This is a genomic window from Streptomyces verrucosisporus, assembly GCF_017114865.1.
Taxonomy (GTDB): domain Bacteria; phylum Actinomycetota; class Actinomycetes; order Streptomycetales; family Streptomycetaceae; genus Streptomyces; species Streptomyces fenghuangensis.
In genome coordinates this window covers 57,381-114,444 of the sequence record NZ_JADEYH010000016.1, presented here as the reverse complement: position 1 = coordinate 114,444, position 57,064 = coordinate 57,381, and the positions used below count along the sequence as shown (strand labels likewise).

The 57,064-nt window shown below is 72.5% G+C and carries 49 protein-coding genes and 1 pseudogene (2 of these 50 only partly in view); 26 read left to right on the top strand and 24 right to left on the bottom strand.

The features are described 5' to 3' along the window. The 5 genes from atpA to IQ279_RS18195 all read left to right on the top strand — a co-directional run. Window positions 1-491: the 3' end of a F0F1 ATP synthase subunit alpha gene (gene atpA / locus IQ279_RS18215; protein WP_206349630.1), read on the top strand. The gene continues 1,081 nt to the left of window position 1, outside the view; 491 of the gene's 1,572 nt are visible here — the last part of the coding sequence; its start codon lies off the left edge, out of view; the stop codon is at window positions 489-491. A 2-nt stretch (window positions 492-493) separates the two neighbouring features. Continuing rightward, a complete protein-coding gene (locus IQ279_RS18210; RefSeq protein WP_206349628.1) occupies window positions 494-1,408 on the top strand; it encodes a F0F1 ATP synthase subunit gamma in 915 nt (304 codons plus the stop codon). A 5-nt stretch (window positions 1,409-1,413) separates the two neighbouring features. Next, entirely contained in the window at window positions 1,414-2,868 is a 1,455-nt protein-coding gene (atpD, locus tag IQ279_RS18205) for a F0F1 ATP synthase subunit beta (protein WP_206349626.1), read from the top strand. Between the two features lie 91 nt (window positions 2,869-2,959). Beyond that, window positions 2,960-3,346, top strand: a complete 387-nt coding sequence (locus IQ279_RS18200; protein ID WP_206349625.1) for a F0F1 ATP synthase subunit epsilon — start codon at window positions 2,960-2,962, stop codon at window positions 3,344-3,346. A gap of 121 nt (window positions 3,347-3,467) precedes the next feature. Continuing rightward, the gene (locus tag IQ279_RS18195) at window positions 3,468-3,923 is read left to right on the top strand and encodes a DUF2550 domain-containing protein (RefSeq protein WP_206349624.1); all 456 of its coding nucleotides are present in this window, start codon (window positions 3,468-3,470) and stop codon (window positions 3,921-3,923) included. Window positions 3,924-4,061: 138 nt separating this feature from the next. Here IQ279_RS18195 and IQ279_RS18190 read toward each other — a convergent pair whose 3' ends face one another. Both IQ279_RS18190 and IQ279_RS18185 read right to left on the bottom strand, forming a co-directional pair. Further along, window positions 4,062-5,852 carry a glycoside hydrolase family 18 chitinase gene (locus IQ279_RS18190; RefSeq protein ID WP_241028339.1) on the bottom strand — a complete coding sequence of 597 codons (1,791 nt, stop codon included), beginning with the start codon at window positions 5,850-5,852 and terminating at the stop codon, window positions 4,062-4,064. A gap of 216 nt (window positions 5,853-6,068) precedes the next feature. Then, on the bottom strand, window positions 6,069-6,731 hold the full coding sequence (locus IQ279_RS18185) for a response regulator (protein WP_206349623.1): 663 nt from the start codon (window positions 6,729-6,731) through the stop codon (window positions 6,069-6,071). 185 nt (window positions 6,732-6,916) lie between these two features. Here IQ279_RS18185 and IQ279_RS18180 point away from each other — a divergent pair. After that, window positions 6,917-7,447 (top strand): annotated as a pseudogene (locus IQ279_RS18180) (hypothetical protein); the annotation flags it as partial. 104 nt (window positions 7,448-7,551) lie between these two features. On the opposite strand, the gene IQ279_RS18175 reads toward IQ279_RS18180, so the two are convergent. Next, window positions 7,552-8,124, bottom strand: coding sequence for a cob(I)yrinic acid a,c-diamide adenosyltransferase (locus tag IQ279_RS18175; protein ID WP_206349622.1), 573 nt, complete (start codon window positions 8,122-8,124; stop codon window positions 7,552-7,554). 240 nt (window positions 8,125-8,364) lie between these two features. On the opposite strand from IQ279_RS18175, the gene IQ279_RS18170 reads away from it, so the two are divergent. From IQ279_RS18170 to IQ279_RS18160, 3 genes are all read left to right on the top strand, one after another. After that, on the top strand, window positions 8,365-9,213 hold the full coding sequence (locus tag IQ279_RS18170) for a 3-hydroxyacyl-CoA dehydrogenase family protein (RefSeq protein ID WP_206349621.1): 849 nt from the start codon (window positions 8,365-8,367) through the stop codon (window positions 9,211-9,213). Between the two features lie 159 nt (window positions 9,214-9,372). Beyond that, window positions 9,373-9,702: an STAS domain-containing protein gene (locus IQ279_RS18165; RefSeq protein ID WP_206349620.1), complete on the top strand. Its 330-nt coding sequence runs from the start codon at window positions 9,373-9,375 to the stop codon at window positions 9,700-9,702. A gap of 178 nt (window positions 9,703-9,880) precedes the next feature. Then, window positions 9,881-12,559: an ATP-binding protein gene (locus IQ279_RS18160; RefSeq protein WP_206349619.1), complete on the top strand. Its 2,679-nt coding sequence runs from the start codon at window positions 9,881-9,883 to the stop codon at window positions 12,557-12,559. Between the two features lie 90 nt (window positions 12,560-12,649). Here the strand turns inward: IQ279_RS18160 and nucS are convergent, their stop codons facing one another. Continuing rightward, window positions 12,650-13,321: an endonuclease NucS gene (nucS, locus tag IQ279_RS18155; protein WP_206349618.1), complete on the bottom strand. Its 672-nt coding sequence runs from the start codon at window positions 13,319-13,321 to the stop codon at window positions 12,650-12,652. A gap of 230 nt (window positions 13,322-13,551) precedes the next feature. Between nucS and IQ279_RS18150 the strand changes: the two genes are divergently transcribed. Further along, window positions 13,552-13,944 carry an SCO5389 family protein gene (locus tag IQ279_RS18150; protein ID WP_206349617.1) on the top strand — a complete coding sequence of 131 codons (393 nt, stop codon included), beginning with the start codon at window positions 13,552-13,554 and terminating at the stop codon, window positions 13,942-13,944. A 33-nt stretch (window positions 13,945-13,977) separates the two neighbouring features. Here the strand turns inward: IQ279_RS18150 and IQ279_RS18145 are convergent, their stop codons facing one another. Further along, entirely contained in the window at window positions 13,978-15,102 is a 1,125-nt protein-coding gene (locus IQ279_RS18145) for an LLM class flavin-dependent oxidoreductase (protein WP_206349616.1), read from the bottom strand. A 317-nt stretch (window positions 15,103-15,419) separates the two neighbouring features. Here IQ279_RS18145 and IQ279_RS18140 point away from each other — a divergent pair, with 317 nt between their 5' ends. After that, window positions 15,420-15,743, top strand: coding sequence for an Rv1322 family protein (locus tag IQ279_RS18140; RefSeq protein WP_206349615.1), 324 nt, complete (start codon window positions 15,420-15,422; stop codon window positions 15,741-15,743). 313 nt (window positions 15,744-16,056) lie between these two features. Here IQ279_RS18140 and IQ279_RS18135 read toward each other — a convergent pair whose 3' ends face one another. The 3 genes from IQ279_RS18135 to mce all read right to left on the bottom strand — a co-directional run bounded on the left by IQ279_RS18135 (window position 16,057) and on the right by mce (window position 21,085). After that, window positions 16,057-16,998: a coiled-coil domain-containing protein gene (locus IQ279_RS18135; RefSeq protein WP_206349614.1), complete on the bottom strand. Its 942-nt coding sequence runs from the start codon at window positions 16,996-16,998 to the stop codon at window positions 16,057-16,059. 123 nt (window positions 16,999-17,121) lie between these two features. Continuing rightward, window positions 17,122-20,505, bottom strand: a complete 3,384-nt coding sequence (gene scy / locus IQ279_RS18130; protein ID WP_206349613.1) for a polarized growth protein Scy — start codon at window positions 20,503-20,505, stop codon at window positions 17,122-17,124. Between the two features lie 148 nt (window positions 20,506-20,653). Further along, window positions 20,654-21,085, bottom strand: a complete 432-nt coding sequence (gene mce, locus IQ279_RS18125; RefSeq protein ID WP_206349612.1) for a methylmalonyl-CoA epimerase — start codon at window positions 21,083-21,085, stop codon at window positions 20,654-20,656. A 137-nt stretch (window positions 21,086-21,222) separates the two neighbouring features. Between mce and IQ279_RS18120 the strand changes: the two genes are divergently transcribed. Further along, on the top strand, window positions 21,223-22,449 hold the full coding sequence (locus tag IQ279_RS18120; RefSeq protein ID WP_206349611.1) for an acetyl-CoA C-acetyltransferase: 1,227 nt from the start codon (window positions 21,223-21,225) through the stop codon (window positions 22,447-22,449). 198 nt (window positions 22,450-22,647) lie between these two features. Beyond that, a complete protein-coding gene (meaB, locus tag IQ279_RS18115; protein WP_206349610.1) occupies window positions 22,648-23,607 on the top strand; it encodes a methylmalonyl Co-A mutase-associated GTPase MeaB in 960 nt (319 codons plus the stop codon). A 19-nt stretch (window positions 23,608-23,626) separates the two neighbouring features. Here meaB and IQ279_RS18110 read toward each other — a convergent pair whose 3' ends face one another. Next, window positions 23,627-24,133 carry a PepSY domain-containing protein gene (locus IQ279_RS18110; protein ID WP_206349609.1) on the bottom strand — a complete coding sequence of 169 codons (507 nt, stop codon included), beginning with the start codon at window positions 24,131-24,133 and terminating at the stop codon, window positions 23,627-23,629. Between the two features lie 123 nt (window positions 24,134-24,256). On the opposite strand from IQ279_RS18110, the gene IQ279_RS18105 reads away from it, so the two are divergent. Beyond that, a complete protein-coding gene (locus tag IQ279_RS18105) occupies window positions 24,257-24,922 on the top strand; it encodes a response regulator transcription factor (RefSeq protein WP_206349608.1) in 666 nt (221 codons plus the stop codon). Between the two features lie 64 nt (window positions 24,923-24,986). After that, window positions 24,987-26,513 carry a sensor histidine kinase gene (locus IQ279_RS18100; protein WP_443742666.1) on the top strand — a complete coding sequence of 509 codons (1,527 nt, stop codon included), beginning with the start codon at window positions 24,987-24,989 and terminating at the stop codon, window positions 26,511-26,513. Between the two features lie 45 nt (window positions 26,514-26,558). On the opposite strand, the gene IQ279_RS18095 is transcribed toward IQ279_RS18100, so the two are convergent. The 5 genes from IQ279_RS18095 to IQ279_RS18075 form a co-directional block, all read right to left on the bottom strand. After that, window positions 26,559-27,404, bottom strand: a complete 846-nt coding sequence (locus IQ279_RS18095) for a hypothetical protein (RefSeq protein ID WP_206349606.1) — start codon at window positions 27,402-27,404, stop codon at window positions 26,559-26,561. Window positions 27,405-27,587: 183 nt separating this feature from the next. Next, the gene (locus tag IQ279_RS18090) at window positions 27,588-28,064 is read right to left on the bottom strand and encodes a MarR family winged helix-turn-helix transcriptional regulator (protein ID WP_206349605.1); all 477 of its coding nucleotides are present in this window, start codon (window positions 28,062-28,064) and stop codon (window positions 27,588-27,590) included. Window positions 28,065-28,132: 68 nt separating this feature from the next. Continuing rightward, window positions 28,133-28,912, bottom strand: coding sequence for an AIM24 family protein (locus IQ279_RS18085; RefSeq protein WP_206349604.1), 780 nt, complete (start codon window positions 28,910-28,912; stop codon window positions 28,133-28,135). Continuing rightward, a complete protein-coding gene (locus IQ279_RS18080; protein ID WP_206349603.1) occupies window positions 28,909-29,559 on the bottom strand; it encodes an AIM24 family protein in 651 nt (216 codons plus the stop codon). The genes IQ279_RS18085 and IQ279_RS18080 overlap by 4 nt, the downstream gene beginning before the upstream one ends. A gap of 190 nt (window positions 29,560-29,749) precedes the next feature. Next, window positions 29,750-30,388: an AIM24 family protein gene (locus IQ279_RS18075; protein ID WP_206349602.1), complete on the bottom strand. Its 639-nt coding sequence runs from the start codon at window positions 30,386-30,388 to the stop codon at window positions 29,750-29,752. Between the two features lie 84 nt (window positions 30,389-30,472). Between IQ279_RS18075 and IQ279_RS18070 the strand changes: the two genes are divergently transcribed. From IQ279_RS18070 to icmA, 5 genes are all read left to right on the top strand, one after another. Further along, the gene (locus tag IQ279_RS18070) at window positions 30,473-30,847 is read left to right on the top strand and encodes a DUF3817 domain-containing protein (RefSeq protein ID WP_206349601.1); all 375 of its coding nucleotides are present in this window, start codon (window positions 30,473-30,475) and stop codon (window positions 30,845-30,847) included. After that, window positions 30,844-31,134 carry an MTH1187 family thiamine-binding protein gene (locus tag IQ279_RS18065; protein ID WP_206349600.1) on the top strand — a complete coding sequence of 97 codons (291 nt, stop codon included), beginning with the start codon at window positions 30,844-30,846 and terminating at the stop codon, window positions 31,132-31,134. Before IQ279_RS18070 ends, IQ279_RS18065 begins: the two co-directional genes overlap by 4 nt. 95 nt (window positions 31,135-31,229) lie before the next feature. Beyond that, window positions 31,230-31,739, top strand: coding sequence for a MarR family winged helix-turn-helix transcriptional regulator (locus IQ279_RS18060; protein WP_093847613.1), 510 nt, complete (start codon window positions 31,230-31,232; stop codon window positions 31,737-31,739). 104 nt (window positions 31,740-31,843) lie between these two features. Further along, window positions 31,844-32,182 carry a DUF3817 domain-containing protein gene (locus IQ279_RS18055; RefSeq protein ID WP_206349599.1) on the top strand — a complete coding sequence of 113 codons (339 nt, stop codon included), beginning with the start codon at window positions 31,844-31,846 and terminating at the stop codon, window positions 32,180-32,182. A 117-nt stretch (window positions 32,183-32,299) separates the two neighbouring features. Continuing rightward, window positions 32,300-34,000 (top strand): coenzyme B12-dependent isobutyryl-CoA mutase large subunit, encoded by a 1,701-nt coding sequence (gene icmA / locus IQ279_RS18050; protein WP_206349598.1) that lies wholly within the window; start codon window positions 32,300-32,302, stop codon window positions 33,998-34,000. A 215-nt stretch (window positions 34,001-34,215) separates the two neighbouring features. Here icmA and IQ279_RS18045 read toward each other — a convergent pair whose 3' ends face one another. Continuing rightward, complete coding sequence (locus tag IQ279_RS18045) at window positions 34,216-34,902, bottom strand: TetR/AcrR family transcriptional regulator (protein ID WP_206349597.1); 687 nt, start codon at window positions 34,900-34,902, stop codon at window positions 34,216-34,218. Window positions 34,903-35,075: 173 nt separating this feature from the next. Between IQ279_RS18045 and IQ279_RS18040 the strand changes: the two genes are divergently transcribed. From IQ279_RS18040 to IQ279_RS18025, 4 genes are all read left to right on the top strand, one after another. After that, window positions 35,076-36,059 carry a tetratricopeptide repeat protein gene (locus IQ279_RS18040; RefSeq protein ID WP_206349596.1) on the top strand — a complete coding sequence of 328 codons (984 nt, stop codon included), beginning with the start codon at window positions 35,076-35,078 and terminating at the stop codon, window positions 36,057-36,059. A 577-nt stretch (window positions 36,060-36,636) separates the two neighbouring features. Then, on the top strand, window positions 36,637-37,260 hold the full coding sequence (locus IQ279_RS18035; RefSeq protein WP_206349595.1) for a DUF6230 family protein: 624 nt from the start codon (window positions 36,637-36,639) through the stop codon (window positions 37,258-37,260). 104 nt (window positions 37,261-37,364) lie between these two features. Then, on the top strand, window positions 37,365-37,904 hold the full coding sequence (locus IQ279_RS18030) for a DUF6114 domain-containing protein (protein ID WP_206349594.1): 540 nt from the start codon (window positions 37,365-37,367) through the stop codon (window positions 37,902-37,904). Between the two features lie 4 nt (window positions 37,905-37,908). After that, a complete protein-coding gene (locus tag IQ279_RS18025; protein ID WP_206349593.1) occupies window positions 37,909-39,216 on the top strand; it encodes a hydrogenase expression protein HypF in 1,308 nt (435 codons plus the stop codon). Between the two features lie 103 nt (window positions 39,217-39,319). On the opposite strand, the gene pyk is transcribed toward IQ279_RS18025, so the two are convergent. Genes pyk through pta form a run of 3 tightly spaced genes read right to left on the bottom strand, consistent with a single transcriptional unit; the run spans window position 39,320 to window position 44,280 of the window. Then, window positions 39,320-40,747, bottom strand: coding sequence for a pyruvate kinase (gene pyk, locus IQ279_RS18020; RefSeq protein WP_206349592.1), 1,428 nt, complete (start codon window positions 40,745-40,747; stop codon window positions 39,320-39,322). Window positions 40,748-40,801: 54 nt separating this feature from the next. Then, window positions 40,802-42,028: an acetate kinase gene (locus IQ279_RS18015; RefSeq protein WP_206349591.1), complete on the bottom strand. Its 1,227-nt coding sequence runs from the start codon at window positions 42,026-42,028 to the stop codon at window positions 40,802-40,804. After that, window positions 42,025-44,280, bottom strand: a complete 2,256-nt coding sequence (pta, locus tag IQ279_RS18010; protein WP_206349590.1) for a phosphate acetyltransferase — start codon at window positions 44,278-44,280, stop codon at window positions 42,025-42,027. The genes IQ279_RS18015 and pta overlap by 4 nt, the downstream gene beginning before the upstream one ends. 398 nt (window positions 44,281-44,678) lie before the next feature. Here pta and IQ279_RS18005 point away from each other — a divergent pair, with 398 nt between their 5' ends. Then, window positions 44,679-45,704 carry an ATP-dependent 6-phosphofructokinase gene (locus IQ279_RS18005; protein WP_206349589.1) on the top strand — a complete coding sequence of 342 codons (1,026 nt, stop codon included), beginning with the start codon at window positions 44,679-44,681 and terminating at the stop codon, window positions 45,702-45,704. Window positions 45,705-45,793: 89 nt separating this feature from the next. Here IQ279_RS18005 and IQ279_RS18000 read toward each other — a convergent pair whose 3' ends face one another. Together IQ279_RS18000 and IQ279_RS17995 are read right to left on the bottom strand one after the other, a co-directional pair. Beyond that, on the bottom strand, window positions 45,794-47,524 hold the full coding sequence (locus tag IQ279_RS18000) for a hypothetical protein (protein ID WP_206349588.1): 1,731 nt from the start codon (window positions 47,522-47,524) through the stop codon (window positions 45,794-45,796). Window positions 47,525-47,701: 177 nt separating this feature from the next. Continuing rightward, the gene (locus IQ279_RS17995; RefSeq protein ID WP_206349671.1) at window positions 47,702-47,881 is read right to left on the bottom strand and encodes a hypothetical protein; all 180 of its coding nucleotides are present in this window, start codon (window positions 47,879-47,881) and stop codon (window positions 47,702-47,704) included. Between the two features lie 283 nt (window positions 47,882-48,164). Here IQ279_RS17995 and IQ279_RS17990 point away from each other — a divergent pair, with 283 nt between their 5' ends. Then, a complete protein-coding gene (locus tag IQ279_RS17990) occupies window positions 48,165-49,505 on the top strand; it encodes a cation:dicarboxylate symporter family transporter (RefSeq protein ID WP_307792419.1) in 1,341 nt (446 codons plus the stop codon). Between the two features lie 203 nt (window positions 49,506-49,708). Here IQ279_RS17990 and glgB read toward each other — a convergent pair whose 3' ends face one another. The 4 genes from glgB to IQ279_RS17970 form a co-directional block, all read right to left on the bottom strand. After that, on the bottom strand, window positions 49,709-52,456 hold the full coding sequence (gene glgB, locus IQ279_RS17985) for a 1,4-alpha-glucan branching enzyme (protein WP_206349586.1): 2,748 nt from the start codon (window positions 52,454-52,456) through the stop codon (window positions 49,709-49,711). 28 nt (window positions 52,457-52,484) lie between these two features. Continuing rightward, entirely contained in the window at window positions 52,485-53,945 is a 1,461-nt protein-coding gene (locus IQ279_RS17980) for a maltokinase N-terminal cap-like domain-containing protein (RefSeq protein WP_206349585.1), read from the bottom strand. Window positions 53,946-54,173: 228 nt separating this feature from the next. Further along, window positions 54,174-55,871: a maltose alpha-D-glucosyltransferase gene (treS, locus tag IQ279_RS17975; protein ID WP_093847587.1), complete on the bottom strand. Its 1,698-nt coding sequence runs from the start codon at window positions 55,869-55,871 to the stop codon at window positions 54,174-54,176. After that, on the bottom strand, window positions 55,858-57,064 hold the 3' portion of the coding sequence (locus IQ279_RS17970; protein ID WP_206349584.1) for an alpha-1,4-glucan--maltose-1-phosphate maltosyltransferase. The gene runs 821 nt beyond the window's last position; only the last 1,207 of its 2,028 coding nucleotides appear in the window; the start codon falls outside the window, past its right edge; it ends in the stop codon at window positions 55,858-55,860. Before IQ279_RS17970 ends, treS begins: the two co-directional genes overlap by 14 nt.

Genomic DNA, 57,064 nt, shown 5'->3' with positions numbered 1-57,064 from the left:
TCAACGCGGGCCAGCGCCCGGCGCTGAACGTCGGTATCTCCGTCTCCCGAGTCGGTGGCTCGGCCCAGCACAAGGCCATGAAGCAGGTCTCCGGCCGGCTGCGTGTGGACCTCGCCCAGTTCCGCGAGCTGGAGGCGTTCGCCGCCTTCGGCTCCGACCTGGACGACGCCTCCAAGGCGGCGCTGGAGCGAGGCAAGCGCATGGTCGAGCTGCTCAAGCAGTCCCAGTACGCGCCGTACCCGACCGAGGACCAGGTCGTCTCCATCTGGGCGGGCACCACCGGCCGTATGGACGATGTCCCCGTCGAGGACATCCGGCGCTTCGAGGGCGACCTGCTGGAGCACCTGCACCGCGAGCGCAAGGACCTGATGACCGGCATCCGCGAGGGCGGCAAGATGTCCGACGACACCCTCCAGGTGCTGTCGGACGCCATCGCCTCCTTCAAGAAGCAGTTCGAGACCTCGGACGGCAAGCTGCTGGGCGAGGGCTGAGCATGGGCGCGCAGGTCAGGATCTACAAGCGGCGGATTCGCTCCGTCAGCGCGACCAAGAAGATCACCAAGGCGATGGAGATGATCTCCGCGTCGCGCATCGTCAAGGCACAGCGCCAGGTGGCCGCGTCGACTCCGTACGCCGAGGAGCTGACCCGGGCCGTCGCGGCCGTCGCCACCGGTTCCGACACCCAGCACCCGCTGACCACCGAGGCCGAGAAGCCGGCCCGGGCCGCGGTCCTGCTCGTCACGAGCGACCGCGGTCTGGCGGGCGGCTACTCGGCCAACGCGATCAAGGCGGCCGACCGGCTGGCCGAGCGGCTGCGGGCCGAGGGCAAGGAGGTCGACTCCTACATCATCGGCCGCAAGGGCGTGGCCTACTACGGCTTCCGCGACCGGAAGGTCGCCCAGTCGTGGACGGGCTTCACCGACCGGCCGTCGTACGCCGACGCCAAGGCCGTCTCCGGGCCGCTGATCGAGGCGGTCCGCAGGGACACGGCAGAGGGCGGCGTGGACGAGCTGCACATCGTCTTCACGGAGTTCGTGTCGATGATGACGCAGAACCCGGTCGAGAAGCGGATGCTGCCGCTCAGCCTCGACGAGGTCACGCGGCAGGCGGAGAAGCAGGAGCGGATCCGCCCGCTGTACGACTTCGAGCCGTCGGCGGAGGAGGTTCTGGACGCGCTGCTGCCGCGGTACGTCGAGAGCCGCATCTACAACGCGCTGCTGCAGTCCGCCGCCTCCGAGCACGCCGCCCGCCGGCGCGCGATGAAGTCGGCGACGGACAACGCCGAGGACCTCATCAAGTCGCTCACGCGGCTTGCCAACCAGGCCCGCCAGGCCGACATCACCCAGGAAATCAGCGAGATCGTCGGTGGTGCCAGCGCGCTGGCCGACGCTTCTGCGGGGAGTGACTGACAACTATGACCACCACTGTTGAGCCGACCGCTGCGGCGGGCGTGGCCACCGGCCGCGTCGCGCGGGTCATCGGCCCGGTCGTCGACGTGGAGTTCCCCGTCGACGCGATGCCGGAGATCTACAACGCCCTGACCGTCGAGGTCGCCGACCCGGCCGAGGAGGGTGCGAAGAAGACCCTCACCCTCGAGGTCGCCCAGCACCTGGGCGAGGGCCTGGTCCGCGCGATCTCCATGGAGCCGACCGACGGCCTGGTCCGCCAGGCCCCGGTGACCGACACCGGCCGCGGCATCACCGTGCCCGTCGGCGACGTCACCAAGGGCCGGGTGTTCAACACCCTGGGCCGCATCCTGAACGAGCCGGAGGCCGAGTCCGAGGTCACCGAGCGCTGGGAGATCCACCGCAAGGCCCCGGCCTTCGACCAGCTCGAGTCCAAGACCGAGATGTTCGAGACCGGCCTGAAGGTCGTCGACCTGCTGACCCCGTACGTCAAGGGCGGCAAGATCGGTCTGTTCGGCGGCGCGGGCGTCGGCAAGACCGTCCTCATCCAGGAAATGATCATGCGTGTGGCGAAGCTGCACGAGGGTGTTTCCGTGTTCGCCGGCGTCGGCGAGCGCACCCGTGAGGGCAACGACCTCATCGAGGAGATGGCCGAGTCCGGCGTTCTCCCGCAGACCGCGCTGGTCTTCGGCCAGATGGACGAGCCCCCGGGCACCCGTCTGCGCGTGGCCCTGGCCGGTCTGACGATGGCGGAGTACTTCCGCGACGTCCAGAAGCAGGACGTGCTGTTCTTCATCGACAACATCTTCCGCTTCACCCAGGCCGGTTCCGAGGTGTCCACCCTGCTGGGCCGCATGCCCTCCGCGGTGGGCTACCAGCCGAACCTGGCGGACGAGATGGGTCTGCTCCAGGAGCGCATCACCTCCACCCGCGGCCACTCGATCACCTCGATGCAGGCGATCTACGTGCCCGCGGACGACCTGACCGACCCGGCCCCGGCGACGACCTTCGCCCACCTGGACGCGACCACCGTTCTGTCGCGTCCGATCTCGGAGAAGGGCATCTACCCGGCGGTGGACCCGCTGGACTCCACCTCCCGGATCCTGGACCCCCGGTACATCTCCAAGGACCACTACGAGTGCGCCTCGCGCGTCAAGGGGATCCTGCAGAAGTACAAGGACCTCCAGGACATCATCGCCATCCTCGGCATCGACGAGCTCGGCGAGGAGGACAAGCTGGTCGTCCACCGCGCCCGCCGTATCGAGCGCTTCCTGTCGCAGAACACCCACGCGGCGAAGCAGTTCACCGGCCTGGACGGATCGGACGTTCCGCTGGACGAGTCGATCGCGGCGTTCAACGCGATCGCCGACGGCGAGTACGACCACTTCCCGGAGCAGGCGTTCTTCATGTGCGGTGGCCTGGACGACCTCAAGGCCAAGGCCAAGGAGCTGGGCGTCTCCTGACGTCCGCGCCCCACGACAGGGGGCGGGGTGAAGCCCGCCCCCTGTCCCGCGCACCGTTATTCTGTGAAAACCCCAGTTTCGAGGAGCCACTGTGGCTGAGCTGCACGTCGAGTTGGTCGCCGCGGACCGCAAGGTCTGGTCGGGCGAGGCCAGCCTGGTCGTCGCGCGCACCTCGTCGGGTGATATCGGCGTCATGCCCGGCCACCAGCCGCTGCTCGGTGTGCTGAAGCCGGGCCCGGTGACGATCCGTACGACCGGCGAGAGCGGGGGCGGCACCGTCGTCGCCGCGGTGCACGGCGGCTTCATCTCCTTCGCGGACAACAAGCTGTCGCTGCTCGCGGAGATCGCGGAGCTGTCCGAGGAGATCGATGTCCAGCGCGCCGAGCGCGCGCTGGACCGGGCGAAGTCGGAGGCGGACGCCGCCGCCGAGCGCCGCGCCGAGATCCGGCTTCGGGCCGCCTTGGCGAGCGCGCGCTGAGACCCGCGCGCATGTACGTGCCCCAGCCGCGGACCGCATCGGAGCATCGCTCCGGCGTGGTCCGCGGCTGAGGTGATTGCTGGCTGCTGTACGGACGGACGAGGCGAGGAGGTCGGTGAAGATGGTCCTCGCTCTCGTGCTGTCCGGGGCGGTGCTGGCTCTGGTGCTGCTGGGACTGTTCGCCTTCGGGCTGCGGCGGCGGCTGATCCAGCGGCCGGGCGGCACCTTCGACTGCAGTCTGCGGTGGGGCGCGCCGGATCCCGGCGAGGGAGCCGAGGCCGGCGGCAAGGGCTGGGTGTACGGCGTCTCCCGCTACAGCGGGGACCGGGTCGAGTGGTTCCGGGTCTTCTCCTACGCGCCGAGGCCGCGCCGCCTGCTGGAGCGGGAGGCGATCGAGGTGCTGGAGCGCCGCAGGCCCGAGGGGGACGAGGAACTGGCGCTCCTGTCGGACTCGGTGGTCCTGGCCTGCTCGCACCGCGGCACCCGGGTGGAGCTGGCGATGAGCGAGGACGCCCTGACCGGCTTCCTCGCCTGGCTCGAAGCAGCCCCCCCCGGTCAAAGGGTCAATGTCGCTTGAGCGGTTTCCCCGTTGCTCGGGGGTGCCCCAGGAGGGAGCCCGGGGGAGCACGGACGGCGAACCGGGGAGGCGGCCTATGGGCCGTCTCCCCGGTTCTGTCACTGCCGGTGGTGCGTGGGGCGGGTCACCGCCCGGGCGTCACTTGTTCAGCCCGTTGTGGATGGCGGTGATCAGCTCGCCGTTGGCGGTGTCCCCGCTGATCTCCCAGAAGAAGGCCCCGCCGAGCTTCTGCTGCTTGGCGTAGTCCATCTTCCCCGCGATGGTGGCCGGGGTGTCGTAGCTCCACCACTCGTTGCCGCAGTGCGCGTACGCGGTGCCGGCTATGACTCCGTTGGCCGGGCAGCGCTCCTTGAGGATCTTGTAGTCCTCGATGCCCGCCTCGTACTTGCCCGGTGCGGCGCCGGTGGCGGTGCCGCCCGGCTCCTTCTGGGTCACGCCGGTCCAGCCGCGGCCGTAGAAGCCGATGCCGAGCAGCAGCTTCTCCGCGGGGACGCCCTTGGCCTTGAGCTTCTGTATCGCAGCGTCGGAGTTGAAGCCCTGCTGCGGGATACCGGAGTAGGAGGTCAGGGGCGAGTGCGGGGCGGTCGGGCCGGTCTTGTTCCAGGCGCCGAAGTAGTCGTACGTCATCACGTTGTACCAGTCGAGGTACTGGGCGGCGCCGCCGTAGTCCGCGGAGTCGATCTTGCCGCCGCTGGAGGCGTCGGCGGTGATCGCGGCGGTCACGAGCTGGTTGCCGAACTCGGCGCGGAAGGCCTGGGCCATGGTCCTCATCACGGCCGGGCCGCTGGTGTCACAGGTCAGACCGCAGGCGTTGGGGTACTCCCAGTCCAGGTCGATGCCGTCGAACAGGCCCTGCCAGCGCGGGTCGTTGACCAGCTCGTTGCAGGACTTGGCGAACGCGGCCGGGTTCTTCATGGCGTCGGGGAAGCCGCCGGACCAGGTCCAGCCGCCGAAGGACCACAGGACCTTGATGTGCGGGTACATCTTCTTCAGCTTCAGCAGCTGGTTGAAGTTGCCGCGCAGCGGCTGGTCCCAGGTGTCGGCCTTGCCGTCGACGCTCTGCTCGGCGGTGTAGGCCTTGTCGGTCGCGGCGAAGGCGTCACCGATGGTGCACTTGCCGCCCTGGACGTTGCCGAAGGAGTAGTTGATGTGGGTCAGCTTCTCGGCGGAGCCGGAGGTGACGATGTCCTTCACGTGGTAGTTGCGGCCGTAGATGCCCCACTCGGTGAAGTAGCCCAGGTTGACGTACTCGCCCGGATTGCCGCCCCCGTCGCCGCCGCCGGTGGTCTTGACGGTGACGGAACCGCTGGCCGGTCCGGTCTGGTCGGCGGTGTCGCGCGCGACCACCGAGTAGGTGTAGGTGGTGCCCGCCGTCAGGCCGGAGTCGGTGTACGAGGTGCCGGTGACGGTGGAGACCTTGGCGCCGTCGCGCAGGACGTCGTAGTTCTTGACGCCCTTGTCGTCGCTCGCGGCTCCCCAGTTCAGCTTCACCGAGGTGTCGGTGATGCCGCTCGCGGTGGGGGTGCCGGGTGCGCCGGGCGGGGCGTCGTCGGGGTTCCCCCCGTCCGAGCCGTCGCAGGGGCGGCCGTTGAGGGTGCAGTCCGAGGGGGAACCGGTGCCGGTGCCGTTGAAGCCGAAGCTGACGCTGGCGCCGGGGGACAGGGTGCCGTTCCAGCTCATGTTCTTGGCGGTGTAGGTGTTGCCGGAGCTGGTGACGGTGGCGTCCCAGGCGGAGCCGACCCTGGTGCCGGTGGGGAAGTCCCACTTCAGCGTCCAGCCGCTGATGGTGGTGTCACCGGTGTTCCTGATCGTCCACTTGCCCTCGAAGCCGCTGCCCCAGTCGGAGGGCTTGGAGAAGGTGGCGGTCGCCTGCTCGGCGGCCTGGGCGGGGGATGCCAGGGCGACCAGGGCGCCGAGGGGCATCAGCATCGCGGCCGCGGCCGCTACGGCTTTCCGTCTGATGCGATGTGCGGTGGTGTTCGTTCTCAAGAGCGCTCCTCGCACAGGGTCCGGTGCCGGACCGAACCGTTGGGGGTCTCCTGCGCCGCTCGTGGAGAGTGCCATGTGCATGGCATGGGCGTGCAGTTGACCTGGAGCGTAGATTGGTCTGGACCACCGGTCAACAGGTATGCACCAATGAGGAATTCATTCCCCGGTCACCCCCAACTCCCGCGCCAGCACCGCGGCCTGCACCCTGCTGCGCAGCTCCAGCTTCGCCAGCAGCCTGCTGACGTGCGTCTTCACCGTCGCCTCCGCCATCGACAGTCGCGCGGCGACCTCCGCGTTGGACAGCCCCTCACCCAGGCACGCCAGCACCTCGCGCTCACGCCGGGTGAGTGCGTCGAGCACGGCGGGGTCGGCCCGGCGACCGCCCCCGGGCGCGGTGGAGGAGCGGGCGAACTCCCGGATCAGCCGCCGCGTCACGACCGGGGCGATCACGCCCTCACCGCGTGCCACCGCCCGTACCGCGTCCACCAGTTGCGCCGCCTCGCTGTCCTTGAGCAGGAAGCCCGCGGCGCCCGCGCGCAGCGCACCGAAGACGTACGCGTCGAGGTCGAAGGTGGTCAGCACCAGCACATCGGCCAGCCCCTCGCCGACCACCCGCTCGGTCGCCGAGACCCCGTCCAGACGCGGCATCCGCACATCCATCAGCACCAGATCCGGCCGGAGTTCACGGGCCAGCCGCACCGCCTCCTCGCCGTCCGGCGCCTCCCCGACCACCTCGATGTCCGGCGCACCGCGCAGGATCAGGACGAGTCCGGCGCGCACCGCCGACTGGTCCTCGGCCACGAGCACCCGGATGGTCATGCCCCGTCCCCTCTCCTCGTTCCGGCCCCACCGGCCCCACCGGCCCCACCGGCCCCACCGGCCCCGCCGGCCCCACCGGTCCCGCCGTCCGCGACGCCGCGTACGGCGTCCCCCAGGGGCAGCACCGCCCGCACCTCCCACCGTGTGCCGCCGGCCGCCTCGGCCGGGCCCGCGCCGAAGGCGCCGCCCGCAAACCCCGCCTGGGCGCCGCCGTGCTGCTGTGCGAGCCGCTGCTGGAGGTGGTGCTGCTGGTCGTCACCGCGATCGACCTGAGGAACGGTGCCGAGGGCGACTGGAAGCACGGCCTGGCGGCCGTCTACATCGGCTTCACCGCGGCCTACGGTCACTACATGGTCAAGTGGGCCGACGGGCACTTCGCCCACCGCTTCGCGGGCGGTCCGCCGCCGATGAGGCCGCCGAAGTACGGGACGGCGCGCGCCGTCCACGAGTGGAAGATGTGCGCCCGCTCGGTGCTCGGCGCGGTGATCGCCCTGGCACTGCTCCAGGGCGCGGTCCGGTACGTCGGCGACGCCGGGCGGAGCGAGTCCCTGGTGCAGTGGCAGCACAAGATGCTCTTCGTCATCGGCGTCATCGGCGTCAGCGTGGTCATCGCGGCCGGTTACACGCTCTGGCCCAAGAAGCCGAAGGCGCCCTCCGGTGAACCGCGTGACCCCGCCGGCGCCCTGCCCGCCGACCGGGAGACGGCCGGGCACTGAAGCCCCGCGCCGGCATCACGTGCCGGAGACGGCCGGAGCCCCCGTCCTCGGAAGAGGGAGAGGGGGCGGGGGCTCCGCGCGCCGGCGGCCGCGGCCCCCGCGCGTCAGCGGTTCTCGCCGGGGACCCAGAGGATGTCGCCCACCTCCTTGTTGGCGGACCTGGCCAGGATGAACAGCAGGTCCGACAGCCGGTTGAGGTAGGTGGCCGTCAGACGGTTCATGACCTCGCCGTGCTCCTCCAGCGCCGCCCACGTCGAGCGCTCGGCACGGCGGACGACCGTGCACGCCTGGTGGAGCAGGGCCGCTCCCGGGGTGCCGCCCGGCAGGATGAAGCTGCGCAGCTTCTCCAGATCCGCCAGGAAGCGGTCGCAGTCCGCCTCCAGCTTGTCGATGTAGCTCTGCCGCACCCGCAGCGGCGGGTACTCGGGGTTCTCCGCCACCGGCGTGGCCAGGTCCGCACCCACGTCGAACAGGTCGTTCTGCACCCGGACCAGGACCTTGGTGATCTCCTCGGGCAGATCGCCGAGCGCGATGGCCACCCCGATCGCGGCGTTGGCCTCGTTCGCGTCGGCGTAGGCGGAGATGCGGGAGTCGGTCTTGGCGGTACGGCTCATGTCGCCGAGGGCGGTGGTGCCGTCGTCGCCGGTGCGCGTGTAGATGCGTGTCAGATTGACCATGGACCGAGCCTAGCCACGCGCGGGCCCCGCCGAGCGCAGGTGTGCCCACCGTCACGGGACCGCCGCCCGTCCCGCCCGCCACAGCGCCCAACTGCGCGCGGCGGTCGACCGAATGACCCGCGCGAGTGTGATGTCCGCCATGTGAGACGTGACGCGCATCTCTTCCCCGCCCACCGCGCGCTCACGGGCGCTAGGGTCCGCCTGAGAGTCGCACCGCAAAGCCGCAGAGGGGACATACACGTGGCCAAGAAGCTCGCCGTCATCGGAGCCGGACTCATGGGATCGGGCATCGCCCAGGTCTCCGCCCAGGCAGGCTGGGACGTGGTGCTGCGCGACGTCACCGACGAGGCGCTCGGGCGCGGCACGGACGGGATCCGGGCCTCCTACGACAAGTTCGTCTCCAAGGGGAAGCTGAGCGCCGAGGACGCGGAGGCGGCGCTCGGCCGCATCACCGCCACCACCGATCTCGACGCCGTGTCCGAGGCCGACATCGTGGTCGAGGCCGTCTTCGAGCGGATCGACGTCAAGCAGGAGATCTTCCGCACGCTCGACGGCCTGGTGAAGGACGAGGCCGTGCTCGCCTCCAACACCTCCGCCATCCCGATCACCAAGATCGCGGCGGTGACGGAGCGCCCCGAGCGGGTCGTGGGCACCCACTTCTTCTCCCCGGTGCCGATGATGCGGCTGTGCGAGCTGGTGCGCGGGTACAAGACGAGCGACGAAACCCTGGCGGCGGCAAGGGAGTTCGCCGAGGGCGTCGGCAAGACCTGTATCGTCGTCAACCGGGATGTCGCGGGCTTCGTCACCACCCGGCTGATCTCCGCCCTGGTCGTCGAGGCCGCCAAGCTCCACGAGTCGGGCGTGGCGACCGCCGAGGACATCGACATCGCCTGCAAGCTGGGCTTCGGGCACGCCATGGGCCCGCTGGCCACCGCGGACCTCACCGGCGTCGACATCCTGCTGCACGCCACGGAGAACATCTACACCGAGTCGCAGGACGAGAAGTTCGCCCCGCCGGAGGGGATGCGGCGCATGGTGGACGCCGGGGACATCGGCCGCAAGAGCGGTCAGGGCTTCTACCGCTACTGAACGAACCCGTACGGCACACAGACGGGTCGCCTCTACGGGTGAATTCGGTGTCGATTCGGCGGCGGACGGAAACTCCGCCGCCGAACAGGCAGTCAGTTGTGGTGAGACATAGGCAGACAACAGTCACAGACGGACCACTTCTTTTCCGGGGGAGCGGATATGCACATCAGGGGCGACCACGCTGAACTGGTCGTCGGAGGTCGCCTCGACGTCCGCAACGCGGCGGACGCCCGTTCGGTCCTGCACACCGCGGTCGACTCCGGGGAGGGCGATCTCGTGCTGGACCTCGCCGAGCTGGACTCGTGGGACGCCACCGGCCTCGGCGTGATCATGGGCGCGCACCGGCGGGCGGGCCGGTGCGGGCGCCGCCTCGTCCTGCGGGACGTGCCGCCCCAGATGCAGCGCCTGCTGGTGGCCACCCGTCTGCACCGCATCCTGGCCATCGAGGGAGGCGGGCTCGCCGAGGGCGGGACGCTGACCAAGCCATAACTATTGGGTCAGGGCTCCCGTCCGGGCTTGCCCCCACTCCCGGGCCAGGCAATAGGGTTCTGGAACCCGCCGCCTACACTGCGCTGCGGACGGCCACCGGACCACGAGCGAAGGCCAGCGTACGGTCGGCCCTGGAGAGCTGAGCTTCGAGTACGCACCGCATCTGGGGGCACCCACCATGGACCCGAACGACCGGGGACCCGAGGAACAGGACAGCGGGAGCACCACCCGCGCGATCCCGCTCATAGCGGGCGAGTACCTGCTGACCGTCAACCCCGTCGACGGCAGCGAGATCGAGCCCTGCCCGCCCGGTGAGCACCCCGGCGCGCCCAGCAGGCGCACCCCGGAGTCCCGCGCCGAGCGGGAACGTGCCGCCGTGGCCCCGCTCCCGACCGGGATCTCCCTGCCCGACCTGCCGCTGCTGGAGCGCACGGCGGAGCGCGAGCGCCTCCTCCAGCTGCTCAGGCGCGGACGTTCGGTCCGGCTCACCGGGGCGCCCGGCTCCGGACGCAGCTCCCTGCTGGCCGCCGTGGCCGCCGAGTGCGCCGACCTCGCCCCGGACGGCGTCATCCGGCTCAGCGGCTGCCGGCGCACGGCCTCGGACGTGCTGTACGAGCTGTTCGCCGCCGTCCACGACGCGCCCCGGCACCGCCCCGACCGCGCCGAGCTGGAGGAGGCGGTGCGCGGCGTGGGCGCGGTCGTCCTGCTGGACGACGTCGAGTTCGGCGGCCAGGCGCTCGACTCCCTCCTCGACGCCACCCCCGAGTGCGCCTTCCTGGTCACGGCCGCGCCCGGCGCCCCCGCACCCTCCGCCGACGCGCCCCTGGAGGAGATCGCCCTCTCGGGCATCAGCCGGGCCGCCTGCCGGGAGCTGATGGAGCACATCGTGCGCCGCCCGCTGACCGAGGACGAGGCGGCCTGGGTCGGAGACCTGTGGTTCGAGTCCGAGGGACTGCCGCTGCGCTTCGTCCAGGCCGGCGCGCTGCTGCGGCAGCGCGACGCGGAGGCCGCGGCCGGTGGTGACGGTGGTGACGGCGGCGAGGCGGACAGCGGAAACGTCGAGGACGCCGGCGGCACCGGGGGGAGCGGCCGGGCCGGCGCACCGCTGCCGACGCTGGCCGAGGGCGCGGCCCCCGCCGCACTCCTGGCCGCCCGGCTGTCCGGCAGCACCCGCGAGGTGCTGCGCTTCGCCGTGGCGCTCGGCGGAGTGCTGCCGCACCCGGCCCATCTGCCCGCGCTGGTGGACGACGCCGACGCCGACGCCTCCCTGGGCGAACTGCTCGCCTGCGGCCTGGTCACCACCGCCGGCACGTACTACCGGCTCGCCCCGGACGTGGCCGGGCAACTGGCCGACGCCGGATACGCCGACGGAGCCGACGACCGCGCCCGCACCGCCGCCCAGCACTACGCCTGGTGGACCGGCCACCCCTCGGTCACCCCGGAGCGGGCGGCGCAGGAGGCCGAGGCGGTGCTCGCCGCCGTCCAGGGAGCCAAGCGAGGCGGCCACGCGAGCGCGGCCGTGCTGCTGGCCCGCACCGCCGCGCCCATGCTCGCCGCCTCGCTGCACTGGGGCTCCTGGGAGCGGATCCTGCGCGGCGGCCAGGAGGCGGCGCGCACGGCGGGCGAGGTCGCCGAGGAGGCGTACTTCCACCACGACCTCGGCGTGCTCGCCCTGTGCACCGGCCACCTGGACCGGGCCCGTGCCGAACTAGAGGCGTCCATCGGGCTGCGCGGAGTGCTCGCGGACCGCCGGGGCACGGTCGCCGGACGACGCGCGCTGGCCCTGGTCGAGGACCGCTTCGCGATCGAGGCCGAGGGCGGCCCGGGCAAGGCGGACAGGGCAGGCAAGGAGGCCGGGGGGCCCGGGGGCGCCGGCAAGGCCCCCGGTGGGCCGCTGCCCGCCGTCGTCGTACCGTCCGCCGCGCCCGGTGCCCCCGCCGCGCCCGCCCTCCCCGGACGCCAGAGCACGGCGAAGCCGCCCGGGGCCTTTCCGCCGCCGTCCGTGGCGCAGACCCCGCCCGCGGCGCAGACCCCGCCCGGACCGCAGAGCACCGGCGGTACACCGGCACTCGACAAGCTCCCGCCCGCCCTGGCGGTTCCGCCGGTGACGGTGGGCAGCGCCTTCGACGAGACGCCCGGCGACGGCACCTTCGGCAGCGAGGCGCTGACCCGGCCAACACCGTTCGTACGGCCCGCGTACGGCGAGGACGGCCCGGACGACGGCCGTCGCGGCCCGCGCGGGCTGGCCCTGCGGGGAACCCGGCGCAACGTCTTCGCGGCGGGCGCGGGCGCCCTGCTGGCCGCGCTGGTGGGCACGGTCGTCACCATCGGCATGACCTCGGGGAGTGAGGAGCCCGCCGGCAGCGTCAACCCGGCGGTCACCTCCCGGGAGGACGACGGCATCACCGTCGACGAGCCCGCGCCGAGCTCCAGCGACGAGCGGGGGGAGAAGCCGGGGGCGAGCAGCGCGCCGGCCGTCCCCGGCGGACCGTCCGGCAGCGGGACGGGCTCGGCCTCCCCGGAGGCCTCCGAGCCGGACGACGCGTCCGGGGAGACGGAGGAGGAGAAGGGCACGACCTCCGGGGGCGGGGGGGAGCCCAGCAGGACGCCGACCAGGTCGAGCGAGCCGACGCCCACCAAGAAGCCGCCCACCGAACCGACAGAGACAGCAGACGAGCCGGAGGACCCGACCACCGAGCCGGAGGACCCGACCACCGAGCCGGAGGACCCTACCGGGAGCCCGGATGACACCGATCCTCCGTCGGGCACCACTAGTGCCAGCGGACCCGCGCCGAGCACCGCCGCGCCGAGCGGCGATCAGGCGTCCCGGGGCTCCGTGGAGAGCACGGTCATCTGATCCGGGTCCGGAAGCCACGCACGCCGGGGCCGTGACCGCGCTCGACGCGCGGTCACGGCCCCGGCGTGCGCACCGGGCAGCCCGGAGTGGTCAGAACAGCCGCAGCTTGTCGTCCTCGATGCCGCGCAGCGCGTCGTAGTCGAGGACGACGCAGTCGATGCCGCGGTCCGTGGCCAGCACGCGCGCCTGCGGCTTGATCTCCTGGGCCGCGAACACCCCCCGCACCGGGGCGAGGTGAGGGTCGCGGTTGAGCAGTTCCAGATAACGGGTGAGCTGCTCGACGCCGTCGATCTCGCCTCGCCGCTTGATCTCGATCGCGACGGTGGTCCCCTCCGCGTCCCGGCACAGTATGTCCACCGGCCCGATGGCGGTGGGGTACTCACGCCGTATCAGCGACCATCCCTCGCCGAGGGTCTCCATTCGGTCAGCGAGGAGTTCCTGAAGGTGCGCCTCCACACCGTCCTTGATCAGGCCGGGATCGACGCCGAGTTCGTGCGAGGAGTCGTGCAGGACCTCCTCCATGGTGATGATGAGTTTCTCCCCCGATTTGTTGACCACCGTCCAGACGCCGACACCGTCCTCCTCGCCCTCTTTGAGGGTGCACGGCGGAGACATCCAGTTGAGGGGCTTGTATGCCCTGTCGTCCGCATGGACCGAGACCGATCCGTCGGCCTTCACCAGGATGAGGCGGGGAGCCGGGGGGAGGTGGGCGGTGAGCCTTCCGGCGTAGTCCACGGAGCAGCGGGCGATGACGAGACGCATGGTCGGTCACGCTACTGGACGGCGGGCGGTCCACGCGATTCGCCCCTGCTTCTCCCCGTTCGATCACCGTTCGAGCGTGGCTGGTTGTGTGCCCACAAGCCTGGTGCGGCGGTACGTGCGGGCATAACGTTGCAGCCCGGGGGTCGCCGTACGAGATCGTCCGGTTACGCGCAGCCCCGACAGCCCGTCCCTGAGGTCCTGGTATGCCCGGGATCGCGAGAGGAGAACCCATGTCGCTCGACGTCTCACCGGCCCTCCTGGAGCAGGCCGAGCGAGGCGAGGTCGATGAGGCGGCCTTCGTCGACTGCGTCCGTACGTCCCTGCCCTACGCATGGGACATGATCAGTTCTCTGGTGGCCCAGCTCAGGGTGGACGGCGGGGAGTTCGCCGACAACCAGACGCCGCCGCCGGACGAGCGGGCGCGGGGTCAGCTGCTGCGCGCACTCGCCAGCGACGCGATACGCGGCGCGCTGGAGCGCCACTTCGGGGTGAGACTGGCCTTCCAGAACTGCCACCGGGTCGCGGTCTTCCCGGTGGACTCCTCCGCGGACGAGCGGCTCGCCCGCTTCACCTCCGTCCGCGGCCAGCTCCTCAACCAGTCGCCGGAACTGCGCGACTGCTGACCGCGGACGGACGGCGAGCGGGTCGGCGGCCGGTCAGGGCGCCGTGTCCGTCTCCGCGCCCTCGTCGTCCGGCGGTGTGTTCGCAGCTGTGTCCGGCGCTGTGCCCGACGGCACGGGAGCTGCCGCTGCTCGGGGGAGGAGCGGCAGCACCTCGGAGCCCAACCGCCGGACGTTCAGCTCGGTGGCGGCCAGGTCTCCGGATCCCTCGACGAGCAGCGCGAACCGGCCGATCCCGGTTCGTTCGGCGGTGGCCGCGAGCCGGGCCGCGCACAGCCGGGGCGGGCCGACCGGGTGCAACGAGCACAGCAGCTCGGTGTAGGCGAGCGGGTCGCGCATCGAACGCGCCCGGCCGTCCACGGTCGTGTGGGCCTCCAGGCCCTGGCGCAGCCAGCCGGGCATCGCCTTGGTGAGCGTCTCCACGGCCTCGTCGCGGGTGTCGGCCACCTGCGCCACACCGGCCGACACGTGCCCGGCCGCCGCCACGGCCTCCGGGTCCGCTCCCGCCGACAGCGCCTCGCGCCGCCACAGGGCGACCATGTCCGCCTTCTCCTCGTCCCCGCAGTGCATCCCCAGCAGCATCGGCAGCCCGCGCGCCGCTGCCAGCCGCACGGAGGCGGGGGAGGTGCAGGCGACCAGCACGGGCGGCGCCTCCGGCCCGCCCAGGCCCTGGTCCGGGCGCGGTACGACGGGGACCTCGCGGAAGCGGTAGCGCTCGCCGTCCGCGCCGACGCGCGGCTCGCGCAGCCAGCGCAGCAGCAGGTCCAGCGACTCGGGGAAGCCCCGCTCGTACGCCTCGACGCCGCCGCCGAAGACCTCCAGGTCCACCCAGGGACCGCCGCGGCCGACGCCGAGGGTGAACCGGCCGTCGGAGACGAGGTGCAGCAGCGCGGTCTGCTCGCCCAGGGCGACCGGATGCACGGTGGGGAGCACGCTCACGGCCGTGCCCACCTCGATGCGCCGGGTGCGCCCCAGCAGCAGCGCGGCCAGGGTGATCGCCGAGGGGCAGACCCCGTAGGGGACGAAGTGGTGCTCGGCCACCCACACGGAGTCCAGGCCGGCCCGCTCGGCGGCTTCCGCCGAGCGCAGGGCGCGATGGAGCGCCTCCCCCTGTCCCTGCCCCGGGAACTGCCCCGCCGGCACGAAAGTCCCGATGTGCATCGCCACAGCCTCCTGCCCGGTACCGTGGCCGCCCCGGCGCCGTACCGGCACCGCCGCGCGACGGCCTGCGGCGGCCCGCGGTGGTCTGCGGCGGCCCTCCGAACGGACCGCCGGACGGTCCCCTTGAGGCAACAACGCCTGACACGTGCCAAGGGCACGGCCTGCCGGGAATTTTTTCGGACCGCGCGGGAGGGCGGGGGGAGACGGAGGGAGAGGTGCCGCGAGTGCGCGGCACAAGGCCGCCCGCGACCTGCGTAGGCTGGACGGAGCAGTCCGCCGACGGGCCCGAAGGCCCCCGAGACCACGTGAGGTGCCTGTTGTCCCCGCGTCGAAACCGCCCGCGCGGCGGTGGCAGGTCCGCCCGCCGCGACGGGGAGGCGGACGACCGCTACGGCATGGAGCACACCGACGAGTGGCGCGGCGAGGAGTGGGTGGTCCGGCAGATCAGCGGGCAGTCCGCGGCCAAGCACTACCGCTGCCCCGGCTGCGACCAGGAGATCCCGCCCGGGGTGCCGCACGTGGTGGCCTGGCAGCGCGACGGGCGGGTGGAAGACCGGCGGCACTGGCACCGGGCCTGCTGGAACGCCAGGGACCGCCGGAGCGCACGGCTCCAGCGGTCCCGTCAGGCCCCCAGGTACTGACCCCGCGCGGCGGAGGCGTCCGTCAGACTTCGCGGGCGGAGGTGCGGTCGTACGCGCCGATCAGCGCGGCGAGCGCGAGCGTGACGCGAGCCGGCGGCCACGGCAGGCGCCGGGCCCGTCCGGACCATGAGACCACCGGGGGAGTCCGGTTCCCGTCCGCCGGTGGGGCCGCCCGTGGGGCCCGCGCGGGGCGCGCGTGGGGCGAGGCACGCCCGGGAGCCGGGACGGGAAGACGGCGGCGCCCCGTACCGCCGAAGGGCGGTACGGGGCGCGGTGTCCCACCGTCTGCCGGTCCTGCCGGCCTGGCTCGGTCTCAGCGCGACTGCTGGGCGGGAACGCCCAGCGACTCCTCGCCGCCGTCGGTGTTCGGCTGCCCGGTCGCGGCGACGGCCGCGCCGGTGAGCGTGGCCAGCATCTCGCGGACGTTGGTGAGCTGGGCGTTGATGCTGTCGCGGCGGTTGGTGAGAGCGGCCAGCTCGCGCTCGGACTCGCTGCGGATGCGGTCGGCCTTGGCGTTGGCGTCGGCCACGATGTCCTCGGCCTGGCGCTGGGCGGTCTCCACCGTCTGGCGGGCGCGGCGCTCGGCGTCGGTGCGCAGCTTCTCGGCCTCCAGGCGGAGCTGCTCGGCGCGGTGCTCGATCTCCGCCAGCCGCTTCTCGGCCTTGGCCTGACGGGAGGCCAGGTCACGCTCGGACTGCTCGCGGCGCTTGGCCAGGTTGGTCTCGAAGTCGGCGGCGGCCTGAGCGGCCTTGGCCCGGGTGTCCTCGAAGAGGGCGTCGGCCTCCTCGCGCTTGGCCTGGGCGTCCTTCTGCGCGTCCGCGCGCAGCGTGGCGGCCTCGCCCTTGGCCTTGTCGACGATCCGGGCTCCCTCGTCCTCCGCCTTGGCCTTGCGGTCGGAGGCGTACGCCTCGGCGTCGTTGCGCACCTGCTGCGCGGCGGACTCGGCCAGCTCCCGGTGCTGATCGGCGGCCCGGCGGGCCTCCTCGCGCAGGTCCTTGGCCTCCTCCTCGGCGAGACGGAGGATCTTCTCGACACGGGCGCCCAGTCCGGCGTACGACGGCTCGGAGTCGTTGATCTGCGCCTGTGCGTTCTGCGTCTCGAGGTGCAGCTCCTCGATGCGCTTCTCCAGCGAGGCGATACGGGCCAGCGCATTGTCACGGTCGGCGACGAGCTTCGCGATGCGGTCGTCCACCTGACCGCGGTCGTAGCCGCGCCGCACGAGCTCGAAGCCGAAGGGAGAGGTGTTGTCGCTCATGGGGTTCCTGTCGGTCAGACGGGGTCGGACGGGAGAGTGATAGAGGGAATCCTAGGGGGGAAAGCGGCGTGTCTTCGAGAAGATGCCGGTTTGATATGCAGAATGTACGCCCGTTCGAGTGGCTCAGTTCTTGCCCTGTTTGCCGCCGCCATGTGTCGCTCCCGCTCCCGCACCGGCCTTGACCGCTCCGTTCGATCCCCCGTCAGAACCCTTTCCCCCCTTGCCGCCCTTGTCGGACTTACCCCTTCCGGGTGACTCGAAGGACTCCAGGGCCTCCAGCACGTCCTGCACGCGCGAGATCTCGGCGTTGATGTCCTCACGACGGCGGGTCAGCACCTCCAGTTCGCGCTTGCCCTTCTCCAGGGTCCGCTTGGCCTCGGCCTCCGCCTCGGCGAGTACCTTCTCGGCCTCCCGGACGATCGCGGCCTTCTTCTGCTCGGCCTCCTTGAGCAGTCCCTCGGCCTTGCGCACCGCGGCGATACGGACCCTGCTCGCCTCGGAGTCGGCATCCGAACGGGCCTGACGCGCCTTCTCCTCGGCCTCGGCCAGCTGCTCCTCGGCCGCCTTCACCAGCTTGTCCACACGCTCGCCGGCGGACCGCATCGCCTCGGCGGCCTCCCGGCGCGCCCGCTCGTGCAGCTCCTCGACCTCGGCCTCGGTGCGCGAACGCAGCTCCTCGGCCCGCTCCCGGATGGCGCCCGCGTCGCGGCGGGCCTCCTCCAGCATGGTGTCGGAGTCGCTGCGGGACTGCTCCACCAGCGAGGTGCTCTCGGTCCGAGCCTCGGCCACCAGCCGCTCGGCCTCCTTGCGGGCGGCGCCCACCATGGTGTCCGCCTGCTCCTCGGCCGACGCCGCGATGCGTACGGCCTCCTCGCGGGCCTCGGCGACCAGCCGGTCGGCCTGCTCGGCCGCGTCGCCCAGCCGTCGCGCCGCCGCCTCACGGGCCTCGTCCCGTACGCGGTCGGCCTCGGCGCGCGTGCGCTCGGCCTCCTCGCCGGCGGTGGACCGGACCCGGTCCGCCTCGGCGATCGCCTCCGAAACGGTGCGCTCCGCCAGCGACTTGGCGGCGTCCGTCTCCTCCTTCGCCTCCTGGCGCAGAGCGGCCGCGGCGTGCTCGGCCGCGGAGCGCAGACCGGCGATCTCCTCCTCGGCCTGCTGGTGCAGACCCGCGACCGAGTCGCGTACCTGCTGGGCCTTCTGCTCGGCGGCGGAGACCAGTTCGGCTGCCCGCCGCTCGGCCTCGGCCACCAGCCGCTCGGCCTCGGCCTGCGCCTCCTCGACCCGCTTGCGGGCCGAGGCGAGCAACTCCTCGCTCTGCTCCCGGGCCTGTGCCCGCTCCCGGTCCGCCTCCTGGCGGGCGCCGGTGAGTAGCTCCTCGGCCTCGCGGCGGCGCCTGGATGCCTCCTCCTGGGCGGCGGCCAGCGCCTCGGCGGCCTCGGCGCCCATACGCTCGGCGGCCGCGTCCGCCTCCGCCCGCACCCGGTCGGCCGTCTCCTGCGCCTCGGCGCGCAGCCGCTCGGCCTCGGTCGCCGCCTCGGTGCGCAGCCGCACCGCCACGGCCTCGCCCTCGGCGCGGGCCTGGGCGGCGTCGGAGACCGCCTCGGTGCGCAGCCGCTCGGTCTCCTCCTCGGCCTGCTCCCGCAGGGTGCGCAGCCGCTGTGCCGACTCCGCGCGCAGCCGCTCGGTCTCGGCGCGGGTCTCCTCGCGCAGCCGCTCGGCCTCCTCGTGGGCCCCGCGCAGCTCCTCCTCGGCGGCGGTCAGCCGCTGCTCGGCCTCGCCGCGCAGCCGCTCCAGCTCCCCATCGGCCTCGGCACGGCGGGCGGCGACGGCCTCCTCGGCCTCCGCGCGCAGCCGCCGGCCGGTCTCCTCGGCCTCGGTGCGGGCCCGTTCGGCCTGCTGCTCGGCCGCCGTCCGCAGCTCCTCGGCCTCGGTGCGGGCCCGCTCCAGGGTCTCCTCGGCCTGGCGGCGCAGGGCGGTGGCCCGCTCGATCGCCTCGGTGCGCACCCGCTCGCCCTCGGCCACCGCGGCCCCGCGGGTCTCCTCGGCGTCCGCCTTGGCCTGGCTGAGCAGCTCCTCGGCGCGGCTGGCGGCCTCCTCGATCTGCTGGACGGCCTCGCGGCGGGCCTCGCCGCGGATCCGCTCGCCCTCCTCGACCGCGTCGGCGCGCAACTGCTCGGCCTCGCCGCGCAGCCGCCGCGCGTCCTCCTGGAGCTCGACGGTCTTGGCGCGGTACTCCTCGGTGTCGTCCTTGGCCGCGCCCTTGAGCTGCTCGGCCAGGTCGTGCGCCTCGGCGCGCAGCCGGTCGGCCTCCGCCTCGGCCTCCGCGCGCAGCCGCTCGGCCTCCTCGGTGGCGGCCCGGGTGGTGGCCTTGGCCTCCTCGGACGCCTTGGTGAGCACCTCCTCGGCGGTGCGCGCGGCCTCGGCGAGCTGGGCGGCCGACTCCTCGGCCGACTTGGCGCGGGCGCTCTCGCGGGCCTCGGCGACCAGCCGCTCGGCCTCGGCGCGGGCGTCGGCCCGCACCTGCTCGGCCTCGGCCTCGGCGGCCTCGGCGGCCTTGGTGGCCTCGGCGACCATGCGCGCGATCTCGGCCTTGGCGGTACGCCCGCGCTGCTCGTTCTCCGACTCGGCGTCGGCCAGCCGCTTCGCGGCGGCCTCACGCGCCTCGGCCAGGACGCGGTCGGCCTCCGCGCGGGCCTCGCGCAGCGCCGTCTCGGCCTCCTGCATGCGCTGCTCGGCCTGGCGGGCCAGCGCGGTGGCCTCACGGCGGGTGGTCTCGGACTCGGCGGCGGTGGAGGTGCGCAGCCGCTCGGCGTGCTCGGTGGCCTCCTGCGCCTGGGTGGAGGCCGCGTTCAGCAGCCGCTCGGCGTCCGCGCGGGCCCGGCGCAGCACCTGCTCGGCCTCGGCCTTGGCGGCCTCCGCCTCGGAGTTCAGGCGCTGCCGGGACTGCTCGGTCAGCCGCTGCACCTCGGCGCGGGCCGCGGCCAGGGTCTGCTCGGCCTCGGCCCGGGCCTCGTCCATCAGCCGGCGGGCCTGCGACTCGCTGCGGGCGCGCAGCTGCTCGGCCCAGGCGACGTTCTCGTTGACGTGCGACTCGACGGTCGCGCGGCGCTCGGCCAGCTCCTCGTCCAGCCGCTGGCGGCGGGTGACCGCCTCGGCGTGCAGCTCGGCCTCCATACGGGCCTGCCGCTCGGCGTGCTCCTGGAGGATCCGCTGCGTCTGGGCCCGGGCCTCGCGCAGTTCGCGCTCGGCGTCCGCCCGCAACTGCTCGGCCTGCGCCTGGGCGTTGCGCAGCAGCTGCTCGGCCTGGTGCGACAGGTTGTCGTAGCCGGCCGGGCGCGCGGCGAGAGCGCGGCGCGCCTCGTGCAGCTTGGCGCGCAGCACTTCGACCTGGTAGCCGAGGTCGTCGGCGTGGTCGACCGCCTTGTCCCGCTCGTCCTTCAGCCGCTTCATCTCGGCTTCGAGCTGAGAGAGGTGGTCGTCAGCCTCGTAGCGGTCGTAGCCCCGCACTGCGCGGTCCCATCCGTCCCCTGGTCGTGGTGAAGGTGAACTGACCCTTCGGAGAAATGGTGTCAGATCATCGGCGGAACATGGGACGGGCCCCTGCCGGCCCGCAGCCCCGGCCGAACGGCCACTCTACCGGCCGGGGGAGCGGTCGTCAGTGGTGTGAGGAAGCGGAGGTGACCAGTTCCGTGAGCACACCGTGGCAGTCCTTGGGGTGGAGGAAGGTGATCCGGGAGCCCATCGAACCGGTGCGCGGCTCGTCGTACAGCACCCGGACGCCCTTGTCCCGGATCGCCCCGGCCTCGCCGTCGACGTCCGCGGTGCCGAAGGCGATGTGGTGCACGCCCTCGCCGTTCTTCGCCAGCCACTTGGCCACCGTGGAGTCCTCGCGGGTCGGTTCCAGGAGCTGGAGGTAGGAGGCGCCGCCGTCGTCCGTGCCGTTGATCCGCAGCATGGCCTCGCGCACCCCCTGCTCCTCGTTCACCTCGGTGTGGAACACCTCGAAGCCGTAGGTGGCACGGTAGAACTCCACCGTCTTGTCCAGGTCGAAACAGGCGATACCGATGTGGTCGATGCGCGTCAGCATGGAAGACAGTGCACCGTCTCGGAGTGTGGTTACGCAACGTGCGCACGGTCACACCGACCGACCGGTGACCCGGGACGGTACCGCTCAGTACATTGGCGATAACCCTCGTTAACTCCCTGCTCCGAAGGGGCCGCACCGTGACCGAAAAGACGAACCCCGAGACCCGTTCGGCGTCCGCCACCACCTCCGTGATCGTCGCGGGCGCCCGTACGCCCATGGGCCGCCTGCTGGGCTCGCTGAAGACCTTCTCCGGCGCCGACCTGGGCGGCTTCGCCATCAAGGCGGCCCTGGACCGCGCGGGCATCGGCGGGGACCAGGTCGAGTACGTGATCATGGGCCAGGTGCTCCAGGCCGGCGCCGGGCAGATTCCCGCGCGCCAGGCCGCGGTGAAGGCCGGCATCCCGATGAACGTTCCCGCGCTGACCGTCAACAAGGTCTGCCTGTCGGGTCTGGACGCCATCGCGCTGGCCGACCAGCTCATCCGCGCCGGAGAGTTCGACGTGGTCGTCGCCGGCGGCCAGGAGTCCATGACGAACGCCCCCCACCTGCTGCCGAAGTCCCGCGAGGGCTTCAAGTACGGCGCGGTGCAGATGCTGGACGCCATGGCCCACGACGGCCTGACCGACTCCTTCGAGAACGTCGCCATGGGCGAGTCCACCGAGAAGCACAACACCCGCCTGGGCATCGGCCGCGCCGAGCAGGACGAGATCGCCGCCCTCTCCCACCAGCGCGCCGCCACCGCGCAGAAGAACGGCCTGTTCGACGCGGAGATCACCCCGGTGGAGATCCCGCAGCGCAAGGGCGACCCGATCCTGTTCTCCAAGGACGAGGGCATCCGGCCCGAGACCACCGCCGAGTCCCTGGGCAAGCTGCGCCCGGCCTTCGCCAAGGACGGCACCATCACCGCCGGCACCTCCTCGCAGATCTCCGACGGCGCCGCCGCGGTGGTCGTGATGAGCAAGGCCAGGGCCGAGGAGCTGGGCCTGGAGTGGATCGCCGAGATCGGCGCCCACGGCAACGTGGCCGGCCCGGACAACTCCCTGCAGTCGCAGCCGTCCAACGCCATCCGCCACGCTCTGAGGAAGGACGGCCTGGAGACCGGCGACCTCGACCTGATCGAGATCAACGAGGCCTTCGCGGCCGTCGCGGTGCAGTCGATGAAGGACCTCGGCATCGACCACGAAAAGGTGAACGTCAACGGCGGCGCGATCGCGCTGGGTCACCCGATCGGTATGTCCGGCGCGCGCATCGTGCTCCACCTCGCCCTGGAGCTCAAGCGCCGCGGCGGCGGTGTCGGCGCAGCCGCGCTGTGCGGCGGCGGCGGTCAGGGCGACGCCCTGATCGTGCGGGTGCCGAAGAAGTGACGGAGCGGTCGCACGGGCCCGCACGCCGCACATGAGGTGCGGCGGGTGCGGGCCCGTGTGACCGGCGGCACGGCGGCGCGCGAGCGGCGCGGGAAGAATGACGGCCGGACCGGGCGGCCGACCACAGCGGCCGCCCGGCGGCCGACGAGGGCCGACGAGGGCCGGCGACGGCCGAGTAACGCGAGGAGCGCAGCACGTATGGCGGTGGACGTCCCCAAACTGGTGGAGCAGGCACGGCAGGGCAGGCCCCGGGCCGTAGCCCGGCTGATCTCGCTGGTTGAGGGGGCGTCCCCGCAGCTCAGGGAGGTCATGGCGGCGCTGGCGCCGCTGACGGGCAACGCGTACGTCGTGGGCCTGACCGGCTCGCCGGGGGTGGGCAAGTCCACCTCCACCTCGGCGCTGGTGAGCGCGTACCGCAGGGCCGGCAGGCGGGTCGGCGTCCTCGCGGTGGACCCCTCCTCCCCGTTCTCCGGCGGCGCGCTGCTGGGCGACCGGGTCCGGATGTCCGAGCACGCCTCCGACCCCGGCGTCTACATCCGCTCCATGGCCACCCGCGGCCACCTCGGAGGCCTGGCCTGGGCCGCCCCGCAGGCCATCCGCGTCCTGGACGCGGCCGGCTGCGACGTCGTCCTGGTCGAGACGGTCGGCGTCGGCCAGTCCGAGGTCGAGATCGCCTCGCAGGCCGACACCTCCGTCGTCCTCCTGGCGCCCGGCATGGGCGACGGCATCCAGGCAGCCAAGGCCGGGATCCTGGAGATCGGCGACGTGTACGTGGTCAACAAGGCCGACCGCGACGGCGCGGACGCCACCGCCCGCGAGCTCAACCACATGCTGGGTCTCGGCGAGGCCCGGAAGCCCGGCGACTGGCGTCCGCCGATCGTCAAGACCGTCGCCGCGCGCGGCGAGGGCGTCGACGAGGTCGTCGAGGCACTGGAGAAGCACCGCGCCTGGATGGAGGAGCGCGGAGTGCTCGCCGAGCGCCGCCGGGCGCGCGCGGCCCGCGAGGTGGAGACCATCGCGGTGACCGCGCTGCGCGAGCGCATCGGCGACCTGCACGGCGACCGCCGCCTGGACGCGCTGGCCGAGCGGATCGCGAGCGGGACGCTCGACCCGTACGCGGCGGCCGACGAGCTGGTGGCGGGGCTGACGGGGGGGTGAGCCCCACCGGGGGCGGACGTCAGTCCTCGCGGCGGTCGTCGCGGTCGTCGGCGTCCTTGTCGTCGTCCCTGTCGTCATCGTCGTCGTCGCGGTCGTCCGGCTCGGCGCTCCGCTCCAGCACGTCGGCGCTGCCGGCGTCCACCGAGACCTCGTGCCAGGCGCCGTCCTCGCCCAGGACGCCGACCTCCCAGACCGGCCGGTCGCTGTCGTCGTCCTCCAGCTCGGCGGACTCCGCCGTGCCCGGTACGGCCCTCAGCGCGGCGGCGACGGCCTCCTGGAGGGTGACCTCGGCGCCGCGCGGCGTCCGCGGCTCGTCGCGGTCGTCGTCCCTGTCCCCACCCTTGTCGTCGTTCCGGCTGTCGTCGCCGCGGTCGTCGGCTTCGTCGTCCCGGTCACCGGTGTCGGCGCCAGCCCGCAGGCTCGCGGCCAGGGCGTCCTGAGCGGTGTCGTCGTCGGCGAAGGCGATGGTGCTCCCGCCGACGGCGAGGGCGACGGCGACGGCGGCGACGACCAGCTTGCGGTTCATGGTTGGTTTCCTCCCTGGAGACGGGGTCTCACGTCTGACGTGGAACACCGTCCCAGGGCGCGGCTGAAGGCACCCTGAAAGCACCTGAAGATCTCTTCAGCTCCCTTTTGGCAGGCTGGCCCCATGCGCGTACTGATCGTGGAGGACGAGAAGCGGCTCGCCCTGTCACTGGCCAGGGGCCTGACGGCCGAGGGGTTCGCCGTCGACGTGGTCCACGACGGGAGGGACGGGCTGCACCGGGCGACCGAGGGCTCGTACGACCTGATCGTCCTCGACATCATGCTGCCGGGCATGAACGGCTACCGCGTCTGCTCGGCGCTGCGCACCGCAGGGGACGAGACACCGATCCTGATGCTGACCGCCAAGGACGGCGAGTACGACGAGGCCGAGGGCCTGGACACCGGCGCCGACGACTACCTCACCAAGCCGTTCTCCTACGTGGTGCTCCTCGCCCGGGTGAGGGCGCTGCTGCGCCGCCGCACCCGGGGCGGGGCCTCCGTGCTGCGGATGGGCGGGCTGGCAGTGGACCCCGCCGCGCGGCGGGTCACCCTGGACGGGAGCGAAGTGGCGCTGACCGCCAAGGAGTTCGCGGTGCTGGAGTACCTGGCGGTGCGCGCCGGGGAGGTGGTCTCCAAGTCGGAGGTCCTCGAACACGTCTGGGACTTCGCCTACGAGGGCGACGTCAACATCGTCGAGGTGTACGTCAGCGCGCTGCGCCGCAAGCTGGGCAGCGCGGCGATCGCCACCGTGCGCGGTGCCGGATACCGGTTGGTGGGGAACGGTGCGTAGGCCCGCGCTCTCCCCGCTCGCCCGGCTCACCGTCCGGGTGCGCGCCGCGCTCGGCGCCACGCTCGTGGTGGCGGTGGCCCTGGTGGCCGCCGGGATCGCGGTGGTCGGGGTGCTCAGCGGGGGCCTCACCGAGAACGCCCGGCTGCACGCCGAGACCACCGCCCGCGAGGTCGCCGCCGGGGTCGCCGACGTACCGGCGGACCGGGTGGCGCGGGTGGAGGCGCTGGCGGACGACGAGCCGGTGCAGGTCGTGGACGCCTCCGGCGCGGTGCTCGGAGCCGGTGACCCGCTGCGCGGACGCGGGCCCGTGGCCGACTTCAACAAGCCGGACGAGCCCCGGCAGGCGCCCGCCACGCCCTCCCCGGAGGACAGCGGCAGCGACGACGACCGCGACGACGACGATGACCGTGACGACGACGACCGTGACGACGGGAGCGACGACGGCGCCGCCCCCAAGCCGTCCGACGAGCCCGTCGCGGTGGACCGCAACAGCGTCACCCGGACCGTCGCCCTGCCCGTCGACGGGGACGGCGAGGTGACCTACGACCGCTCCCGGGCGGTGGCGACGCAGGACTTCCGTCTGGTCGCCGTGCAGAGCGTCACCCGCGACCGCGTCCCCGTCACCGTCTACGCCGGCGCCTCCCTCGCCGAGCAGGAGGAGGCCGTCTCAACCGTCACCGGCACCATGCTCGCCGGGCTCCCCGCGCTGCTCGCCGTCGTCGGGGGCGTCACCTGGCTGGTCACCCGGGGCGCGCTGCGCCCGGTGGAGGGCATCCGGCGGGAGATGGCGGCCATCGCCGCCGGCAGCGACCTGTCCCGGCGGGTGCCCGAGCCCCCCTCCCGCGACGAGGTGGCCCGCCTGGCGCGGACCACCAACGAGACCCTGAGCGCCCTGGAGGCGTCCGTCGAGCGGCAGCGCCGCTTCGTCGCCGACGCCTCGCACGAACTGCGCAGCCCGATCGCCTCCCTGCGCACCCAGCTGGAGGTCGCCGCCGCCCACCCCGGGCTACTCGACATCGACGGCGCGGTCCACGACACCGTACGGCTGCAGGCGCTGGCCGCCGATCTGCTGCTGCTGGCCCGCCTGGACGCCGGGGAGCGCCCCGGGGACGCGCGGGTGGACCTGTACGCGCTGGTGCGGGAGGAACTGGCCCAGCGCACCGGGGACCGGGTCGCCGTCGTCCTGGAGGACGGCGAGGGCGGCGAGGGAGGGGGACCGGTGGAGGTGGCGGGCTCGCGAGGCCAGCTCGCCCGGGTGCTCGGCAACCTCCTGGACAACGCCCGGCGCCACGCGGCCTCCCGCGTCCGGGTGCGGGTGGGCCGTGAGCACGGGCAGGCCGTGCTGGAGGTCGCCGACGACGGCGCCGGGGTGCCGGAGAAGGAACGGGAGAGGATCTTCGAGCGGTTCGTACGGCTGGACGACGCGCGCAGCCGGGACGACGGCGGCGCCGGGCTGGGTCTGGCCATCGCCCGCGACGTGGCGGTCCGGCACGGCGGCGGCCTCACCGCCGGCCGGGCGGCCGAGGGCGGCGCCCTGTTCACCCTGCGGCTGCCCGCCGCGGCCCCGGCCTTGCCCGGGCGGGCCGGGTAGTCCGGGCGGCCTCGCCCGGGCGAGGCCGGAAGGCCCCGGACGGGTTCAGGAGAGGTTGTCGTCGCCGATCCAGTCGAGGGTGTCGGTCCCGCCCTCGTCGTCCCACTTGATCTTGATGCTCTCGCCGTCCGAGGTCTTGCTGGCGGTGCCGGCGATGTACTCCTCGTCGTCGCCCTCGCCGCACTTGAGCGCCATCCGGTAGCCGTTGCTCTGGTTCTCGCCGATCCCCACGCATATGCCGTCGCCGCCGAACTCGATCCAGGAGACCGAGTTCTTCCCCTCGGCCTCCCCGCTCTCGAACGCCTTGCCCACGGTCAGCGTCCTGGCGCCCTCGCCCTGCCACTGCCCCCTGAAGTCGTTCCCGGCGGGCGGCTCCCCGGCCGGTTCGTCGGTGGGCTCGTAGTCGTCGAGCGGATCCTCCGCCGTCTCCTCGGGGGTCGGCTCCGCCGGCTCCTCCGTCTCCTGCGACGGTTCGGAGGAGACGCTCGGGGACGGACTCACGGTGGCGGCCGCGCCGGGCTCGCCGTCGTCGTCGCCGACCGCCAGGTAGACCCCGCCGCCGATGAGGGCGAGCGCCACCACGGCGCCGCCGACGATGAGGGCCACCCTGCCCCCCTTCGGCCCGCCGCCCTGCGGGGGCGGGGGACAGGCGGCGTACGGGTTGGGCTGCCCGTAGGACTGCTGGGGCGAATGCCCGCCCTGGGGGTAGGCGTAGCCGGACTGCCCGCCCTGGGGGTACGCCACCGGGCCGCCGTAGACCGGGCCCGGCGCCTGGGGCGGCCCGCCCTGCGGCGGCGGGGGCGGCTGCTGGGGCTGTTGCGGCTGACCGCCCGGGTACTGCGGAGGGCCGAAGCCGTCATGTGGCGGCTGGCCCGGTGGTGGCTGGCTCATCGGAGGTCACCTCTGGCGCGGGTCCGACGGCAGAGGACCCTCCCGCTCGTCCGGTCCAGCGCTCCCCCGGAAAGGGCCGGTCAGCCGCGGACCCGCCGCGTCTTGTCCGTCACGGCTGTCGAGCGGGTCCCCCTCATCATCCCCCAAGGACCCCCCCGGGGCGCGGGGGTTCGGCGGGGCGTCTCAGCCGCGTCCGCGCAGCGACCGCAGCTGCTCGGCGACCGGGACCAGCGAGCCGTGCAGTCCGCCGAGTGCCTCGGGCGTGAGCAGATCGATGAAGTGGCGCCGCACCGAGGCGACGTGGTGCGGCGCCACCTCGCGCATCGTCCTCCAGCCGTGCTCGGTCAGCACCGCGAACAGCCCGCGCCTGTCGGACTCGCAGTTCTCCCGGCGCACCAGCCCGGCCTTCTCCATGCGGGTGATCTGGTGGGACAGACGGCTCTTGGACTGCAGGGTGGCGGCGGCCAGATCGCTCATCCGCATCCGGTGGCCGTCCGACTCGGAGAGGTTCACGAGGATCTCGTAGTCGTTCATGGTCAGCCCGAACGGCTGGAGGTCCCGCTCCAGTTGGTGCGTGAGGAGCCTGTTGACGTCGAGGTGCACGCGCCAGGCGCGCTGCTCCTCCTCGCTCAGCCAGCGGGTTTCCTTGTCGCTCTCCATGTCCTCGGACTCTACCCGGCGGTCGGGAGCGCTCCGGCCGCGGACCCTCACCGGGGGAATCGATCCGGTCACAGTCCGAAACGGCGCTGGATGTCGCCCAACTGGCCCGGAAGCTGCGGCATCTGCTGCCCGCCGCGCCCGCCGTGTCCGCCGCCCGCGCCCGGGACGCCCGGCTGCGACGGCGGAGGGGCGCCGGTGTCCCGCTCCTCCATCAGGACCTCGGTCGACTGGATCAGCACCGTGCCCGCCCCGGTGAAGTCGAACTGGTGCTCCTCACCGGAGACGCCGCCGATCCCGGTCATCGCCCGCAGCCCGCCGAGTACGCCGCGCATGTACTGGTGGTCGTAGTGGTGGCAGGGCGAGGGGCAGTCCGCCCAGCCGACCAGCGCCTGCGGATCGACCCGGACCGGCGGCTCCACGAAGTGCACCTCGCCGTTGGAGGCCGCCACGAACTTCCCCGTCCCCAGCAGGGTCACGAAACCGGGGACGATGGACTGCTTCAGCGCCAGGCTCGGTTCGAAGGCCAGCAGATTGCCCGAGCGGATGGTGAGGTTGCCGTCCTCGAGGTCGTAGGAGTTGACGTCGAAGGCGCGGTCGGCGAGCAGCATCCTGCCCTTGCCCTCGGCGACCACCCAGTCCGAGGCGTGCAGCGGGGAGTGGAAGCTGGTGGCGACCAGCCTGTCCAGGGGGCCGTGGCCGATGCCGTTGAAGGTGATCTGCCCGTAGTAGGCGATCATCTTCCCCTTCTGCAGGAACCACCGGCCCGACAGGTCGACGCAGAACGCGTAGGGGTTGACGTTGTCGTTCGGCGGCAGGGTGTGGGCGTCGTGGACGATCGGACCGTTCACAGCTTCTCCTCGCTGGCCTGTACGAACACCTCGCCCTGCCCGGACAGCTCCAACTGGAACGCCTCGCCCGAGCCGCGCCCGACCATGTCCCGCCAGCCGAGCGCCGTGGAGAGCTTGTTGCGTACGTCCCCGTGGTGGGCGACGTACGCCTGCGGGTCGACGTGGACGGGGCGGCCCGGGGTGATCGGGAGCCGGATCACCCCGCCGTGGGCCATCACGGCCACCGAGCCGTGCCCGGAGAGCGTCGTGGTGAACAGCCCCTGCCCGGTCACCTGGCCGCGCACCATGCCCATGACCCCGCCCTGGGAGCCCATGAACATCGTGCCCTGCTCCAGCGTCCCGTCGAACGCGAGCAGCCGGTCGGCCTCCACGCAGAGGGTGTCGCCGGACAGTTCGACCACCTCGACGTGGTGGCCGCCGTGGCCGAACAGCACCGTGCCGTCGCCCTCCACCACCATCAGCGGAGCCGCCTCGCCGGCCAGCCGCCGCCCGATCATCGAGCCGATGCCGCCCTGGCCGCCCTGGATGCTGGGTGTGAAGGAGACCTCGCCCTTGTACGCGATCATCGCGCCGCGCTGGCTGAACATCCGCTGCCCGGGCGCCACCCGGGCCTCGACCATCTTGGAACCGATCTCCCGGAACGGCATCAAGCACCCCCTTCGTGGGCTTCTCCGCTCGTGCGGCGCGGAGGTGCGGGTTTGGCGGTGGTCTGCGGGCCGGTGGCCGCACGTGCGTCGCTCACGGTGTTTTCTTCGTGGGCTTCTCCGCTCGTGCGGCGCGGAGGTGCGGGTTTGGCGGTGGTCTGCGGGCCGGTGGCCGCACGTGCGTCGCTCACGGTCAGACATCACCGCCGATCGTGTTCCGCTCGCTGGGCTGGACGTAGACCAGCCCTTCGCCCTCGAAGCGGATCTGGAAGGACTCGCCCGACCCCTCGCCCATGAAGGTCCGGAAGTTCACGCCCGTCTGGAACTCCTGCCGCAGATCCCCGGTGTGGGCCACGTACGCCCCCGGGTCCACCTGGAGCGGGGACTGCGGTGTGACGCGCAGCACCACCGCCGGGCCGTCCGACATCAGCGCGGCCGTGCCGGTGCCCTCGACCGTGGTGGTGAACAGGCCGTTGCCCTGGGAGGCGCCGCGCAGCCCGGTGAAGGTGGTGCCGGTGCGCAGGGAGCCGTCGGCGCACAGCAGGTTGCTGGACTCCACATGGAGCTTCTGCCCCTGGAGCGTCACCAGGCCGATGTCGCTCGCGCGGTCGGCGAAGTAGCAGGTGCCCTGCCCCTTCACCTCCATCATCTCCATCTGCTCGCCGGTGAGGCGGCGGGTGACCAGGCCGCGCAGGCCCTCACCGCCGCCGGTGAGTTTCTTGAAGGCCATCTGGCCGTCGTAGGCGACCATCGAGCCGTTCTTGGCCCTGACGGTGTCGCCTGCCAGGTCGACGGCGAGGACCTTGCCGCCTTGGAGTCGGAACTGAGCCACGGTGCGAATCTACCCGGACGCGGGCCTCCGGCGGGAGGCTGCCACAATGACAGAGCTTGTGCATCCCTTCACAAAGGATCTCCCGTGGACCTCAAGACCGCTTCGGCGCTCCGCCGCCTCCGGCTCGTCTCCACCCCGGAGGCAGTCTCCTTCCTGCTGCTTCTGGTGTGCTCCGTGCTCAAGCGCACGACCGAGTTCAACGCGGTGCCGGTGATGGGCGCCGTCCATGGCGCCCTCTTCGTGCTCTACGTGATCTTCTGGCTGGACGCCTGGAACCGAGCCAGGTGGCCGATGAGCCGCGCCGCGTTCTACTTCGCGCTCTCGGTGCTGCCCGGCGGCGGTTTCTACGCCGACAGGCTGCTGCGCCGCGAGACCGAGGCGAGCGTGATCGCCGCCCGGGCCCGCGCCGAGCGGGCCGGGCAGGACGAGCGGCCCCGCACGGGGGCGGTGGACGCGTGATCGTCGCCTTCTCCGTCACTCCGCTCGGGGTCGGCGAGGACGTGGGGGAGTACGTCGCCGACGCGGTGCACGTGGTCCGCGAGTCCGGGCTGCCCAACCGCACCGACGCGATGTTCACCTCGGTCGAGGGCGAGTGGGAGGAGTGCATGGAGGTCGTGCGGCGGGCGGTGGCCGCCGTCGAGGCCCGGGCGCCGCGTGTCTCGCTCGTCCTCAAGGCCGATATCCGCCCCGGTGTCACCGACGGTCTGACCTCCAAGGTCGCCACCGTCGAGCGGCACCTGGGCTGAGCGCCGGCCTGTCCCGCCCGGCGGCGCAGCCGCCGGGCGGCCCGATTGCTGAGACGGAGCTGACCACGATGTGACCGGCCGGTAAGGTCGTAGCCGTGCCGAAGCCGCTCAGCCTGACGTTCGACCCGATCGCCCGCGCCGACGAACTGTGGAAGCAGCGATGGGGCTCCGTGCCCTCGATGGCCGCGATCACCTCGGTCATGCGTGCGCACCAGATCCTGCTCGCCGAGGTCGACGCCGTCGTCAAGCCCTACGGTCTGACCTTCGCCCGCTACGAGGCGCTGGTGCTGCTGACCTTCTCCAAGGCGGGCGAACTGCCGATGTCGAAGATCGGCGAGCGGCTGATGGTCCACCCCACCTCCGTGACCAACACCGTCGACCGCCTGGTGAGGTCCGGTCTGGTGGCCAAGCGCCCCAACCCCAACGACGGCCGCGGCACGCTCGCCTCCATCACCGACCGGGGGCGCGAGGTGTGCGAGGCGGCCACCCGCGACCTGATGGCGATGGACTTCGGGCTGGGGGCGTACGACGACGAGGAGTGCGACGAGATCTTCGCGCTGCTCAGACCGCTGCGTGTGGCCGCGGGGGACTTCAAGGAAGGCTGAGCCGCGCTCCCGCCGCACTCCCGCAGAGTGCTCACCGGACCGCCGGGTTCCGCCGTCCCGGGGCCCCGGCCGGACGACGCGCGGTGCCGGTTACGCTCGTGTGCATGAAGAAGAGCGTGCTCACCCGCTACCGGGTGATGGCCTACGTCACCGGTGTCCTGCTGGTCCTGCTGGTCATCGGCATGATCGGCAAATACCTGCTGGAGACGGACGGCGCCGAGGGCTTCACCTACGTCGTCAGCCTCGCCCACGGCTGGCTGTACGTGCTGTACCTGGTCTTCGCCTTCGACCTGGGCTCCAAGGCGAAGTGGAAGTTCGGCAAGCTGGCATGGGTGCTGCTCGCCGGCACCATCCCCACCGCCGCGTTCTTCGTCGAGCGGAAGGTCTCGCGCGAGGTCGAGCCGCTGGTCGAGGACGACGAGGCCGTCCCCGCCGAGGCCTGAGGGCTCCCCGGGGCCCGGGCCCCGGGGTCGAGGCACGCTGGACCGTCCGTGTGCGCCGCGCCGCACCGGGCGGTCTTCCATCGACAATTACTTGGACGTCCTAGTAAATTTGTGCGTATGGACGCTGACGCCATCGCAGAGGGCCGCCGCCGCTGGCAGGCCCGGTACGACACCGCACGCAAGCGGGACGCCGACTTCACCACGCTCTCCGGCGACCCCGTCGAGCCGGTCTACGGCCCCGCGCCCGGCGACACCGTCGAGGGGTTCGAGAGGATCGGCTGGCCCGGCGAGTTCCCCTTCACCCGCGGTCTGTATCCCACCGGCTACCGCGGCCGGACCTGGACCATCCGCCAGTTCGCGGGCTTCGGCAACGCCGAGCAGACCAACGAGCGCTACAAGATGATCCTCGCGGCCGGCGGCGGCGGGCTGTCGGTCGCCTTCGACATGCCCACCCTGATGGGCCGCGACTCCGACGACCCGCGCTCGCTGGGGGAGGTCGGCCACTGCGGTGTCGCCATCGACTCCGCCGCCGACATGGAGGTCCTCTTCCGGGACATCCCGCTGGGCGACGTCACCACCTCGATGACGATCAGCGGCCCGGCCGTGCCGGTGTTCTGCATGTACCTGGTGGCCGCCGAACGGCAGGGCGTGGACCCCGCCGTCCTCAACGGCACGCTCCAGACGGACATCTTCAAGGAGTACATCGCGCAGAAGGAGTGGCTCTTCGAGCCGGAGCCGCATCTGCGCCTGATCGGCGACCTGATGGAGCACTGCGCCCGGGGCATCCCGGCGTACAAGCCGCTGTCGGTCTCCGGCTACCACATCCGCGAGGCCGGCTCGACGGCCGCGCAGGAGCTGGCGTACACCCTCGCCGACGGCTTCGGCTACGTGGAGCTGGGCCTCTCGCGCGGCCTGGACGTGGACGCCTTCGCGCCCGGCCTGTCGTTCTTCTTCGACGCGCACCTGGACTTCTTCGAGGAGATCGCCAAGTTCCGCGCCGCCCGGCGGATCTGGGCCCGCTGGATGCGGGACGTCTACGGCGCGAAGAGCGAGAAGGCGCAGTGGCTGCGCTTCCACACCCAGACCGCGGGTGTCTCGCTCACCGCCCAGCAGCCGTACAACAACGTGGTGCGCACCGCCGTGGAGGCGCTGGCGGCGGTGCTGGGCGGCACCAACTCCCTGCACACCAACGCCCTGGACGAGACCCTCGCCCTGCCCAGCGAGCAGGCCGCGGAGATCGCGCTGCGCACCCAGCAGGTGCTGATGGAGGAGACGGGTGTGGCCAACGTGGCCGACCCGCTGGGCGGCTCCTGGTACATCGAGGCGCTGACCGACCGGATCGAGGCCGACGCCGAGAAGATCTTCGAGCAGATCAGGGAGCGCGGCCGCCGCGCGGTGCCCGACGGGCAGCACCCCATCGGCCCGATCACCTCCGGCATCCTGCGCGGCATCGAGGACGGCTGGTTCACCGGCGAGATCGCCGAGGCCGCCTTCCGCTACCAGCAGTCGCTGGAGAAGGGCGAGAAGAAGGTCGTCGGCGTCAACTGCCACACCGGCTCGGTCACCGGGGACCTGGAGATCCTGCGGGTCAGCCACGAGGTCGAGCGCGAGCAGGTGCGCGTGCTGGCCGACCGCAAGGCCGCGCGCGACGAGGCGCGCGTGCGTGCCGCCCTGGACGGGATGCTGGCCGCCGCCCGGGACGGCTCCAACATGATCGAGCCGATGCTGGACGCGGTGCGCGCCGAGGCGACGCTGGGCGAGATCTGCGGGGTGCTGCGGGAGGAGTGGGGCGTCTACACCGAGCCCGCCGGCTTCTGAGGCGGCGCGTCGCACCGTGCGCCACGCCGTGTGCCGGACCCCGCCCGGCTCCCGTCCCTCCGGGACGGGAGCCGGGTCTCCGGCCTGTCACGGAAAGACGGATGTCGGGGCCCGGGCCCGCATCCGGGGGCGCGGGAGGGACTCCCGCCGGGTGGCCGGTGCGGGTGCCGTCGGACGCCGCCGGCCGGAGGCCCGCCGGATGGCACCAGAGGCCGTCAGGCGTCCACGGGGCCGCCGGAGCCGTCCGGTGCGGGCCCGGTGGCGGACTCGGCGGCGGGGCCGGTGGTGGCGGACAGGCCGTGCAGCAGCAGGGCGGTCAGGGAGCGGGCCCACACCGGGGTGACGCTCTCCGCGCTGACCAGCGAGCGGTGGACGACCGCGCCCGCGATCACGTCGAAGATCAGGTCGGCGGCGCGGTCCGCCGCGGCGGCGCCCTCCGGGCCGGGCGGGTCGGGCGGGAGTTCGCCCCGGGTCTGGGCGCGGCGGCGGCCCTCGACCACCAGGCGCTTCTGGCGCTCCACGATGGCGGTGCGGATGCGGGCGCGCAGCGCGCCGTCGCGGGTGGCCTCGGCGACGACGGCCATCAGGGCCGTCTTCGCCTCCGGCCGCTCCAGCAGCGCGGCGAAGGCGAGCACCACGCTCTCGACGTCCGCCCGCAGGCTGCCGAGGTCGGGCAGCTCCAGCTCGTCGAAGAGGACGGCGACGGCGTCCACGACCATCTCGCTCTTGTTCGCCCAGCGGCGGTAGAGGGTGGTTTTGGCCACCCCCGCGCGCACGGCCACGTCCCCCATGGTCAGCCCGCCCCACCCCAGCTCGACCAGCGCCGAGCGCGTCGCGTCGAGGATCGCGCGGTCGGCCGCGGCGCTGCGCGGCCTGCCCGTGCGTCGAGCGGAATCGGCCATGGGGTGACTGTAACCGGGGCCATGAGTTACGCTACGAGGCGTATCGAAACGCTGGTTCCGGGGCTCTGGAGCCGGGCGGCGATCACGCGACGACCACTGGCGCCGGACGGGGACCCGGCGCCGATGTGCGACACGCTGCACGGAACGGTCCGGGAACGGGGGAGACTGGTCACATGCAGCCACGCAACATGTCCATGAGCGGAGTGGTCGACCTCGCCGCGGTGAAGGCGGCCGGGGAGGCCAAGCAGAAGGCCGAGGAGGCCCGTGCCCGGGCCGCACGGCAGCAGGGCGGTGCCGGCGGTGCCGGTGCGGAGGGAGCGGCCGGAGCGGCTCCGGTGTCCCTGGTGATCGACGTCGAGGAGGCGGACTTCGAGCAGGAGGTGCTCCAGCGCTCCGCCGAAGTCCCGGTGGTCATCGACTTCTGGGCCGAGTGGTGCGGCCCGTGCAAGCAGCTCGGCCCGCTGCTGGAGCGGCTGGCGCACGAGTACGCCGGGCGCTTCCTCCTCGCCAAGATCGACGTCGACCGCAACCAGGCGCTCTTCCAGCAGTTCGGGGTGCAGGGCATCCCGGCCGTCTTCGCGGTGGTGGCCGGCCAGGCCCTGCCGCTGTTCCAGGGCGCGGCGCCCGAGCAGCAGGTCCGCGAGGTGCTGGACCAGCTCGTCCAGGTCGCCGAGCAGCGCTTCGGCATCACCGGCATCTCCGTGGAGGGCGGCGGGCAGGCCCCGGCCGCGCCCGTCGTTCCGGAGGACCCGGCGCTGGTGGCCGCCCACTCCGCGCTGGACGCGGGGGACCTGGGCGGCGCGATCCAGGCGTATCGGAACGTGCTCGCCGACGATCCGGCCAACACCGAGGCCAAGCTGGGCCTGGCCCAGGCCGAGCTTCTGCAGCGCGTTCAGGGGCTGGACGCGGCCCAGGTGCGCGAGGAGGCGGCCGAGGCGCCCGCCGATGTCCGGGCGCAGCTGAGGGCGGCCGACCTCGACCTGGCCGGCGGGCACGTCGAGGACGCCTTCGGGCGGCTGGTGGAGACGGTCCGCCGTACGGCGGGGGATGACCGGGAGGCCGTCCGTGTCCGTCTGCTGGAGCTCTTCGAGGTGGTCGGGCACGAGGATCCGAGGGTGGTCGCGGCACGCGGTGCCCTTGCCCGGGTGCTTTTCTGACCTGCCGGTTCCGGTGGTCCGGGACTTATTGACATAACGATCAACAGCGGCCGCGACTTTACCGAAACTTGGTAATCGCGGCCGCTGTTACTCGCAGTAAGCCGCCTGGGGCGTTCGGTCCCGCGAAGTCCGTTTGATCCGCTCGCCCATCGTTTCCTCCCGCAACCCTCGGTGCCCGATTGATCACTTTCGGCGCAGGTCCTGTCATCTTCCCGTTACTCGCAAGTAACGAGCCCCTTGTGCCCCGGCCTCTCATGCACCACGATCGGCCACGCTCGGTCCATCGTCCGCAGCCCGGCACACCACGTCCGGGCAGAGCCGGACCATGGGTCCCCACCGGGTGGGCCGGCGTCGGTGACGCCGGTCGCGGACAGGGGGGTCTCCGCCGAAGGGCGGGGCCTGTCCGGCAGGTTGCGCGGGAGCGTGGCCAGTGGTTGTCGCTCGGGGGTGATCGCCGGCGCTCCGGAGGCAGGTGAATCCGGGTATCGGCGCTCTCCTTCCCGAGGACGTAGCACTTCTCCCATCCCGTCCGGGTCGGGCCCGGGCCGGAGATGTACGTCCGAGAAGGAGGAAAGTCATGGAGTCTGTGGCTCGTGGCGGGACCAGATGGAAGCGGTTCGCCGTCGTCATGGTCCCCAGCGTCGCCGCCACGGCGGCGGTCGGGGTCGCCCTGGCACAGGGTGCACTCGCCGCGTCGTTCAGCGTCTCCGGTCAGCAGGCGAAGGTCTCGGTTGACCGGCTGGACGGCAAGGGGTTCGTGCAGTACGGCACGATCGACGTCCAGCACGGGGGCAAGGAGATCCCCGTCGCCGTGTCGGCCTTCAAGAGCGCCGAGCTCAGGGGCCTGTGCCAGTCCGTCGTGATCCCCGTTCCGGTCTTCGGCGATGTCTCGGTGAAGCTGAACGCGGGCAACGACGGCAAGGTCGTCGAGGCGAAGAACCTCTACATCGACCTCGACCAGCTCGACGCCGACGCTACGTTCACGAACATCAACATCGGCGTCTCGGCGAACGACACGGACAACGAGACGGGCCCGGGCCTGAAGCCCGGCGACACCGTGCTTCCGGGCTCCTTCGCCCAGGAGGCCGACGAGGCCCTGCTCACCGACGTCAAGCAGACGTCCTGGGCCACCAGCGCCGGCACCTTCAAGCTCTCCGGCCTCTCGCTGAACGTGGCCAAGGGCAAGAACGAGTGCTTCTGACGCACTGAGCGGAAAGGGGGCGGGGGGCCGCCGAGCCGGTCCCCCGTCTCCCCCCAGTGCCATCGATCTTTATGGACAGTTCGGCCCTAGGGAGCTGTTTTCTGATGAGTGCCGAGTCGCCGGGAGCGCGTGAACGCATCAGCCACTGGCGGCAGTCGTTCCGCCTGTGGCGCTGGCAGCGCCCCTTCTGGGCGGGACTGCTGACGCTGCTGGGCGGCGTGCCGATCATCTGGATCCCGTACGCCGATCCCAGCCTGAGCCAGCTGTCCTTCCGGCTGGCGACCACCACGGGCTCCGGATCGCTGATCATCGGCGTGCTGCTGTTCGTGCTGGGCCTGACACTGTGGTTCCAGCCGCACTCCCGGGTTTTCAGCGGAGTCGCCGCCATTCTGCTGGCCCTGGTCTCGCTGGTGGTCTCCAACCTCGGGGGTCTCTTCGCCGGCTTCCTGCTGGCGATGGTCGGCGGCGCGATGGCCGTCTCCTGGGTGCAGGGCAAGGAGCGGCCGGCCGAGCCCGCGGAGACTGGGGAGGCCCCCGGTGATCCCGCGCCCGAGAAGGCTCCGCAGGAGGTGGGCCTGAACATCGTCGAGCCGGCCCCCGCCGGGGCGGACGACGGACGGAACGGGGCGCACCGTGACGCCTGAGGAGTTGAACCGTGAGGACCGGGAGGCCGCGGCCGGGTCGCCCCGGCGCACGAGGACCGGGCCGCGCCACGCCGCGCCCAGGAAGCCGCTGCTGACCCGGCTGCACGTTCCCGCCGGCAAGGCGATAGCCCTGGCCGCCATGCCGTCGGCCGTGCTCATGGGCATGGGGCTCACCCCCAAGCTCGCCCTCGCCGAGCCGCTGCCCGAGAACCCCTTCAGGGACGGGCCGTGCGTGACCACGCCCGACAAGGAGGCGGAGGAGGACAGCGGGCGGGAGGCGGAGAAGAGCCGGCCCGGGCAGGACGGCAAGGAGAGCGGGGACGGCGGGGACGAGTCCGGCAAGGACGCGAAGCCGGGCGCCACCCCCGCGCCGGAGCCCGGCGCCACGGCGCCCGCCGAGCCGCCGGCCGACGGCGGCACCGGAGGCGAGGAGGAGGACGCCGGTACGCCGGAGCCCGAGCCGAGCCCCTCGGAGTCCGAGGAGCGCAACCCGCTGGACCCGCTGGGCATCGGCGACGCCATCAAGGACCTGTTCACCCCGGACGGGAAGAAGGACGACGGCGCGCAGGCCGAGGCCGAGGCCGAGCCCTCCGCCTCGCCGAGCCCGTCGCGGTCCGGAGAGCCCGGGGAGTCCGGGGACGACGGCTCCGACACCCCGGTGAAGGACGCCGTCGAGGGCGTCGCCGGCGGTGTCGAGAAGGGCCTGAAGGACACCACCGACCGCGTCGGCGACGCGGTGGAGGACACCGTCGGCAAGGCGCGCGAGAAGGCCGGGGAGGCGGCGGACGACGCGACCGTCCCGGGGGCGGACGCGTCCGGCAAGGAGCCCTTCCCCTGCCCGACCTACGACGCCGAGGCGCTGGCCGGGGCCGAGGAGGAGCGGACCGAGGCGGTGCTGCCCAACGCCCCGTGGCTGCTGGAGACCAGCCTGCTCGCCCTCCACGGCCTGGACTACCACGGCATCGTCAAGGTCCGCACCCACAACGGCACGGTCAAGAACGTCCTGAAGTTCACCGCCCGCTCGGTGGACATCCGGGACCTGCACCAGTTGGTGGAGGGCCCCGGCGGCAGCACCGCGCACGTCAAGGCCGCCAAGGGCAGCACCTCCACCATCCGCAACGGCACGGTGACGATGTACACCGAGGAGCTCAAGGGCAAGCTCTTCGGGCTCATCCCGATCACCTTCAGCCCCGAGTCGCCGCCGCCGCTGAACATCCCCGAGGTGTTCTTCACGGACGTGTCGGTCAGGCAGGCCGGCCAGTTCGGCGGAGAACTGCACATCCCCGGCATGAACCTCTACAACGAGAACTGACACCCGCGGCGAACGGCGGCGGCCCGCGTACCCCCGGGGGTACGCGGGCCGCCGCCGTTCGCCGCGCCGCGGGCGAGAGGCCGGAAAGCCGGTGGCCGGCGGGTCAGCGCTTGTCGCTGCCCAGGTGGTGCACCAGCACCATGTTGGTGGTACCGGGGATGCCGGGAGGCGATCCGGCCGTCATGATCATGGTGTCGCCGATGTTGTACCGCTGGAGCTTGAGCAGTTCGGCGTCGACCAGGTCCACCATGTCGTCGGTGTGGTCCACGTGCGGCACCACGAAGGACTCCACGCCCCAGCTGAGCGTGAGCCGGCAGGCGGTGGAGGGCTCGGTGGTGAAGGCCAGGATCGGCTGGGCGGCCCGGTAGCGGGAGAGCCGCCGGGCGGTGTCGCCGGACTTGGTGAAGGCGACCAGCGCCTTGCCGTTGAGGAAGTCCGCCATCTCGCAGGCCGCGCGGGCCACCGAACCGCCCTGGGTGCGCGGCTTCTTGCCGGGCACCAGCGGCTGGAGGCCGCGCGAGAGCAGCTCCTCCTCGGCGGCCTGGACGATCTTCGACATCGTCTTGACCGTCTCGATCGGGTACTGGCCCACCGAGGACTCCGCCGAGAGCATCACCGCGTCCGTGCCGTCCAGGATCGCGTTGGCCACGTCGGAGGCCTCGGCGCGGGTGGGCCGGGAGTTGGTGATCATCGACTCCATCATCTGGGTCGCCACGATCACCGGCTTGGCGTTGCGGCGGCACATCTCGATCAGCCGCTTCTGCACCATCGGCACCTTCTCCAGCGGGTACTCCACCGCCAGGTCGCCGCGGGCCACCATCACGCCGTCGAACGCGAGGACCACGTCCTCCATGTTCTCCACCGCCTGCGGCTTCTCCACCTTGGCGATCACCGGGACCCGGCGGCCGACCTCGTCCATCACCCGGTGGACGTCGCGCACGTCGGCGGCGTCGCGCACGAAGGAGAGCGCCACCATGTCGCAGCCCATCTCCAGCGCGAACCTCAGGTCCTCGACGTCCTTGTCCGACAGGGCCGGGACGTTGACCGCCACGCCGGGCAGGTTGATGCCCTTGTGGTCGGAGATCACACCGCCCTCGATGACGATGCAGCGCACCCGGGGGCCGTCCACGTCGATCACCTGGAGGGCGACGTTGCCGTCGTTGATCAGGACCGTCTCGCCCTTGGAGACGTCGCCCGGCAGGCCCTTGTAGGTGGTGCCGCAGACGGTGCGGTCGCCGGGGACGTCCTCGGTGGTGATGGTGAACTCGTCGCCGCGCACCAGCTCGACGGGACCGTCGGCGAAGGTCTCCAGGCGGATCTTGGGGCCCTGGAGGTCGGCGAGCACGCCGATGGCGCGCCCGGTCTCCTGGGAGGCCTTGCGCAGGCGGTGGTAACGCTCCTCGTGCTCGGCGTGGCTGCCATGGCTCATGTTGAAGCGGGCCACATTCATGCCGGCCTCGATCAGCGTCTTGAGCTGATCGTAGGAGTCCACGGCGGGGCCCAGGGTGCAGACGATTTTGGAACGGCGCATGGGGGCGATCCTATCTTTTGTTCAGTGGCGGAACGTTCCAGGGGGTGAGCTGGCTCACTCCCGTGCCGTGGTGCCGTCGCCCACCAGCGCATATGTCTGGCCGGCGATCTCCAGTTCCTCGTCGGTGGGCACCACGGCCACCGCCACCCGCGCGTCGGGCGGTGATATCAGCCGGGGCCCGCCGCCGCGCGCGGTGTTCAGCTCCGTGTCCACGGCCAGGCCCAGGCCCCCCAGCCCGTCGACGGCGGCCTGCCGCACCGGTGCGGCGTTCTCGCCGACCCCGGCGGTGAAGGCCACCGCGTCCACCCGGCCGAGCACCGCGCAGTAGGCGCCGATGTACTTCTTCAGCCGGTGGACGTAGATCTCGAAGGCCAGCCTCGCCGACTCCGCGTCCGGCCCCTCGCCCGCCATCCGGCGCAGGACCTCCCGCATGTCGTTGTCCCCGCACAGGCCCAGCAGGCCGCTGCGCTTGTTCAGCAGGACGTCGATCTCTTCCACCGACATCCCGGCGACCCGCGCCAGATGGAAGACCACCGCCGGGTCGACATCACCCGAACGGGTGCCCATCACCAGGCCCTCCAGCGGGGTGAGCCCCATGGAGGTGTCCACGCACCGCCCGCCGCGCACCGCCGAGGCCGACGAGCCGTTGCCCAGGTGCAGCACGATGACGTTCACCTCGGAGGGATCCCGGCCCAGCAACTCGGCCGTCCTGCGCGAGACGTACGCGTGCGAGGTGCCGTGAAAGCCGTAACGGCGAACCCGGTGGGCGTCGGCGACGGCGGTGTCGATGGCGTACCGGGCGGCGTACTCCGGCATCGTCGTGTGGAACGCGGTGTCGAAGACCGCCACCTGCGGCAGACGCGGCGCCAGCGCCATCGCCGTGCGGATGCCCGCCAGATTGGCCGGGTTGTGCAGCGGCGCGACGGGCACCAGGCGCTCGATCTCGGCCAGCACCGCGTCGTCGATCACGGTCGGCTCGGTGAAGCGGCGCCCGCCGTGCACCACCCGGTGACCGATGGCGGCCAGCTCGGGGGAGTCCAGCCCAAGCCCGTCGCGGGCCAGTTCGCCGGCGACGGCCTTCAGTGCCGCCTGGTGGTCGGGCACCGGCTCCTCGCGCTCGCGGCGCGGGCCGCCGGCCGGGGCGTGGCGCAGGTATGAGGTGCGCTCGCCGATCCGCTCGACCAGGCCGGCGGCCGGACGGGAGCCGTCGGCCATGTCCAGGAGCTGGTACTTCACCGACGAGGAACCGGTGTTCAGTACGAGGACGCGGGTGCCTCTCACTCGCTCGCAGCCTTCCCCTCGGGGCCGGTCGGTCCGGTGGAGTGCGCGGACCCGGTGGATTCGGTGGATTCGGTCGACTCGGTGGGCTCAGCGGGCCCGGCGGACTCCGTGGGCTCCGCCGGGCGGGCCGTCGCGCCCGCGGCCCGCCGGCTGTGCTGCGCCTGGATCGCGGTGATCGCCACGGTGGTGACGATGTCCTGCACCAGCGCGCCGCGCGAGAGGTCGTTGACCGGCTTGCGCAGACCCTGCAGGACCGGACCGACGGCCACCGCGCCGGCCGAGCGCTGGACGGCCTTGTAGGTGTTGTTGCCGGTGTTCAGGTCCGGGAAGACCAGCACGGTGGCCCGCCCCGCGACCCTCGACTCCGGCAGCTTGGTCGCCGCCACCGACGGCTCCACCGCCGCGTCGTACTGGATCGGCCCCTCCACCAGCAGGTCCGGGCGGCGCTCGCGCACCAGTTCCGTCGCCCGCCGCACCTTGTCCACGTCCGCGCCGGAGCCGGAGGTGCCGGTGGAGTACGACAGCATCGCGATCCGCGGGTCCACGCCGAACCGGGCGGCGGTGGCGGCGGACTGGACGGCGATGTCGGCGAGCTGCTCGGCGTTCGGATCGGGGTTGACCGCGCAGTCACCGTAGACCAGCACCTTCTCGGCCAGGCACATGAAGAACACCGAGGAGACGATCTGGGCGTCCGGCTTGGTGCGGATGATCTCGAAGGCCGGCCGCAGCGTCGCGGCCGTCGAGTGCGCCGCGCCCGAGACCATGCCGTCGGCCAGCCCCTCCTGGACCATCAGGGTGCCGAAGTAGGAGACGTCGGCCACCTGGTCGTAGGCCAGCTCGTGGGTGACGCCCCGGTGGGCGCGCAGCTTCGCGTACAGCTCGGCGAAGCGCTCGCGCAGCGGCGAGGTGTACGGGTCCACGGCGCGGGCGGAGGCGCCCGTCCCCTCGGGCAGCTCCTCGGGCCCCAGCAGGCCCAGGTCGATGCCCAGCTCGGCGGCGCGCTTGCGGATCTCGGTCTCGTCGCCCAGCAGTGTCAGATCGCACACCCCCCGGCGCAGCAGCACCTCGGCCGCCCGCAGCACCCGTTCCTCGGTGCCCTCGGGCAGGACGACGTGGCGGCGGTCGGACCGTGCCCGCTCGATCAGCTCGTGCTCGAACATCATCGGGGTGACCCGGTCGCCGCGGACCACCGAGAGCCGCTCGGTGAGCCGGGCGGTGTCCACATGGCCCTCGAAGAGGCCGAGGGCGATCTCGGCCTTGCGCGGGTTGGCCGTGGTCAGCCTGCCCTCCAGGGACATCAGCTCGCCGGCGGTGGAGAACGACCCGCCCGGCACCGACAGCACCGGAGTGCCCGGGGAGAGCCGGGCGGCCAGCGCCATCGTCTCCTCGCCGGGCTTCTGCCCGACGGTCAGCAGCACTCCGGCGATGGCGGGGGAGCCCGCGGAGTGGGCGGCCAGCGCGCCGACGACCAGGTCCGCCCGGTCGCCGGGGGTGAGCACCAGGCAGCCCTCGGTGAGAGCGGGCAGGAAGGTCGGCAGCGTGGCGCCGCCGAAGACGAAGCCGCGCACATCGCGGGCGAGCCCGGCCGGATCCCCCTGGAGGACCTTCGCCCCCAGCGCCTGGGCGACCTGGGTGACGGTCGGCGCGGCCAGCGCGGGGTCCTCGGGCAGGGCGTACACCGGCACCGGCAGATGCCCGTCCAGGCCGACGGCGCCGACCGCCGCGCCGTCGGCGACCCGGTTGGCGATCATCGCGAGCACCTCGCAGCCCAGCGAGGCGTACGCGTGGTAGGCGTTGCGGATCTCGGCGGTCAGCGAGTCGGTGTCCTGGCCGGTGCCGGCCACCACCGGCAGCACCGGGGCGCCGAGCTCGTTGGCCAGCCGGGCGTTGAGCGCCAGCTCGGAGGGCAGGCCGGTGTCGGCGAAGTCGGTGCCCAGGACGAGGACGGCCTCGTAGTCGCGGGCGACGGTGTGGAAGCGGTCGACCAGCCGGGACACCAGTTCGTCGGTGCCCCGGTCGGCCAGGACGGCCACCGCCTCGTCGTAGCCGAGCCCGACCACGGTCCCGGCGGGCTGGGAGAGCCGGTAGCGGCTGCGCAACAGGTCGTAGATGGGGTCGGGGCCGTCGTGGGCGAGCGGGCGGAAGACGCCGACCCGGCCCGTCCGCCGGGACAGGAGTTCCATGACTCCCAGCTCCACGACCTGGCGGCCGTCTCCGCGGCCGATGCCGGTCACGTACACGCTGCGCGTCACGTGTGCTCTCCCTGCTCGTCGCGCCCTGGACCCTTCGGGCCCTGTCCTCCCCGTCGGGTACCCGGGCACGCCGCGGCGGAAAAGCGCCGGAGGGACCGCAGGGCCGCGGGGGCCGCGGGGATCCGGCGGGAGCCCCGCCGAAGACCACGGAAACCTGCGGAGGCCCGCGGGGACCGGCCGGTCCGGCCCGATGGACGGACCGGCCGGAACAGCCCTGAAGGAGCCCGTCCGGACGCTTGTTCCTCTGACTGGTCCCGACCCTACCGCCGTGCCCCTCGATGCCGCCTGCCGGTCGTGTCTCGAACGGTATGTGAGACGGAAGGCGGGAATGCGTTCAGAGCGTGAAACAATCGCGGCGGCGCACCCCCGAACCAGCAGCGAGCAGGAGAAGCGATCCCATGCGCATCGGAGTCCTCACCGCAGGCGGCGACTGCCCCGGTCTGAACGCCGTGATCCGTTCGGTCGTGCACCGCGCCGTGGTCGACCGGAACGACGAAGTCATCGGCTTCGAAGACGGCTTCAAGGGGCTGCTCGACGGCCGTTACCGCGAACTCGACATCGACTCCGTCTCCGGCATCCTCGCCAGGGGCGGCACCATCCTGGGCTCGGCCAGGCTGGAGCGCGACCGGCTGAGGGAGGCGTGCCGGAACTCCGAGGAGCTGCTGGAGCGGCTCGGCCTCGACGCGCTCATCCCGATCGGCGGCGAGGGCACCCTCACGGCCGCCCGGATGCTCGCCGACGCCGGGCTGCCGGTGGTGGGCGTGCCCAAGACGATCGACAACGACATCTCCGCCACCGACCGCACCTTCGGCTTCGACACGGCCGTCACCGTGGCCACCGAGGCCATCGACCGGCTGAAGACGACGGCCGAGTCCCACCAGCGGGTGATGGTCGTCGAGGTCATGGGACGCCACGCGGGCTGGATCGCGCTGGAGGCCGGCATGGCCGGCGGCGCCCACGGCATCTGCGTGCCCGAGCGGCCCTTCCAGATCGACGGCCTGTGCAAGATGATCGAGGAGCGCTTCGCGCGCGGCAAGAAGTTCGCGGTCGTCTGCGTCGCCGAGGGCGCCCGTCCGGCCGAGGGCTCGATGCCCTACGAGAAGGGGCAGATCGACCAGTACGGGCACGAGCGCTTCACCGGCATCGGCAACCGGCTCGCCATCGAGCTGGAGCACCGCCTGGGCAAGGAGGCCCGCCCGGTCATCCTCGGCCATGTGCAGCGTGGCGGCACCCCCACCGCGTACGACCGCGTACTGGCCACCCGCTTCGGCTGGCACGCCGTGGAGGCCGCGCACCGCGGCGACTTCGGCATGATGACGGCCCTGCGCGGCACCGAGATCGTCATGGCGCCGCTGGCGGACGCGGTCACCGAGCTGAAGACGGTGCCGCAGGACCGGATGGACGAGACCGAGGCCGTCTTCTGACCTGTCCGGTGCGGTCGTCCCGGTGCCCGCGCCGCCGGGACGACCGCACCGCCGCCGGCTCTCGCACCGGCCCCTCCCGCCCGCCTTTCTCAGTGCCTTTCGGCGATGAGCCGGTCGAGGACCGGGCGTGGATCGTCCCCCTTCCGGACGACCTTGGTGTACAGCCCCGCCAGGCGGCCGGCGAGCTGGACGTTCAGGCCGCCCTCGCCGATGGCGTTGTCCATCTGATGGGGCGGGACCACGACGACGGCGCAGCCGCGCTCGACGAAGACGTCGCGGACGCCGACCTTCGCCGGAGCCATCGCGAAGGCCAGGCAGGCCGCGGGGTCGGCCGCGTACTCGATGATGTCGATCTTCTCCTCCGTCAGGCCGCGGTTGAGCATCTCCCTCACGCGGAGGATCCGTTTCCTGTCCTTGCCGATGAACGCCCCCCTGGCGTCGGCCCTGGTGGTGCCGGCCACGATGACCTTGGTCCGGGCCCCGGCGCACCGGACGGTCCTCATGACCCGGGCCCGTCCCGCCGCCAGCTCCGGTACGTAGCCCGCCAGTATCCGCTCCACCAGCTCCGGGGCCGTCGGCGACAGCCGTGCCGCGCCGTCCGGACCATGGGGCCTTCGGCCGGGGAGGACCAGCGCGGTGACGCTGTCGCCGGCACGCAGGGGGCGTTTCCGGAAGTCCCGGATCTCGCGTAAGTCCACGGCACTCAGTGTCGCCCGGTGCTCCCGGCCGGTGCCCGGCTGGCGGATCCGGCACTCGAAGCCCGCTGGTCCGTCACCGACGACGTGGGCGACGACGGCCGCACCGGGTACGAGGGGGTCGGCCGCGGCGCCGTCCAGGATGTACGCCGCCGCCTGGTCCGGCGTCACACCGAACGCCTCGGCCGTGAGCCGCACCGGTCCGACCTTCTCCTTCGGGTCGCAGCGCGGGCACCGTACGAGGTTGCCCCCGTGCAGCCTCAGCGGCAGGTCCTCCGGGTGGTCCCCGGTGTCCCTGGGACAGGACCACCTTCCGCCGCCGTCGGAACGGGAGCCCAGACCGGGCAGAAGCGACCGGACGGGCACGGTGTTCGCCTCCGCGATCCGCTGGTCGAGCCGGCTGACCGGGGCCGTCCGGGCGATGTCGGGCACCGGCCTGTCGGACCGCATGCTCTCCGTGCGGTGCGCGTCCGCCCTCATCCTGATGCCCTCCAGGTCGATGCCCTGGAACGGGTCGTCCTTGCCTACGGGGACGGGTTCGGTGCCGGTGGAGAGGAAGGGGAGGCGCCATCTGTCGCCCCTGCGCCGTAGCCGCCCGGTCCGGGCCAGCATGGTGAAGGCGCCCGCGCCCCGGTCCGGCGGCACCATGCGCAGCCGCCAGGCGGAGCGGACGGTGCGCGCGTCGGCCGGGGCGAGTGTCCCGTCGGACGCGGGGGCGTAGGGGACCCAGCGGACGCCCTCGCAGCGGGGTCCGCCGAGTTGGGCCCATTCCAGGGCCTTCTCCGGTTTCCCGGGGCCGCCGGGGCCCACCCCCTGCGTGTTCACCTCCGAGAGTTCCAGGAGGACTCCGTCGACGTGGACGTCGATCCAGCGGGCGAAGAACCCGTGGACCGCGGCGTAGGGCACGAGACCCGAGGAGCCGGACGGGGCGAGGAAGACGGTCCGCGATCTCGTGTCCTCCCAGGACAGTTCACTGTCCCTCAGGGCGTCGAGCACGGCCTCGGCCGGGTCCTCGGCGCCGTCCGTGCCGGGCCCCCAGGCGATCTCCACCGTTTCGAGGCCGGGGGGAGCGGGGGGCGCATCGGTCGTGCGGACAGCGAACACGTAATCCGTGAGACGGCGCATGGGGCCTCCTCGGCGCCCGCCTGCCGGGGCGCCTCCGGTCATCGGTCGGCTACTTTCCGTTGCACCCGCCCAGCCTGCCCGGGGCTCGCCGTGAACTCAACAGCCGAGACCGGAGCCGGAGCCGAAACCGGAGCCGGAGCCGGGCGGTGGCCGCTTCGGACCGGGCGTGGCCGGACGTCAGCCGCACCGGCGGTAGTGCGGCTCCGGCCGTCCCGCCCGCCCGGCGCCGGCCGGGTACTCCAGGTTGCGGGCGGTGATCCGGCTGACGCACATCCGCCCGGCCACCACGGCGGCCACCACCACGACCTGCGTCGCGAAGAGCCGGCCTGCCAGGCTGCGGGGGCGGAACGGACGCACGGGCCCCGGTCCGCCCGTTCACCCGGCCGGGCGGTCCCCGCGGGAGAACCGGAGCGGCCCGGATCCCGCCGTCCGGACGGGTTTTCCGCGCACGCAGTGCGCACAACCGTGATCGGCCCCACAGCCGGGTGCATAGTCGCCGGGACTCCACGCGAGTCGGAGCCGCAACACGGAGGAGCCCGACGTGCCACCGCAGAACGAACCGACCGCGCAGAACGAGCGGAACGCGCAGCGTGCGCAGGCCGCGCGGCCTGCGGGACGGGACCGCACCCACTACCTCTACATCGCCGTGATCGCCGCCGTCCTGGCGGGCGTCGTGCTCGGCTTCGCCGCCCCGGGGGTGGCCAGGGAGCTCAAGCCGCTGGGCACCGGGTTCGTCGACCTCATCAAGATGATGATCTCGCCGGTGATCTTCTGCACCATCGTGCTGGGCATCGGCTCCGTGCGGAAGGCCGCCAAGGTCGGCGCGGTGGGAGGGCTCGCGCTCGGCTACTTCCTGGTGATGTCCACCGTCGCCCTGGCCATCGGTCTGGTCGTCGGCAATGTGCTGGACCCCGGATCCGGACTCCGGCTGACCGAGGAGGCCAGGGGCGCCGGCGCGGCCCAGGCCGGGGGCGCCGGCGAGGGCACGGTCGACTTCCTGCTGGATGTCATCCCGACGACGCTGGTCTCCGCCTTCACCGAGGGCGAGGTGCTCCAGACCCTGCTGGTCGCCCTGCTGGTGGGCTTCGCGCTCCAGGCGATGGGCCGGTCCGGCGAGCCGGTGCTGCGCGGCATCGGCCACATCCAGCGGCTGGTCTTCCGGGTGCTGGCCATGATCATGTGGGTGGCCCCGGCCGGAGCCTTCGGAGCCATCGCCGCGGTGGTCGGCGAGACCGGCGTGGACGCGCTGACGTCCCTGGCCGTCATCATGATCGGCTTCTACGTCACCTGCCTGCTGTTCGTCCTCGTCGTGCTGGGCGCGCTGCTGAAGCTGGTGGCGGGGGTCAACATCCTCACCCTGCTGAGGTATCTGGGGCGTGAGTTCCTGCTGATCCTGTCCACCTCCTCGTCGGAGTCGGCACTGCCGCGCCTGATCGCGAAGATGGGGCACCTGGGGGTGAGCCGGCCGGTCGTGGGCATCACCGTCCCCACGGGCTACTCCTTCAACCTCGACGGCACCGCGATCTATCTGACGATGGCCTCCCTGTTCGTGGCCGAGGCGATGGGCGACCCGCTGTCGGTGGGGCAGCAGATCTCCCTGCTCGTCTTCATGGTCATCGCCTCGAAGGGCGCGGCCGGCGTCACCGGCGCGGGCCTGGCCACCCTCGCCGGCGGCCTGCAGTCCCACCGCCCGGAGCTGGTGGACGGCGTCGGCCTGATCGTCGGGATCGACCGGTTCATGAGCGAGGCCCGTGCGCTGACGAACTTCGCCGGCAACGCCGTCGCCACGGTGCTGGTCGGCACCTGGACCAGGGAGATCGACAAGGAGCGGGTCGGCGAGGTGCTGGCCGGCCGCCTCCCCTTCGACGAGCGGACCCTCCTCGACGACGCCCACTCCCACGACACCGGCCCCGGCGCCCCCGACCGGGCCGCCGGCGACGAAACCGCACGTGACCCGGCCCCCACCGGGCCCGCCACCTAGAAGCCCGCGGGCGTACGGCCTCCCCGTGAACGCCCCGGGCCGTCCGCGGCGGCCCTGCCCCGTCCCCCGCCGGGCAGGGCCGCCGCGGATGCCGAACCGTCAACCGCTACGGACATCAGCCATCGATCGAGACACCACACCGGAGGTCAGCCAGGTCCGCGAGAGCGGCAGGGGACGCCCCCCGGACGGAGTCCGGGGGAGGTTCAGCCGCGAGGAGGGGCGGGCACGAGCCAGATCGTCGCCAGCGGCGGCAGCGTCGGGGCGATGCCGGCCGGACGGCCGTGCGCCGGGGCCGCGTCCGCCTTCAGCGTCTCCGGGTTGCCCACGCCGCTCCCGCCGTACCGCGCCGCGTCGGTGTTGAGGACCTCCCGCCAGGCGGGGATCCCCTCGGGAACGCCGACCGGGTAGTCGTGCCGGACCACGGGGGAGAAGTTGGAGACGGCGATCAGCGGCGAGCCGTCGGCGGCGTACCGCAGGAACGCGAAGACGTTGTCGTCGGCCGCGCCCCCCTCGATCCAGGAGAAGCCGGCCGGATCGGTGTCCAGCTCCCACAGGGCGGGCGTGGCGGTGTAGACGCGGTTGAGGTCGCGGACCAGGTCCCGTACCCCCTGGTGGTCACCGGCGGCCGAGTATGCCGGATCCAGCAGCCACCAGTCCGGCCCGTGCGCCTCCGACCACTCCGCACCCTGGGCGAACTCCTGCCCCATGAAAAGCAGTTGCTTGCCCGGGTGGGACCACATGAAGCCCAGGTACGCCCGGTGGTCGGCCCGCTGCTGCCACCAGTCGCCCGGCATCTTCGACACCAGCGACCGCTTGCCGTGCACCACCTCGTCGTGGGAGATGGGCAGGATGTAGTTCTCCGAGTAGGCGTACACCATCGAGAACGTCATCTCGTTGTGGTGGTACTTGCGGTGGACCGGCTCCCTGACCATGTACTCCAGGGAGTCGTGCATCCACCCCATGTTCCACTTGAAGCCGAAGCCCAGCCCGCCGAAGCCGCCCGGCCCGGTGTGGTGGGTGGCGCGGGTGACGCCGTCCCAGGCGGTGGACTCCTCGGCGGCGGTGATCACGCCGGGGCAGCGGCGGTAGACGGTGGCGTTCATCTCCTGCAGGAAGGCCACCGCGTCCAGGTTCTCCCGGCCGCCGTACACGTTGGGGGTCCACTGGCCGGACTCGCGCGAGTAGTCCAGGTAGAGCATCGAGGCGACGGCGTCCACGCGCAGGCCGTCGATGTGGAACTCCTCGCACCAGTAGACCGCGTTGGCGACCAGGAAGTTGCGCACCTCGGTGCGGCCGAAGTTGAACTCCAGCGTCCCCCAGTCCGGGTGCTCGGCGCGGGCCGGGTCCGAGTGCTCGTACAGGGCGGTGCCGTCGAACCGGGCCAGCGCCCACTCGTCCTTGGGGAAGTGCGCGGGCACCCAGTCCATCAGCACCCCGATGCCCTCCTGGTGGAGGCGGTCGACCAGATGGCGGAAGTCGTCGGGGGTTCCCATGCGCGCGGTGGGCGCGTAGAAGCCGGTGACCTGGTAGCCCCAGGAGCCGCCGAAGGGGTGCTCGGCGACGGGCATCAGCTCCACATGGGTGAAGCCCAGGTCCTTCACGTACGCCGGGAGCTGCTCGGCCAGTTCGCGGTAGGTCAGCCCGGGGCGCCATGAGGGCAGGTGCACCTCGTAGACGGACAGGGGAGCCTGATGGGGCGCGCGTTCGGCGCGGCGGGCCAGCCACTCCCCGTCGTGCCAGGTGTACGCGGACTCCTCCACGATCGAGGCGGTCGCCGGCGGGACCTCGGTGCGGCGGGCCATCGGGTCGGCGCGCAGGGTGTGGGAGCCGTCCGGGCGGGTGATGTCGAACTTGTACAGCGCGCCCGCGCCGACCCCGGGCAGGAACAGCTCCCACACGCCGCTGCCACCCAGTGAGCGCATGGGGCAGGCCGTGCCGTCCCAGTGGTTGAAGTCCCCGGCGACCCGCACCCCCAGGGCGTTGGGGGCCCAGACGGTGAAGCGGGTGCCGGCCACCCCGTCGACGGTCATGGGGCGCGCGCCCAGCGCCCGCCACAGCTCCTCGTGGCGGCCCTCGCCGATCAGATGCAGGTCCAGTTCGCCGAGCGAGGGCAGGAAGCGGTACGGGTCCTCGGCCTCCAGCTCGTCCTGACCGGGTTCCTCCCCGTAGCGCACCAGCAGCCGGTAGGAGGGCATCGAGGGTTCGGCGGCCAGCGGGAGCACGCCGGAGAACAGCCCGTCCCCGTCGTCGTGCAGCTCCGCCCGCACGCCCTCGGCCAGGACGGCGACACGGCGGGCGTAGGGCCGCAGCGCGCGGAACAGCACTCCGCCGGGCACCCGGTGTGCGCCGAGCACCGTGTGCGGGTCGTGGTGGGAGCCGTGCAGCAGGCGCTGCCGCTCACCCGGGTCCAGCGAAGCGGCGCGACCGACGCCCGCTCCGTCGCCGTCCCGGCCGAGGGCGTCGTCGCTCCGGCGCGGTGCGGGCGGGCGGGCGCCGGGCCAGTTGGGGGCGTGGTCCTTCAGCGGCTCGTCCTGGCGCAGGGCCACGGGCTCGGAGGCCGCCGCCTTCCCGGCCGTGACCTTCTTCGCGGGGGCCTTGCCGGTGGACCTGGCCGCGGTCCTCCCCGCCGGGGCCTTCTCGGCGGCGGCCTTCCCGGTCACCGCCTTCTTGGCGGCGGTCTTCTTCGCGGTGGTCTTCTTGGCCACCGCCTTCTTCGCCACGACCTTCTCGGTCGCGGTCTTCTTGGCGGCCGTCCGCTTGGCGGCGGTCTTCTTCGCCGCGGTCTTCCCTGCGGCGGCCTTCCCTCCGGCGGGGTCCGCGGCGCCGGCCGGATCCTTCGGGCCGGCGGCTCCCTGGGAGACGGCCGGGGCGGCGTCCTCGTCCCGGCCGCCGGTGCGGACGGGCCGCGGGGAGGTTTCGGAGAACGGTCGGCTGTCGGGACGGGGGGTCACGGAAGGGGCCTCCTGTGCACGGAATCGTTCAGGTGTCCGCGAGCCGCTGGACGGCGGACATCGGGATGGCGAGCCAGGCGGGGCGGTGCCTGGCCTCGTAGAGCACTTCGTAGACGGCCTTGTCCGTCTCGTACGCCCGCAGCAGGACGTCCTCGTCGCGCGGGTCCGAGCCGGAGGCGTCGGCGTAGCCGGAGCAGTAGGCGTCACGATTCTTCTCGGACCACTCGCGGGCCCACCCGGCCTCGCCGGGGGAGGAGCGGGCGTGCTGGCACGCCGCGTAGTCGAAGGAGCGCAGTATCCCCGCGATGTCCCGCACCACCGGCTGGGGGCGGCGGCGTTCGGCGATGGGACGGGCGGGCTCGCCCTCGAAGTCGATGACCGACCAGCGGCCGTCGTCCCCCGCGCACAGCGCCTGACCCAGGTGGAGGTCGCCGTGGATGCGCTGGGCGGACCAGGACCGCCCGCCGCGGCCGAGCCCGGCGACGGCGTCGAAGACGGTGTGCAGCTTCCCCCGGTAGGGGCGCAGGGCGGGTACGGCGGCGGCCGCGGCCTCCAGCCGCTCGTTCATGCCGGAGGCGATGAACTCCAGCTGGCGACGGCCCAGCGCCGTCACCGGCAGGGCCTGCGCCAGTGTGGTGTGCACCTCGGCGATCGCCTGGCCCAGCGCATGCGCGGAGCCGGAGAAGTCGCCGTGCGAGGCCAGCGAACCCAGTGCGAGCTGCCAGCCGTCGCTGGTGCCGGGCAGGAAGGGCTGGAGCACGCCCAGCGTCATCGGCTCGCCCGCCTCACCGCCCTCGCCGGGCCGTTCGCCGGGGCGCGCCTCGAACCAGGCGGCCGGCGCGGGCACCCGGTCCGACCCGGCCCGCGCCAGGGCCAGCGGCAGCTCCAGATCGGGGTTGACACCGGGGCTGACACGGCGGAACAGCTTGAGGATGTGGCTGTCGCCGTAGACCACCGAGGAGTTCGACTGCTCCACGCTCAGCGGCCTGGGCGGCAACGCCTGCGGGATCGTGGTGCCGCGCTCCCGCTGGAAGAGCAGCGGACCGAGCCGCCCGGGGGAGCGCAGCCGCTCCAGCAGTACGGCGGCCAGCCGGGGGTCGTGCAGGGCCTCGTACACCGTACGGCCGACCAGCGGCCCGTCGGCGGGGTGCCCGATCAGGGATCCGGCCAGAGGTGGCGGCAGGGCGTCGCGCACGCCCAGCAGCAGCTGGTAGCAGTCCGCGGGAACCGGATGGGTCTGCTCCGGCCCGCCGGGCTGGCGGGCCCGCACCAGCAGGTGCAGCAGACCCGGTGCGGCGCCGCTGGTGCACGGCAGCAGTTCGGTGGCGGCGACGAGGGCGAATCCGCTGACGGGCCGCCCCTTCCCGGCGAACCAGCGTTGCCGCGGAAGCCATTCGGTGAGCAGTGGCGTGAGCGAACGCAGCAGCGCCGCGCCCTCCGGCTCGCGCGTGGCGACGACGGCGGCGCGCGGCGAGGAGCTGTCCGACATGGCGTCCTTTCCCCGGGCACACGAAAGGTACGGCAGAGTGTCCCGGATTGCGGCTGTGGCTGTCCGGCGGTGCGGGACGTGTCGGGGAGTACCCACCAAGCGGGCTAGCGAACTGCTTCGAGCGGTGCGGTCGGTGGTGGGAGGGATACTGCCCGCGGCGGCCCGGGCCCAATCCGTGTCCGGACTCGTTCCCGGGCCGCCGCCGTCCATGCCTGCCCTACTCCCGCCTCACGCCTGCTCGCGCAGCCGGAACCAGTAGAAGCCGTGCCCGGCCAGGGTCAGCAGGTACGGCAGCTCCCCGATGGGAGGGAACCGCACCCCGCCGATCAGTTCCACCGGGTGGCGTCCGCCGAAGGCGTTCAGATCCAGCTCGGTGGGCTGCGGGAACCGCGAGAAGTTGTGCACGCACAGCACCAGGTCGTCCCCGTACTCGCGCAGGAAGGCGAGCACCGCCGGGTTGGACGAGGGCAGTTCGGTGTACGTGCCCAGCCCGAAGGCCGGGTTCTGCTTGCGGATCTCGATCATCCGGCGGGTCCAGTGCAGCAGCGAGGAAGGGCTGCTCATGGCCGCCTCGACGTTGGTGACCTGGTAGCCGTGGACCGGGTCCATGATCGTGGGCAGGAACAGCCGGCCCGGATCGCAGGAGGAGAAGCCCGCGTTGCGGTCGGGCGTCCACTGCATCGGGGTGCGCACCGCGTCCCGGTCGCCCAGCCAGATGTTGTCGCCCATGCCGATCTCGTCGCCGTAGTACAGGATCGGCGAGCCCGGCAGGGACAGCAGCAGGGCGGTGAACAGCTCGATCTGGTTGCGGTCGTTGTCCAGCAGCGGGGCCAGCCGCCGCCGGATGCCGATGTTGGCGCGCATCCGCGGATCCTTGGCGTACTCCGCGTACATGTAGTCGCGCTCCTCGTCGGTGACCATCTCCAGGGTCAGCTCGTCGTGGTTGCGCAGGAAGATCCCCCACTGGCAGCCCGAGGGGATGGCCGGGGTCTTGGCCAGGACCTCGGAGACCGGGTAGCGCGACTCGCGCCGCACCGCCATGAAGATGCGCGGCATGACGGGGAAGTGGAACGCCATGTGGCACTCGTCGCCGCCCCTGGAGTAGTCGCCGAAGTAGTCGACGACGTCCTCCGGCCACTGGTTGGCCTCGGCCAGCAGCACGGTGTCGGGGTAGTGGGCGTCGATCTCGGCGCGGACCTTCCTCAGGAACTCGTGGGTCTGCGGGAGGTTCTCGCAGTTGGTGCCCTCCTGCGCGTACAGGTAGGGGACAGCGTCCAGCCGGAACCCGTCGATGCCCAGGTCCAGCCAGAACTTCAGCGCCGAGATCATCTCCTCCTGGACCTGCGGGTTCTCGTAGTTGAGGTCCGGCTGGTGGGAGAAGAAGCGGTGCCAGTAGTACTGCTTGCGCACCGGGTCGAACGTCCAGTTGGACGCCTCGGTGTCGACGAAGATGATGCGGGCGTCCGGGTACTGCTTGTCGTCGTCGGCCCACACGTAGTAGTCGCCGTAGGGGCCGTCGGGATCGCGCCGGGACTCCTGGAACCACGGGTGCTGGTCGCTGGTGTGGTTCATCACCATGTCGATGATGATCCGCATGCCGCGCTGGTGTGCGGCGTCCACGAACTCCACGAAGTCGGCGAGGTCGCCGAACTCGGGGAGGACGGAGGTGTAGTCGGCGACGTCGTAGCCGCCGTCCCGCAGCGGGGACTTGAAGAACGGGGGCAGCCAGAGGCAGTCCACGCCCAGCCACTGCAGGTAGTCGAGCCGGGCGGTGAGGCCCTTCAGATCGCCGATGCCGTCGCCGTTGCTGTCCTGGAAGGAACGGACCAGCACTTCATAGAAGACGGCCCTCTTGAACCAATCGGGATCGCGGTCCTTGGCGGGCGTGTCCTCGAACGTGTCGATGACGGGTTCATTGACGGTCATGGTTGGGTGACCCTCCGGTCTGTGGGGACGGTCGCAGGGAGAAGACGTGCGCGGGCGCCGCGCCGCGGCCCGGCTCCAGGCGCACATAGTTGTCCCTGCCCCAGTGATAGGTCTCGCCGGTGAGCTCGTCGCGCACCGGAAAAAGTTCGGCGCCATCCGCCTGGGCGGGGGTGAGGCCGAGTTCCGCCAGGTCCAACGAGACCGTGGCCTCGTGGGTGTGGTGGGGGTCGAGGTTGACCACCGTGAGAACCGTGTCGGCGTACGGGCGTGCGCAGTGCTTCGAGTAGACGATGATCGACGGGTTGTCGCTGTGGTGGAAGCGCAGGTTGCGCAGCTCCTGCAGTGCCGGATGGCGGCGGCGCAGCCGGTTCAGTTCGGTGAGGAGCGGGGCGATGGTGGTGCCCGCACGCTCCGCGGCCGCCCAGTCGCGCGGGCGGAGCTGGTACTTCTCCGAATCAAGGTACTCCTCGCTGCCCGGCCTGACCGGTGTCGACTCGCACAGCTCGTAGCCCGAGTAGACCCCCCAGGTGGGAGAGAGGGTCGCGGCGAGCACCGCGCGGACCTCGAAGGCGTGGCGCCCGCCGTTCTGGAGGTAGGCGTGGAGGATGTCCGGGGTGTTGACGAAGAAGTTGGGCCTCATGTACGAGGCGGCGTCCCCGGAGAGCTCGGTGAGGTACTCGGTCAGCTCGTCCTTCCCGTTGCGCCAGGTGAAGTAGGTGTAGGACTGCTGGAAGCCGATCTTGGCGAGGGTGTGCATCATCGCCGGGCGGGTGAACGCCTCGGCCAGGAACAGGACGTCGGGGTCGGTCCCGTTGATCTCGCCGATCACCTTCTCCCAGAAGACGACCGGCTTGGTGTGCGGATTGTCCACGCGGAAGATCCGCACCCCGTGGGACATCCACATCCGCAGGATCCGGACCGTCTCGGCGACCAGCCCGTCCATGTCCGTGTCGAACGCGATGGGGTAGATGTCCTGGTACTTCTTCGGCGGGTTCTCGGCGTAGGCGATCGTCCCGTCGGGGCGGTGGTGGAACCACTCCGGGTGCTCCTTGACCCACGGGTGGTCCGGGGAGCACTGCAGGGCGAAGTCCAGGGCCACCTCCATGCGCAGTTCGCGGGCGCGTGCCACGAAGCGGTCGAAGTCCTCGAAGGTGCCCAGGTCCGGGTGGATCGCGTCGTGCCCGCCGGCGGCC

Coding starts and splice junctions, on each gene's coding strand:
- IQ279_RS18135 (WP_206349614.1), bottom strand. CDS start 16,998: ATGAGCGACAACACCTCTCCCTTCGGCTTCGAGCTCGTGCGGCGCGGC.
- IQ279_RS18080 (WP_206349603.1), bottom strand. CDS start 29,559: ATGCCGTTCCGGGAGATCGGTTCCAAGATGGTCGAGGCCCGGGTGGCG.
- pyk (WP_206349592.1), bottom strand. CDS start 40,747: ATGCGCCGTTCCAAAATCGTCTGCACCCTGGGCCCCGCCGTGGACTCC.
- IQ279_RS18145 (WP_206349616.1), bottom strand. CDS start 15,102: ATGCACATCGGGACTTTCGTGCCGGCGGGGCAGTTCCCGGGGCAGGGA.
- IQ279_RS17980 (WP_206349585.1), bottom strand. CDS start 53,945: ATGTCGGACAGCTCCTCGCCGCGCGCCGCCGTCGTCGCCACGCGCGAG.
- meaB (WP_206349610.1), top strand. CDS start 22,648: ATGGCGGTGGACGTCCCCAAACTGGTGGAGCAGGCACGGCAGGGCAGG.
- IQ279_RS18160 (WP_206349619.1), top strand. CDS start 9,881: ATGGACCCGAACGACCGGGGACCCGAGGAACAGGACAGCGGGAGCACC.
- IQ279_RS18190 (WP_241028339.1), bottom strand. CDS start 5,852: ATGCTGATGCCCCTCGGCGCCCTGGTCGCCCTGGCATCCCCCGCCCAG.
- IQ279_RS18195 (WP_206349624.1), top strand. CDS start 3,468: ATGGTCCTCGCTCTCGTGCTGTCCGGGGCGGTGCTGGCTCTGGTGCTG.
- IQ279_RS18090 (WP_206349605.1), bottom strand. CDS start 28,064: ATGGAGAGCGACAAGGAAACCCGCTGGCTGAGCGAGGAGGAGCAGCGC.
- IQ279_RS18185 (WP_206349623.1), bottom strand. CDS start 6,731: ATGACCATCCGGGTGCTCGTGGCCGAGGACCAGTCGGCGGTGCGCGCC.
- IQ279_RS18095 (WP_206349606.1), bottom strand. CDS start 27,404: ATGAGCCAGCCACCACCGGGCCAGCCGCCACATGACGGCTTCGGCCCT.
- atpD (WP_206349626.1), top strand. CDS start 1,414: ATGACCACCACTGTTGAGCCGACCGCTGCGGCGGGCGTGGCCACCGGC.
- treS (WP_093847587.1), bottom strand. CDS start 55,871: ATGACCGTCAATGAACCCGTCATCGACACGTTCGAGGACACGCCCGCC.
- IQ279_RS18210 (WP_206349628.1), top strand. CDS start 494: ATGGGCGCGCAGGTCAGGATCTACAAGCGGCGGATTCGCTCCGTCAGC.
- IQ279_RS18105 (WP_206349608.1), top strand. CDS start 24,257: ATGCGCGTACTGATCGTGGAGGACGAGAAGCGGCTCGCCCTGTCACTG.
- IQ279_RS18045 (WP_206349597.1), bottom strand. CDS start 34,902: ATGGCCGATTCCGCTCGACGCACGGGCAGGCCGCGCAGCGCCGCGGCC.
- IQ279_RS18000 (WP_206349588.1), bottom strand. CDS start 47,524: ATGCGCCGTCTCACGGATTACGTGTTCGCTGTCCGCACGACCGATGCG.
- IQ279_RS18110 (WP_206349609.1), bottom strand. CDS start 24,133: ATGAACCGCAAGCTGGTCGTCGCCGCCGTCGCCGTCGCCCTCGCCGTC.
- IQ279_RS18040 (WP_206349596.1), top strand. CDS start 35,076: ATGCAGCCACGCAACATGTCCATGAGCGGAGTGGTCGACCTCGCCGCG.
- IQ279_RS18165 (WP_206349620.1), top strand. CDS start 9,373: ATGCACATCAGGGGCGACCACGCTGAACTGGTCGTCGGAGGTCGCCTC.
- IQ279_RS18030 (WP_206349594.1), top strand. CDS start 37,365: ATGAGTGCCGAGTCGCCGGGAGCGCGTGAACGCATCAGCCACTGGCGG.
- nucS (WP_206349618.1), bottom strand. CDS start 13,321: ATGCGTCTCGTCATCGCCCGCTGCTCCGTGGACTACGCCGGAAGGCTC.
- IQ279_RS18055 (WP_206349599.1), top strand. CDS start 31,844: ATGAAGAAGAGCGTGCTCACCCGCTACCGGGTGATGGCCTACGTCACC.
- IQ279_RS18035 (WP_206349595.1), top strand. CDS start 36,637: ATGGAGTCTGTGGCTCGTGGCGGGACCAGATGGAAGCGGTTCGCCGTC.
- IQ279_RS18175 (WP_206349622.1), bottom strand. CDS start 8,124: ATGGTCAATCTGACACGCATCTACACGCGCACCGGCGACGACGGCACC.
- IQ279_RS18150 (WP_206349617.1), top strand. CDS start 13,552: ATGTCGCTCGACGTCTCACCGGCCCTCCTGGAGCAGGCCGAGCGAGGC.
- IQ279_RS18005 (WP_206349589.1), top strand. CDS start 44,679: ATGCGCATCGGAGTCCTCACCGCAGGCGGCGACTGCCCCGGTCTGAAC.
- icmA (WP_206349598.1), top strand. CDS start 32,300: ATGGACGCTGACGCCATCGCAGAGGGCCGCCGCCGCTGGCAGGCCCGG.
- mce (WP_206349612.1), bottom strand. CDS start 21,085: ATGCTGACGCGCATCGACCACATCGGTATCGCCTGTTTCGACCTGGAC.